Origin of the sequence: Dorea sp. AM10-31 (genome assembly GCF_003435815.1) — a bacterium.
GTDB lineage: Bacteria > Bacillota > Clostridia > Lachnospirales > Lachnospiraceae > Dorea_D > Dorea_D hominis.
In genome coordinates this window covers 324,581-382,251 of the sequence record NZ_QTUV01000001.1, presented here as the reverse complement: position 1 = coordinate 382,251, position 57,671 = coordinate 324,581, and the positions used below count along the sequence as shown (strand labels likewise).

The following is a 57,671-nucleotide window of genomic DNA, read 5'->3' as shown; positions in this document are numbered from 1 at the left end:
AAGTTTCGCATAATACGCTTTAATATGTGAGGGTAAAAGTTGAACAACTTTAATATTTCCAATCTCGTCTTTTACTCTGTTTTCCCAAGCACGAACATAACTAACTCTTGTAGTATCAGCCAGCTCACGAGTTGCCATATAACGCTCAAACAACGTGTTAAGCGTCATTTTTTTGATTGCTCCGTCTGTCAATATATTATCTTCCATATCTTTTGCAATCTGCTTCTCTTTTTCTCGAAGCTCTGGTAAATCTTGTGCATAGACTGTCAATCTCTTGCCTGTTCTTACATCTGTATAACGATAACTGTATCTTCCATCATTACGCCAGTTTTCGCCCTCTCTTAATTTTCTTCCTTTTGGGTCTTTTCTACTAATTGCCATGAGAACCATTCCTTTCTGAAAAAGCCTCTTTTCTTGTTCTCACAGCGTGCTTTGTCCTTTCTTATTATACTACACACGCCAGAGAACATAAATAGAAAATCGTTCTATTCTTCCAAATATAGCAAGTATTTCTTGACTTTTTCTATGGAATAAAGAACCCTGCGACCTATCACAATTTTTGCTCCTGCCTGCTCGCCAATCTTTCTTGCAGTAGCACGACCACAAGATAACATAGCAGACAGTCCCTCTATATCAACAGCAATCGGTTGTTCCGTTGCTCTTATTTTCGTTTTATTCATATTCCAACACCTTACCTCGCTGGAACATCACATCATTTAACACATCAGTCTTTAACATAATGTAACACCCCCTTTATTGTGTGTCTATTTATAAGTTACAGAAGCAGGCAGACGGCTTTGGAAAGCTCCGTTAGTATCTCAACTATTCCCATTCTTGTGGGCAGAACCGCACCATGCGGACGTATCATTATTCTGTGAGGATAGGTCGTGGCAAAACGACTTTTCCAACAGTCGCTCTCGGATCACTGCGTGGGTCGCTCGCTTTCTTTTGAAAAGGTCGTGGCGTACAGTCCCCGTGGCTCGCTATCTCACAAACGTATCTGTCTGCTTTATTCAGTTGTCAAAGAGCTGTGGCGAAAGCGTGTTGCTTTCATGTAAAAGCAGGTGCAGAGCAGGAAAGAGGGGGATTGAACAAATCATGCTCTGCGGTTACTGCTTGTTATTCTTCTTCGATTTCTAAGGCAATATCAAACCCTAAAATCATTTTAATAAGTGCTTCTCTGATAAGTCCCTTTAACTCCATATCTACAACAATATAAACATTGCCGTATTCATCATAGAGTGGACGCAGACAGCACTTTGATATGTACGGGTCATAAAATGCCAGTATCTTTTCAATCGCTTTTTCGTCCCCGCCCATTGCTTGTGAAAGCAAATAGTAGGACGGCTTCTTAAATGTTTGCTTCATTTTACTGTTTCTCCTTTAGTAATTTTTTCATAAGTGCCAATGAATTATGTCGATTTTGGAATACACCGCTTCTGGAAATATTCTGCTTTTTTGCAATTTCTTCGTTGTTCATTTCCAAGAAGTAATACATCAGCAAAGTTTCACGGTTACGCTCGGACAACTGTTTCAAGGCTTCTGCCAATTCATCATCATAGACACGAATATCATTACCGCATACGTTGAAAATCGTATAGTCCGTATCATAGTCGTCCCAGACAGCCAGATTTTCTACAACGATTTCTGGAAGTTCACAAAAGAGTGTTTCTTCCTTTTGTCGTCGTTTTAATTTCTTCTGATAGTCCTTAACAACATGTCGGACAACTTTCTTCAAACAACTTTCAAAACGGCATTGAACTGTTTTCTGGAAGTCAGACGGTTTCATCAATCTCACCCCCTTTCCGTTACGACGTGAAAAGTGGTTATCCCTCTTTCCACACCATATAGGGAACGGCAGGTGTGATTTGTTAAGTTGAGAACTCAAAAAAGCCAAAATTTTTCCAGAATGAAAAAAGCCCGCACAAAACAGACTGTTTGCACGAGCAAATGAATTTATATATCTAATTAACGATTTTATTGATTGCTTTTTCCATTTATAGCCGATAAATTTCTTTAAAACATTCCATGAAACATACTCCCTAATTTACACATCAAAATTATTTTCCAAAATCATAAAGTATATTTCTAAATAATTTCTAAATGTACCATAGACTTCTTTGTTTCATGTGGATAGCATAAAAACCTTATGGTACAATATCTAATTAAAGGAGATGAAATCACATGAATAAAATTGCTATTATTGAAGATGATATAGACATTTGCAATATGATTGCAAAATTCTTAGAAAATAATAAATATATCGTTCATTATGCCTTGAATGGTGCAGAGGGAATAGAATTATGTAAATCGCTTGTTCCAGATTTAATAATACTTGATATTATGTTACCGAAGTTAAATGGAAATGATGTATTGCAGCGATTGCGTAAATTTACAAATGCTCCTGTCATTGTTGTTTCCGCAAAAACAATGGTACAGACAAAAATAGATTTATTAAAATTAGGTGCTGATGATTATATGACTAAGCCTTTTGACCTGCATGAGCTTCTTGCTCGTATTAAGGCAAATTTGAAAAGGACTTCAAATACGTCCTGCCAAAATGATACTTTGACATATAGAGATATCGAAATCAATAACTCTCTAGTTTATATCAAAGAGGTATTAGTATCTTTTACATCAACCGAGTTAAAGATTTTAAGACTATTATTGCAATATCCGCAAAAAATTTTTTCAAAGCAAAATTTATATGAATCCATTTGGAATGAAACTTATGCTTATGATGATGATACGATAAATACCCATATTAGTCATATTCGTAAAAAAATCAAGGCAATTACAAATGAAGATTATATACAAACCATTTGGGGAATCGGTTATAAAATTAAATGACTTTAGATTTTCTTTAGACTTATCAGATATAGTGGCATAGAAAGGAGTGTTTAGAATGACAAAATTTATATGCGAAACAAAAAATCTAAGCAAAAAATATAAAGATTTCTATGCTTTAAAGAATGTGAACTTAACTATTCCAAAAGGAGAAATCTACGGTCTTGTAGGCGAAAATGGGGCAGGAAAAACAACTCTAATCCGATTATTAACGGGACTTAATTTTAAGAGTGAGGGAGAAATAATCCTGTTTGGACATACAGATAATCTGCAATATGAAAGGACAAAAATCGGTTGCACGATTGAAATGCCTGCATTATACAAGGATATGACAGCTTCACAAAATTTAGAGGTGCAAAGAATACAGCGTGGTATTCCAAACAAAGAGTGTATTGCCGATACTTTAGAGTTGATAGGTTTATCCAATGCTGGCAAAAAAAGAGTGGCAAACTTTTCTTTAGGAATGAAACAAAGGCTTGCTTTAGGTGTTGCATTATTAGGTGAGCCAGAATTTTTGATTTTGGACGAACCCGTCAACGGACTTGATCCAACGGGAATTATTGAATTAAGAGAACTTCTTAAAAAATTAGTAAAAGAACGAGAGGTAACGATTTTAATATCCAGCCATATATTAAGTGAATTACATCAGCTTGCTACCTGTTACGGATTTCTTCATAAAGGAGAACTTTTGAAACAAATTTCTGCCGAAGAATTGAACGAAGAATGTAAACGCCATATTTGTTTAAGGACTGATAATATCCAAAAAACCACTCTTTTATTAGAGCAAAAGGGAAATATTAACAATTACTCCGTTTACCCCGATAATTCTATTCGGATATACGAGTGCTTAGATAATGTAAGAATGATTTCTAAATTACTATCCAGTAATGGAGTTATTATTGATGAAATTTCTGTGCAAGGAGAAAATTTGGAAACATACTTTGAAAATCTAATAGGGGGACGAAAAAATGTTTAATCAAATAAGAGCAGAATTTTATAAGTTATTTCATACAAAGGCATTGTACTTAACCTTTGCTTTGATTTTAGCAGTCTTTGGAATTTTCTCCATAGGCGGTCAGCAACAATTTGTGGCATCAAGTTCAAGTTTAGACGAAACATGGAAAATAGGAGAAACTGTTGGATTTCTTGCTCGTGCTTATAGCGATACAGCACACCCATTGATTGAAGAAATAATAAGGACAGCCACATCTTATACTGTATTTTTCTGGCTGATTGTTCTTATATTTTCTGTTATTTTCTTTTCAAGAGAATATACGGATTCAACAATTAAAATTGCAATCGCAAGCGGACAAAGCCGAATTAAGTTTTTTGTTGCGAAATATATTGTGATTTCGATTACCAGTATATTTCTATACTTTTCATTTATTATGATTGCATTTATAATAGAATGTGCGAAATTTAATATTCCAATACAACTGTTTCCAATGCTGAAAATTGCAGGACTAAATTGTATGATTATGGGAGCGTTTATCGGAATTACACTTATGTTATGTGTAATATTCAAACATACGGCAATCGTTGTAGGTGCTATGTCATTGTTTACATTTAGCGGACCGCTTATCTATATGATGACATGGGATAATATGTCAACTCAATCATGGAGAGTTCTAACATACTTAAAAATAAATCCTATGTATTACTGGATGAATACCTGTTCTTATAATATGATAAATAATTTAGAAATCAATATTTTGATTTATTTCGTGGGAACTGTAATTATTACATTTCTTGTTTCAGCATTTATACTAAGAAAGCAAGAAATACGCTAATCATAACAGAAAGGGGAAATGCGAATATGTTATATTTCTTATTGATTTGCTTTATCTTCATATTAGCATTTTCCTTATTCTCTATTATCAGAACAATTCGCAACATAAATAAGCAAATAAAGCAACAACGGAAAATACGAGTATCTTTATCAAATAGGGACATTGAAGAATTAGCTTATGCAATCAATCAAAAAGATAATCTACATAAAAAATTACAGGTTCAAATTAAGCAGGAAGAAGAACAGTTAAAACAGTCTATATCTAATATAAGCCACGATTTAAGAACACCTTTGACATCTATACAAGGCTATTTAACACTTCTGCAAGAATGTGAAGATAAACAGGAACAAGGACAATACATTAAAATCATTAAGGCAAAAACAGATTATCTCACGGATTTAGTACAAGAGTTTTATGATTTATCTGTGATAGAAAATGAGCAAGTTGATGTTGAATGTGAGCGTGTTGACATAAATAGAATTGTTACAGATTGCTTAATTGAAAAGTATTATGAATTTGGAGAAATCCAACCAACCATTCAAACAGAAAATACTCCTGTATGGATATATGGAAATAACCTTATCTGTAAACGAATTATTGAAAATTTAATTGTAAATGCACTTCGTTATTCAGATAATTACATTGAAGTTTCTATCAATCAAAAAGGAGTGTTCACAATTAAAAATTCAACAAAATCCCTTGATGATATTGATGTAAACTTATTATTTAACAAGTTTTATACTGTTGATAAATCACGCACCAAAGGAAGTTCTGGTCTGGGCTTGTATATTGTAAAGGAATTGCTGAAAAAGATTGACGGTAAAATTGAAAATGTAAGTTACGAAAAAAATATTTTGTCTATTAGCATTTGTTTTCCCTTGTATAATGATAAAAAGTTACTGTGATCAGAACATCTGAATACAGTAACTTTTTTTAGTAGCTTTAACTCTCTTTTATAAGTTTTTCAAAATATTCTCTTTTCTTCTCTGGAAGTTGATTTAAAAATTCTTCCAGCCATTTTTCTTCTTCTTCCAAAATTCCCTCGTCCTCATAATACTCTGGGTATTCTAAATATATTTCATGTTCTCTTTCTTCTCGTTCTTCGTCAGCTTGTGCTAAGTCCATATATTTTCCAATAAGGATTTGAAGATATTGACTATATCCAAGAGAACCCACTAAATAAGTAATTCGTTCATAGTCTTTTAATGTCATTTCTCTCTTTCCAGTTAAAAGGTCATAGTCGTAAGAAGAACAAACTTCCAAAAATTCCTGTTCCTGCGTTTCTGCTTTTTTCATTGTTCACGCTCCGTATTTACTAAAATTTTAAATTCTTGCTAACTACACAAATAAATTCTTCTGGACTGGGTATCTTATTTCCAAATAAACGTTGAAATTCCGCTTGCTTGTTTGGGTCATTACTATTTCTAGCTTCATCAATAGCATACTGCATTTCTCTGCGAATTTCAGATACCGAACAGCCATTTGTTTTAGCCATTCTTTTTATAAGCTCTTTGCTATCCTTTTTACGAAATCTTAACATATAGACATACCCCCTTTGCATTTATATTCTTCCATATTTTAAACTTTTTAGCCTGGATATATACTGAAAGAATTGTTCATTTACACAGAGTATTATATTACACTCTGTGAATGGTTACAATATAAAAAAGCAGGAAAGGAGAGGAAACTGTGGAAGTTGATTACAAAGCAATCGGACAGCGTATTAAAATTGCAAGAATTAAAAAGGGCGTAACACAAGAAACCGTTGCCGACCTTATAGACATTACACCAGCTCACATGAGTAATGTAGAAACAGGAAAAACAAAAGTCAGTTTACCAACCTTGATTGCGATTGCCAATGCACTTTCTGTATCAGTCGATACTCTTTTATGCGATAATGTGATTGCTTCTAAAATCATTTTTGAAAAAGAAGCAAAAGATATTTTTTCAGACTGTGATGAATACGAAGTACGTTTCTTAGTAGATTTAATGAAGTCCGCTAAAATAGCGTTTCGTAAAGACAAGGATATACGCAATCAATTTCAAAAATAACCGTAGCTGTAAGGCACATAAATGTGTATTACAGGCTACGGTCTTTTTATATCATTTATCCTACAATCTTCCAGTTACTATCTTTTTGTAACACAAGCTCATACTGCGATACCTGCGTTGCCTTTGTCTGATTATCAAGGAATTTCACAGCAACCTTGACTTTCACATTGTCCCCGTCCTTTGTAAAGATAGGGTTTACCAATTCAGAATAAAGGTAGTCCCTGCCGATAGGTTCAATCACATTTCCAGCTACATAGTAGGCAAGCTCTTTTTCTGTGGCTGTTGGGTACAGCTTAAAGAATGTTTCCAGAAATGCGGTAGCGTCGTTTACGGTATCAGCGTCCACGCTTGCGTCTGCTTCTGGTGTCTTAGGCTCATAGTCTGATTTTTCGATTGCTGGTGCAAGGGTAGGGTTCTGAACGATTACCATATCCCCGTCAGCGTCCACATGGACTTTTACGGTATAGGTTGCCTTGACATTGCTTGTCTGTTCTCCCTCTTTTATCTGCTGATCTACTTCGTAGGTAGCAGAAAAAGTGTCCGTTCCCGATTGCTCGATATGCCATACAATCACATCTGTAACTGTGGAGCTGGTCGGTATGTCGGTTCTGATTGTATCAACATTCAAGTCCTGCAATTCCTTTGTCAGATAACCGTTGATTGCCTGCGTTCTTGCTTCAATCGCTTCTTTGCTGTTATTCCATGTGTAATAGGACTTCGCAAAGTTCTTCACGAAATTTTCTATCCCGTTGGTGTCCTGCAAGCGAAGTTCAATGATTTCTTTTTCATGGGTGGTGTGCTGGTCGATAGCGGTAAAATTTTTATATACCCCAAAGCTCACGCTTGCGAGAAGCACCACCCACAACGCAATCACGGTTTTCTGATGTGTGCCTACCTTGACAGTACGCACCTTTTTTTCTTTGACATTTTCTGTCTGTTTCTTATTCTTCTTAAACATAATGTTATCCTCACTTTCTATTGTTTTACTCGTCCTGCACCGATTAAGTGCTGTTGCCAGTAACTATTATTTAGGTCTGCATATCCTATCGGATTTCCTGCGTGGTACATCTGCGTCGGCGAAACAAGAATACCGACGTGTGTTACATAACTTCCAGCGTTATAGGTAGAATGGAAAAATACCAAGTCCCCAGCCTTTGCCTGCGAGAGTGGAAGATGTTGGGTGGCGTCATACTGTGCTTGTGCTGTTCTCGGTAAGGAAACACCAGCTTTTCCATAGCACCATTGCGTCAGCCCCGAACAATCAAAGGAAGTATTCGGGTTACTGCCACCATACACATACTTCCAGCCTTGATATTTCAACGCTTCATTCATTACCTTTTGTGCCAGTTCTCCCGATACCTGCGGAACTGCTAAATACTGATTGACTACTTCCACATAGAACATATTTCCATAGCCATACCGCCAGCCCCCGTTCTTAGCAACGGCTATCGGGTTGGTGTAGGTTACTTTCTTTCCACCCGATTTCTCACGGGCGAAGCTCTCTGCAAGATTAAAAGTGTGTTTTTTTCCTTTTCCTGCCACATATCCCACATAGCCACCGCCATAGTTATAAGACTGTATTGCTACATTCAAGTCGTCGATACCTTGATTTTTGCAGGAAGAAAGCAGGGACGCAAAATACTTACATCCCTGCTTGATTGAGCTTTCCGTATCTAAAGAGTTGGGCGGTAAACCCAGACTTTCCGAACTCTGCATAACATCTTCTGCCGTACCGCCACTTTCTACTTGAATGATAGCAAGTAGCACATTGACATACTCGGAGATACCGTTTTCTCTGGCGTACTTTTCCACCATAGGCTGATGTTTCAAGACTTCTGCGGATAGGTTCATACCCGTAATGCCAGAAGAAAAATTGCTGTTCTCATCGTCGCTGTCCGCACTAATGAGGACACCAAAGAAAAGCACCAGAGAAAAGAGGATAGGAAACAGACTGCCAATGATAGCGATATGTTTCAGTTTCATTTTTTCTTCTGTCCTTTCTTCGTTACAAGATTACGGCTTTTCTCTATGGTCTGTTGGTTCTTCTGGACGCTATGGGTCTGCTGAACCTTTTTCCTGCGGTCTTTGGTGTAATTCTGGCGTGTTTCCTGCAATACTACTTTTTCTACATTCTGCCTATGTACTTGCTGTGTAAGCTGGGTTGCTTTTCTATCAGAAGCACCAGAAGATAGCGGACGCTCTTTGATAACGCTTGTCTTGACTGGCTCGCTTGCTTTTGAAGTGGTCGCTGTGGCAGGGCGTTTGACTTCCTGCATTTTTTCCGCACTCGGCTTTGGAATGGTTGAAGCTGTGGCTGGTCGCTCATGGGGACGGGTAGCTCCCGTTGTCGCTGATCCGTCAGCCTTTCGCTGTACCTGCTTTGCTTCTTGTGCCTTTTGAAGCTCCATACGTTTGTCAGCGATATTTTTCTTATGCTGTTCCTGCTTTTCCAAACGTCCCGTCTGTCTGGACTGCTGTTCCTGCACCATGCCACGCTTAAAGTCGGACACGCTGGACTTTGCCTTTTCCTTTGCGGAATACACCGCATAAGCGGTCTGTGTCGGCATATCCTTGATATTCTCTTTGACAGCATTTGCCTTGTCTTTTACTTTATTTTTCGTATCTAAGACAGCACCGACAGCAGAACCAGCACGATTTCCAAAACTGGAAGAAGTGTTGCTTCGTGAAAAAGTACGTTTATCTTTTTGAGGATTACTCCTTGAAGAACCATTACCCGATAGCATAGCTCCCGTAACCGCACCTGTGCCAGCTCCAACCATACTTCCATGACTAACAGCTCTAGCCATGCGTCGCTCCATTCTTCTAGCCCTATGTCGCATAAACAGATATGGTCTGCGGAAAATTCTTCGTCCCATGCTTTGACTGTCGTTAGCGTTCAAAGAGAACATACTCATTAAGTCGCCCAGCTTCATGTAGATACCAGCGAAACACACTATCTGTAAGAACGCTACCATAAAGAAAGGATAGTCCGTGGATATGTTATAAAACATACTGGAAATGCTGAACGCCACCGTTACAATGAGCGTTATTCCTGCCCGTGTCATTATGGTATTAAACACCCTCACGATTGCCTGCTTTGCCAGATTTTCTTGACTGGGTATCATAGAAAGAAGAAAACTGATAGGTAAAAACATTGAAAAGATAATAAAAAGTATCTGGCTAAACAACATCATGCCCGTAAGCAAGAATACAAATATCGTTATCCCTAAATTGAAGAACAATAGGAAGAACACCATGCCTAAACGGTTCACGACCTGCGGTATCGTCAGATTGTTGTTGTCATTGTCCTCAATTTCTGTTTTCACGACTTCTTCTCTGGTTTTCCCGTCCTCGTCCTCTGGGCTTGCCGATACCAGAGCGACCACACGGTCTGTTCCGATTTCCTCTGCGTTGCTGTTCCCGAATTGTAAGAGTAGCCACGGCTGTTCCACTTGAATAGAAAATAAGCTGTCCCGTATCAAGTCCACGCTGTCCTTGCCCTCGCTGTCAGAGTTGGGGAGCATGATTTTTGTTCCCAAGTCCAAAGAAGCGGTACTGATGTCTGATGAAAACTCATTTATCTTCTTGATGTAATCGGGAGCATAGGCAATAAAAGAAGCCGACAGCACGAACACCACAACAAAGTTGATAACGGCATGAAGTGCCTTGCTGGTTTCCCGTTTGATAAGTCCCGTATAGGCAACATAAAGTCCCACCACTAAGATAATGAGAAGCAGGAAACCAACATAAAAGCCAGAGCTGGAAAAACCGTTCTGCGTTACGCCTGCTAAGGTCTGTATGCTTTTTCCGATACTGTCTGCCATATCGTTAATAAAATCAAGTTTGTAGGCTTCCTGCACCACATAGCCCGTTGCATTACTCAAATATAAACTGATAGTCCAGACAAAGTTGGTAATGCAATAAAGCCCATACTGTACCGATTTTCCAATCCCGTCCAGCCAGTTCCACGGCAACCACGACCAGCTATTATCCACATAAAAATCAAGCTGATAATTCGACAACGGATATTTTGAGTAAAGATTTTCTGCGTTTATGGTATCGTCCACAAGTCCCGTCGCATGAGCCACCGTCCCCAAAAGTGAAAGCAGGATAAGGGAGAGTGCCACCACGAACAGAGCTATTTTTAGAAAGTGTAGTATCTTCTTTTTAGTGAACGCACCTTTTATCCTTTCTTTCATCACTCCACCTCATTTCTCTGTACGGGCGGTCTGGTATCAAAGGCGTGTAGCAGTTCTTCAAAGACGGGGTGTATCTGTACTACACCGACACGCCCGTATAAGTCCTGCAATAAGCATTGTCCGTTCTCCAAATCACGCAAGCGTTTCTGGTTGTTTTCGTCGTCCTTGTCGATACCGAAAAATTCTAAGGTCTGTTTTATCTCGTTAATGTCAGTAGAACGAAAGGCAAATTTCAAGCCGATATTGTTTTTCAGACTTTCCTTTGATACATCGTCAGAGGATTGTGTAACGAAATAAACGCCTGCCTGCATAGCTCGTCCAGCACGCACCAGCTTATTTGATAAGGTTTCGCCTTGTGCCACATTTAAGAACGCCCACGCTTCATCAAGGTCTACAATCTTAAAAATACTTCTGTCCGAATGGATAAAATCAAGGGCAAAGGTACTAATCACAATCAGCATAGACACCGACAATAATTCAATGGTCGTGTATTCCTCAAAAGTCGTGTCCTTATCTGGCAGTACAAGGTCGGCTACTTGAATGATATTGAGCTGGTTGTCAAGACTGATAGCATTTTCCACCGTACCGTCCGAAAACAGCAGATGTGCAAAGTCGTAGTCCGTGAAGCTGTCGATATGGTCTGCGATATTTCTTGCTATTGGTGTTTCTTCACGGCGTAGCTCATCTATCACATGGAGCAAGCCCCGACGGTCGCTCTGGGTAACAGAGCGAACCGCCTTACGAAGTACGGGGAATTTTTCGCCGTCCCTAGAGGAAATACCCGTAAGGAATGTCAAGATGTCGATTGCCAGACTTTCAGCGTCTTTGACATTTTTCATTATCACAAACGGGTCAAGAAGTCCTGCATTGTCCTTGTCGCTGGTTAGATTTACGATATTGATTTCATGGGCGATTTCTGGGAGCGTTTCTTTCCAGTTGCCACGCTCACTTTTAGGGTCTAACAGAAGTGCTTGACCGCCAAACAGCACCGCATAATACACCAGAAGATTGTTACAGAACGATTTCCCACCGCCAAGCGAACCGACAAAAGCAGACGCTAAAGCGTTGGTAACTGTACCTTTTACACCTTGACTGGCAAGGGACGGTTGCAGGTACACATTTCTTCCCGTATCAACAGAATAGCCCATATAGATACCCGTAGTTTCTCCTAACTGCTGTGTCGCACCAAAACCAAGCCCTGCTAGAAAATCTGATTTTACATACTGCACATAGTCATTGATATATCGCTTGCTGGCTGGTAAAAATTCAGAATGAAGCCCCAGCATATCCCCAGCAGGACGCACCAGCTTTACATTGAGGTCATCGTAAAAGTCCTTGACTTCATCACAACGGCGTTTCAGCTCGTCAAGATCGGGTGCAGACACCCGAATAACGTAGCTTAACTTATACATACTTTCTTTGCTCTGGTCTAAGTCTGTTTCCAGCTCGTCCACGCTGTCTAAAGCGTCCACCACATTTGAGCTGGTTTCACTTCCAGCTTGATAGGCGTGATTGTCAAGGTCTTTCAATTCCTTTTTCTTGTTGCGGACGGTTGTTAATGCTTTTCGGTTCTCCACGATTTCTACATTCATGGAAGTATCAACGGGGAATGTGAATTGCTGTTGCTGGAAATAGAAAATTTCGCTTGACGGAAAATCAAGCTCGCCTACAATCGCATTGACGGTAAAATAGGACACATAGCTTTCCTTATCCTCATGTTCCAAGCGTAAATATCGCTGGCTTTCCTCAATCACACATCTTGTCGGACGGATAAGGTCGTAGTATTTTATCAGCGTTTCTTTCTGCAAGTTCTTCTTTGGTAGCTGGTACTCATAATCTTCATAGGCGATACCGTCCCTGCCGTAAAGATGTTCCATGAGATACCCAAAATCATGGATTTCCAAGCGACGCACCTTAAAGCGACGGGAGATTTTATTTTCCAGTAACTTTTCCATTTTCATATAACGGTTGATTTCATCATTCGGCATGGAAACAAAATCATTCATCAGCGTGTGGTTCACTTCATGGAGAAATTCTGCAAACGTCAGCCACGCCGATTTTTTCATGTTCTTCAGATTGAGCTGTTCTTCTGTAACCATGAGCTTAAAGCCAAGAAAAAAGCGGTAGTCCACTTGATTGTCCCCAATCATAGATACTAACGCTTCGGTCTGTTCGTCTATCTTCTGGTAGGCAACTTCCTTTAATTTTCCCGTTACCAGTTTCTTTGACTGCTCCTGCATACTTCGTATTGAGCTTTCTGTGGCAATCTGCAACGCATGAATTTTACCCTCACGGGACTGTGCAATGAGCTGTCGAAAGCTGTCATGCACGATAAATTTCTGCTCTGCGGATAAGAAAGAATAGTTGTACGGTATCAGCTCATAGTAGGCGAACACCTCATTGTCCTTGTTCCAGACAAGGTTGTTGTCAATATATTTTATCGGGAACATAGTTCACACTCCTTACTGCCGTGATTGTTTCATTTAAGGTCTGCTTATGCAGTTTTACGGCTTTTCCTGCATAAGTGATTTTTGGTCGCAGGGCATAGGTTATCTGTGATTTCAAAAAGCTGTACGGCTTCTTTCCGTCAAAGGTTTTCTGCGACATAAACCAAGTGAGAGCAACGGGAATACCGAAGTATTTGAGAAATGCTCCCTCAATCATGGAAAGTGGGGGAATATCCCCAAACAGAATGATGATAAATTCCGTAATCACAAACCATGTAATCTGTGTAAAGGTAACGGGAAAAGGCAAGTTAAAGTCATTGATTGCATACAAGACTTTTTCCACGTTCCAGATACCCGTATAAGATTTAATCTTTTTCAAGTTCTTTCAGCTCCTTTCAAAATAGAAAAGGACAGCCATTTTCAGACTGTCCCTTAAAAGAGAAATACGCTGTCAGTAGCAACAATGCTTGTCGCTGATCGTCCAGCGTTAATATGGTATCTCGCACATACCTCGGCTTGTTTCAATAAAGCAACCGCCCATATCCAAATCTCGCCCGTAGGCTTCATAGTCAATGTAGTTCTGCAAGCTGGGTGGAATATCCCCCAGTGCCTGCAATTCGTCTATGTAGTAGTAGGCAACGTCTGTCATGGTTTCACAGTCGGGATAATAATAAATATCGTCCTTATGTTCCACGACTTCTTCCAGCGTCCCGTAGTGGCTGATAAATTCGTCCAGACATTCTACGATATAGTCGGGAAGTTCCTCTATCATTTCATACATCTCATTGAGTTCTTCAATGGAAACATACTCGCCAATCGCAATGGGGAAGTTGTCAGTATCATGGATAGCGTATTCCTCATACTGTTCATTCAAGCCGATTTTTTCTTTTACATCTTCCTCGTCAATGGGAAATGTAAACCAAGCACCGACTAAATAGCCCTCATTGTATTTGCCAAGATTAGCGATATAAACCGCCATATCATCAATCATAAGTACCACCTCATTTCCTACTCTGGCAGTTCAAAGATACCGTGTTCCGTTACTAAAAATTTCCCGTGTTCCTGCAAGTGAGAAGCGTAGGCTTCAAAGTCAAAGTAATATTCTTGACAGTCCTCGGATAAATGCTTAAATGTCGGGTCGTTCATCAGCTTTTGCTTTGCAACATCTATCATGCTTTTGCAGTCGGGATAAATCGTAATCACGTTCCTGCAAATATAAAGTGCTTCTAAATTCTCAAACACCGTAAGTAGTGATACATATTCTTCCTGCATATCACTTGAAAGCTGGCGGTACATAAAATCTAATTCGTTAAGCTGATACACGCTTGTATGTTCGTGAACTTCATCAGCATAAGGCAACACCTTTTCGATAATGCGGTAATCCCCACTTTCTGCACCGATACCTAACTTTTCTTCAAACTCTGCAACATCTATCGGCAGGTCGAACCAGTATGATGTTGTTTCTTCGCCAGTTGTTCCTTTCGTTTCCACCAGCACCCTTGTTTCCTGCATTGTTCCTCACGTCCTTTCTGTTGTTTCATCACATCTTTTATGGTCTGGTACGACATACCAAACACATACTTTGAAAAATCTTCTAACTGTCTTTCTTCATAGTCAGCAAGGTTCAGCCGTTTCATTTCATGCCACACCTTACGCTTGTAAGAGGGCAGGTCGGAAAGATAATCACAGCCGACTTTTGCCTGCATATCCTTAAAAATATCGTTCATGTCATCACTCCAATCTGATTTTAGGTAAGAAAAAAGCAGTCAATCCTAAGACTAACTGCTTTGTGTGTAGGGATATGGAATTTTTAAAATGGAAATTCACAATATTAATTGAGAGGCAGAAGCTTCTTCATTCTCACATTCTGCATAATCAATATTTTTTACATTTCTTGTTACAACGCATTTTATTTGATGCCATAATTTGCAGAATTCGGAAAATTAAAACATCCCATTTTTAGCCTTGTTATAACGGTAATAATTTTTTCTATTACTGTTATAACAAGGATTCCAGGGGTTCGGGGATGGAAGATCCCCGTATTATTTCTGCACTATTTATTTTTCTGAAAATGGCATATTATAATGTGCTGATCAACAATTTCTTTGAGTGGCATATTGAACAATTCGTTCTTCAATTATTTCATATATAGTTATTTTCCCACATTCAGGACATATTTTTGCTGGTACATTTGTGGCATGATATGTTGTGCCATTATAAACTACATCAGTTTCTGTTGTAATACTTTTTAACCATTTTCTACATTTTTGACATCTAAACATAATCGCTCTCTCCTTTAACTTCTAACTTGCCGTTTTCTTCATATCCACATTATATCATTCCCATATATGTGCTGCAATATAAATTGCTATGCACCGATAATCTTATTAAACAGCTCTAACAGTACATCTTTCACACCGCCAGCGTTGAATACCAAGCCGACAGCAATTAAGGCAACTACCAAGAAGCCGATAAGTTTGGAAAACTCACGCTTGAACCCTAAGTAGATACCGATAACCACAATCGCCATAAGCACTAAGCTCTGTGCATTGCTTAAAAACCATTGATACAAATTTTGCCCGAAATTCATGTTATTTGTCCTCTCTTTCTTTGATTTCTTCCATATATCTGTCAGCTTCTTTGCCGACATTCAAAATACACATCAAGACTACGCCGATACCCATTCCCATAGATACCAGCAGGAAGTCTTTTCCTAATTCCCACATTTTTTATCACTCCTAACTTTCCACCAAATCTTTTGCAGGGGTCGTCTGCTGTTTGATTATCATTTCATGTTTTTCACTCAAGGTTGCCTGCTTTTCGATAGTTTCCATGTAGTCTGTACCGTTTTCCTTATCAATCTTTTTCAGCATTTTCAAGGTCGGTGCTACCTGCCTTTGTACCCAACGCAATGTGCGGTCTAAGGTATAAGGCTCTGGCTTTGTTGTCAGTTTCAGACTTTGCCGATTATCGCCGATAAACCACGCCCAGCGGTCATTGAGTTTCCAGTCATTTTTTCGCTTGTCGGGTTCTTCATCAACAAACCGCACATACTGGTTGATGATAGAAAAGGCGGTCTGCTCTGCGTCATAATAGGTCAGCAAATCTCGTACTGCATAATAGGCACGTTCATTTCTAAGCCGTATCTCAAAACGGTTGATAATGTCGGCTTCTTCCAGAGGTGTCCCTAACTTGACATACTGCTCATAGTCCTTTTCATAGATACAAAAATACACATCTGATTTCAGCGACCCAAGATAAAGGGTACGTCCCATATATTCTCTGTCGTCCTCTCTGTGCTTGATAAGCTCGCCCGACTGGTAAAACTTATAACTTCTGGACTTTCCGATATATTCCCGTTTCCTGCATTTTTCCGCAAGCTCTGGAATATCCAAAATGCCCGTATGGTCGTTGATAGCAAGGTCGATACGCTTCATCACGCCACCGTCTATGAGTGCGTCCATGAGGAAGTCATACCAGCTTCGTTGCTGTGCCAGCAGGTAACTTTCAAACTGTCGGCAACCACGCCCCTTTAACTCTAAAAGGACACCTTTTTCTTCGTCAGCCGACGTATAGATAAAGATGTCCCCTAAAGAATAATGCTCCGTATAACTGTAATGTCCGTAATCTTCATGGAACATATAATTGATATTCAGTTTTAATATATCTTTGATGATGTGCTGTATATCCAGCGTGGGAAAACGAATTTTTACATAATCAAACAGCATGGTAAGCGGTGCTTCTGGATTGAACCTTGCCACTTCCTTGTGCAGAGTTTCCAGAAGCTCCTTTGACGGCTTCATTTTTCCGCTTTCTATCTTGTTGAGATATTCCCTTGTGATACCAGAAGCCAACGCCAGCCTGCCTTGTGAGATACCGTAAGCAATCCGTTTCTCCCGTAATTCTTTTATCCATTGTTCTTCATTCAGAACCATACCTCCAATCTGTAAAGTGTGAAGTTTTTTCAGACGACTTCACAACTGATTTTTGCTAGAAAACCATGCCAGAAGCCTTATGTTTCCTATGTTTTTTGTCTATTGTCTATTTGCAAACGTACCCCTCTGTTAGATACCGAGGGGTTTTACCTGCTGGCGTGGCTTACGCCACACCAGCAACGGCTAGTCCGTGCCGTCGCCTTTCGCTTCGCACGTCGCCGTCCCGTCCTGCCTTGCTTGTGCAAGAGAGCCGATGGTCTGCAAAAAATCATGTCCTTTCGGGACTAAAGGCGTATAAAATTCGCTTATCACGCTTGTTCCCACATCACAATAGCCACGCCCCTTGATACGCTTCTGAAAAAACTGTTTCTTCACATCAGAACCGAACAGCATACCGTAACCTAATTCGCTGATACGCCCAAGTCCTACACGGAAATTGAAATTATCTCTGATACCGTCCGAGAAATACTTTGCATCTGGACGCTGGCAGGCAACGATAAGGAAATAACCTGCTTGTCGTCCTAACATAACGATTTTCTTTAACTGGCTAAGTAGGCTCACACTTTCTTTTGTCCCCAGCATTTCAAAAAACGCCACATATTCATCAAAGATAAGAAAGCAGGGTGGCAGTCCCAGATAGGCGTAGTTTTCGCCCGTCTTATAGTTCGGGTGTCGCTTCATTTTCTCACTTCGCTGTACCATGCCCTCATAAAAGGCATTGACGCAATCAATCATTTCTTCTTTCGTGTGATACACATTTCCCATAACTGTCCCCAAGTCTGCTAAGTCCGCATTTTTCGGGTCTAAGATATAAAGGACAGCGTTTGTATGCAGTAAGGCTTCAATGAGTGTCAGCAGAAAATATGTTTTACCGCCACCAGTCCCACCAGCAATCAGAGCGTGAGGGAGTGCGTCATATTCCCAGACAAGATTTTTCATCAATCTAAGACAACCGTTTTCTGCCCGTACTTCATCAATGGTAATGCGGTTCGCTATCATATCATAAAGCAGGGTATATTCGATATAGCCGTCATGCAGGGTCTTGTCGGTCAGCTCACAATACAAGCCACTTTCCAACTTATCCTCCAACCGTAAAAGCTGGTCTTGATATTTTCCCAGCGTAATTTCACAGCGGATATGAAGAAGTCCTTTTTCCATTTGATAATAAATCTTTGGAAACCAGACGATTTTTTCCCTTGATCTGCTTTGCAGGTCAGTAAAAAAACCGCTGTCTTGTACGGTATCGGCTTCATACCACTTATTTTCCAGTATCATTCTTGCCAGCTTTTGACGGTGCAGTAGCTTCTTGAAACTGTCGTAACAGAAGCGGTAATACAGAAAAGCGACCAATGCACAAACACCAGTCGCTATCAGTATGGTTATGAAGTTGTAAAGGGAAAGCGTAAAGCCATTGTCTAATAAGCTGAAATGTTCCCAGTCGGTACGCATGAGCTGTTTGCTATTCAGTAGCAGGAGAACTGCCACGAACACAAACAGAAGCGTCTCTATGGAAAAATGATAGACAAGGTGCTTGTCGCTGGCTCTGATACGGTGTCCTTTGTTCCAAATCATACGCATAAATCAATCACTCCTTTCTGGGTATGAAAAAAGCAGTCAATCCTAAGACTAACTGCTTTTTCATTACCATTCATTAAAAATCTTCTGAGTCCAACACTTTATATCCAGCCTCAATTAACGCTTGTGCAAATAGACCTTGACCTTTTATCAATTTTCCCGTAAAACTACCATCATAAATATTCTTGACTGCACAAGTTGGGCTTCTTGATTGCAGAATAACTAAATCTATTTCCATACTTCTTATTTCATTTAAAGCCAACTGTACCGCATGACGATATTCCTCATCAACAATATTTCCATTTATATCCATGACAATACCATTTACTATTTCCGCACTAGGACGTGGTGTAGGCATATTCGCTAATAATTCTGGACAAATTTCGATAACCTCTTTATCTTTTAGAAACTCTACAACTTTCGGATTGAGATTATTCCCACCGTTATATTTGCAGTTCTTTCCCATGATACATGAACTAACTAATACTTTCATAGATAAGCACCTCACAATTTATCCTAATTATATCATTCAACGAATTACCTCACAATAAAAATCTAATCTCTAATTTTATTTTTTCAACTGTCCCTGCGTGTTATTATTCTGTGGATTGCCTGCGTTCTGGTTGCCTTTATTCTTCAACACAATATCCTCTGCCTTTACATACCAGTCCACCTCTGCACCACCAAACGTCTTTTTTGATACCGTATCGGCTACGGGATTGACAAGCTCCACAACTGCATTGTACGGAAATTCCCTTAACGGTACTTCTGACGGTACAGACACGGGGATAATTCCACCATGCAGACTGCACTTCAAATCATAGATACGCTTTTTTAGCTGGGTACTCGGTGTCCCGTCCTCATTCTGCAAGAACACATCACGCACCGCTGTAAATTTTAATTCTCCAAATGTTTTCTCTTTGTCAATAACAAATCCGTTTGATAATCTCATAGTATTTTCACTCCTTTACTTTTCTTCAACTGCTACAATATCATCAGCAAGCAACACATAATCGGTATGTCCCATATCCCCGATTGCGTAACCTCTGCCGTATAGCTTCGGATTGACAAGTTTTACTTTCTGTTCATACTTGAAATGCTTTTCGCCAGCCTGCACGGGAATTTCCACCACAACATTTTCGCCTTTCTGTACGTCAGAATAAAGGTTGTAACTTCTTCTTGCGAAAAATCTGCGGTTATCTTTATCTCTATCAAAAACATGGTCGCTTTCGCCTGCAAATTCAAGAGTTCCAAAAGACTGTGCCATATCTGGCACGACATATTTCATTTCCATATTGTTTTACCTCGTTTCTTTCTATATTTGATAAGTTTTTTGATTGTGATTTCTTATTCTGGCGGTTCGGGAAGTACCAGCAATCCCACCGATAGTAAAGGGTAAAATAAATGCTTACGCACCCTTGACTATCCGTGTTCTTGCAGGTAAGTGGCAGACAAGCCAGAATAAGCGGAAGTCTGCCTTTGACAGCTTCGGCGGAGAGCGTGATTTTCCTTTTTTCATATCGTTACCGCCTTATGATTTCTTTATTTTACAGCGTTTGTAAAGATATGTTCCAGCTAATCCACCAGCAGACACAAGCAACATCACGACAAATGCCATTACATTTGTACTGTCGCCCGTTTTGGGACTGTCGCTAGGTCTGTTAGGCTTTTCTGGTGTCGGTGGTGTTTCGGGTTTTTCTGGCTTTTCCTTAAAGGTAATCGTCTGTCCCTTATCCTCAATATCCTTATGTTCGGTAACTTTCTTCGGTTCGTCTGGATTGCTCAAATCGTACAATTCTTCAAAAGTTACAAGCTGTTTGCCGTCAAGGGAAGTAGCGTCAAAGGTAAAAGCAACTTCCACTTTCATAGTTTCGCTGTCAGCGGTAAACATATAATCACTTTCCACACGCTTTCCATTGATAAGAAGCTCTGCACTTTCTTCTTTCAACATCTGCCAGCCCACAAGTTTGTACTGTGTACCGACTTCTAAGCCCTCTAAGGTTACGGTATCAATGATTGTAACGTCTTTTCCAGCTTCAAGCTCTTTGTTGCCGTCCTTATCCGTAGCAGTCGTATGAATTTTGATGATACGCTCTGTGATAAGTACGGTCTGCCCGTCGTCCTCAATGTCTTTGTGTTCTGCAACTTTTACGGGTTCGTCTGGATTGCTGAAATCATACAATTCTTCAAAGGTAACAAGGTTTTTGCCACCTAAAGCAGACGCATTGAACGTATAGGAAATTTCCACTTTCATTTCTTCCTCATCAGCGACAAAGGTATAATCGTTTTCTACACGTTTCCCGTCAATGATAAGCTCGGCGTTTTCTTCCTTTAACATCTGCCAGCCTTTGAGCTGATATTTTGTGCCTTTTGTAAGTCCGTCTAATTTGACCGTATCAACGATTGTAACCTCTTTTCCTGCAAGGATAGTCTTTTCGCCGTCCTTGCTGGTCGCTGTGGTATGGATAGAGATTTCTTTTTCGTATTCATCAGTCAGCGTTCCTAAATCAATCACAAGATTATTTCTTGATACCACGATTTCAAAAGGTGGGATAAGTTCAAAGCCTTTGTTACTATCAGAGCGTAATTCTTCAATGATGTAAGTATCATAAAGTAATGCACCCTTGCTGTCGTCTGGTTCAGAAGTCCCAAACCACACACCGTCCTCACTGGTCTTTCCTGCGTTTGTATTGTGCTTATGAGAAGCCCATTCAGCAGAAGTGGAGAATTGCCCGTTATCATCAGTTACCACTACATGATTTTCACCCGTCGTCTTGCTTGTGATCCTAAAGGGAACATTAGCAAGACGCTTGTGTGTACCTGCACCGATTTTTACACCCTCAATATCTCCACGCTTAATCTGATTGTAGATAGAATGAGCTTCGTCGGTTAAGTCCACGATTTTTCCATTTTCTGTGATTGTAAAATCAATCGGTTTTGCACCGTCAGTTAAGTAACCGTCGGGAGCTTCACTCTCAACAATACGGAATTTTCCATAAGGTAAAAGGTCAGAAGAAGTAGAAGCGATACCCTCAATATCTGTACGAATTGTCTTTACCACTTCATTTTTCTTGTATAGCTTGCCCTCAACCAAAACAGAATTATCATTTAAGGAAATGATGTCAAAGGCAGTATCTTTCAAAGTGGCACTTCCTTGTGGCTTTGTATCGCCCGTTTCTAAATCTCGTTTCTGAATTTTGATACCGCCACGGATAACCTTGTCTGATACGGAAAACTGGTTACTTCCAGATAATACGGCAAGGTCGCCGTCCTCGGTAATCTGTGTTACATATAAGCCCTTAATCTGTTCGGACTTATCGCCAGCCTGCATATATGCACCCTCTAACAAGTAGCCGTTTGGAGCTTTTGTTTCTTCTACGGTTAGCGTCCCAAGTGGAAGAACCGCCTTACCGTCCTGCATATAGAAGCTGTCGCCAGATACCTTGTATGCGTCCGCTAATTTTGTGATGTAGTGGGTTGTCCCGTTGCTGTCTGTTTCAGCGATTGTCTTTGTAACCCATGTACGAGTAGCTTCGGCAGGGAGATTGTCTTTATTATAGAAGCCTGCATAATACTTCCATGTAAATTCCGCACCTGCTAAAGAAGCGCTCCCTTGCGGATTGTCTTTCTGTGTTTCCATATCAATCTTGAAAAGCTCAATCAAAGTGTCCGTTACTTTTGGCGTATCAGATACTTTCAATGTTGCTGTCTTTCCAGCTTCAACCTTTAAGGAATATACAGTTTTATCCACTTTATATCCTGCTGGTGCGGATAATTCCTTGATATAGACTGTGCCTGCTTTTACCTCTACAATATCTGTATTTCCGTTTTCATCAGTCGTAAGGGGAGCAAGCTGTTTCGTGCAGTCCTTATCAGAAAAGACACCATAGGTTGCACCTGCAATAGAGTAATTCCCGTTACCGTCTGTAATGCTAGTATTACTGGAAGTCTTTTGTAATTTCGCATTTCCGACATTCAGCTTCGCCCAGAATTGTCCCAATTCCTGCCCCTCGCCAGAGTAGATATAACCGCCACATTCATAGCGTCCTTTATTTTCTTTGACAAAGGCTCTTGCACCAGAGAAAACTTCGTCCTGCGTTGCCTTTGGAATTTCATCATAAGAAGCTCGCACGTTATCACATTGCCAGCCAAGATGTACGCTCAATCTCTGCCAGACTACACATTGTTCCAACAGATAGACTTGCTTGTAGTTCAATTCCTTGTGAGTTTCGCCATACTGTTTGACATACTCTAAGGATAACGCCACATCTGAAATCTGGTCGGCACTCATGCGTGAGCTTGCGTCAGCTCTGGTCTTGTAGCCATTCTTAAAATCTGTATTGATGTCGATACAATAGGCAGTTTCGCCCTCGACTTTCATATAGCCCTCATTGAATGTCGAACCGATAGAACCGTCATTCATTACTTTTTCAATGATACCGACACGCTCTGCACTTTCCGTCCAGTATTGCTTACTTTCTGCATGGACAGGTGTAATCGGTAAAGCAGTAACGACAGTTGCAAGAACTAAGAAGCCCGTACACAATCGTTTCCATGTCTTTTTCATAAATCTAATGCTCCTTTCATTTTGGGTAATAAAATAGCCGTCCAATAAGAACGGCTGGAAATAGAAAAGGAACGTCATTTTAGGCGTTCCATAATCTATAAAATATTCAATTTTTTATACTGATGTGTTGCTCATCAAAATCTCAAATTAAGGTTATTTGACACCAATTTTGACACCAATTTTTTGTATATTGACGATTTTTGATGAAATATGATAAATTCATAAAACCCGTGAAAAGCCTGTAAATAGGCACTTTACGGCACTCTATGAACTAAGACAAAAGCTACGCTGTAATAACAAGAGGTGAGTGCTAATTTCTGGAATTTTTTTATTAACTGAAAAACAAACTTCTATTATGTGGCATATTTTTCTGCAAAGTAAAACAAGGGGTGGCATTTAGTCTTACAATCGTTTATCCTATAAGAAGTACAGTGCTTTCATGTTCTATTACACAGATATAATATAAAACGTAAGATTCCAGACAGACAAAAGAAAGCGAAAACATATAGGGGATAAGAAAATGATAAGAAACATAGATATGAAAGAAATCTCGGATGGTAATTTATATACGGCAAATGACATGGTAAAAGCAGATTGTCAGGACTGCAAAGGCTGTTCTGCGTGCTGCCGTGGTATGGGTGATTCCATTGTGCTGGATCCTTATGATGTTTGGCAGATGAGTGCCGGGCTGGGTGAGACATTTGAAGAATTAATGAAAGGAAAGATCGCGCTCGGAGTTGTGGATGGCATGATCCTGCCGCATCTTGACATGGATGACGGGACGTTAGGCTGTCCATTCTTAAATGAAGCTGGCAGATGCAAGATTCATGCATTCCGTCCGGGAATCTGCCGGTTATTTCCGCTTGGACGATTTTATGAAGAAGATGGATTTAAGTATTTTCTGCAGATCCATGAATGTCAGAAGAAAGACCGAACGAAGATTAAGGTGAAAAAATGGCTTGGCATTGCAAATCTCAAAGCATATGAAAATTACATTACTTCCTGGCATGCTTTTCTGAAAAAATGCGAGACGGCAATGGCAGATTTGAGTGCGGAAGAAGCAAAGATTTTGCAGATTTTCATTTTGCGGACATTTTATCAGACACCATATCAGGCAGAACTTGCCGCTGGGGATGCATTTTACAGTGAATATGAAAAACGCAGGGAACTGGTGCGGATGAAGCTGGATTTATAATACAAAAAGTGAAGAAACAGGTGTAGGAAATATGAGAAATATTACAATCGGAATACTGGCGCATGTTGATGCGGGAAAGACAACACTTTCGGAAAGTATTTTGTATTTGAGTGGCAAATTAAAAACGTTGGGAAGAGTGGATCATAAAGATGCATTTCTGGATACGCATGAACTGGAGCGGAGCAGAGGAATTACGATATTTTCCAAACAGGCGGTATTTCCACTTGATCCGTGGCAGGTGACTTTGCTGGATACACCGGGACATGTGGATTTTTCAGCGGAGATGGAGCGTACTTTGCAGGTCCTCGATTATGCGATTCTTGTGATCAACGGAGCAGACGGAATCCAGGGACATACAAGGACACTCTGGAGCCTCCTGAAACGCTACAATGTACCGGTATTTTTATTTGTAAATAAGATGGATCAGGAAGGAACAGACAGGAAACACCTGCTGGAAGAACTGAAAAATGGACTGGATGACCAGATTATGGCATTTGATGTAGAGAAAGATACTTCTTTCTATGAAAATGCAGCAATGGGAGATGACCGGGCGCTGGAAGAATACCTGGAGGCAGAGAAACTTACGGAAGAGACAATTGCGGGACTGATCATGGAAAGAAAGGTATTTCCGTGTTATTTTGGATCTGCGCTTAAAGTCGAAGGTGTACAGCAATTGCTGGACGGGCTGGCAGAGTATATGGAAACGAATGCAGATGAACCGGCAGATTTTGGCGCGCGTGTGTACAAGATTTCAAGAGATGATAAAGGAAATCGTCTGACACATATGAAAGTGACATCCGGGAAACTGAAAGTCAAAGAAGTTCTGGAAAATCATCCGGAAGATGGTGAACACTGGGAAGAGAAGGTGAACCAGATCCGCATTTATTCAGGGGATAAGTTTGAGGCAGTTCCGGAAGTTTCGGCTGGAACAATTTGTGCAGTGACAGGCCTTAGTATGACAAAGCCGGGAGAAGGTCTCGGAGTGGAGGCGGAGAATGTGGAGCCGGTGCTGGAACCAGTACTGACTTATCAGGTGTTATTGCCGGAAGGATGCGATGTATCGGAAATGCTCCGGAATCTGCGCCAGTTAGAAGAGGAAGATCCCCTGCTTCGTGTTGTATGGAAAGAAGAACTGTCGGAGATTCATGTATGTCTGATGGGAGAAGTGCAGATCCAGATTCTGCATGAGCTGATCTTAGAACGCTTTGGCGTGGATGTAACATTTGGGGAAGGCAATATTGTATATAAAGAGACAATTACGAACCGCGTAGAAGGCGTCGGACATTATGAGCCACTGCGCCATTATGCAGAAGTGCATCTGATCATGGAACCGGGCGAGCCAGGAAGTGGTCTTACATTTGATACGATCTGCAGTGAGGATGATCTGGACAGAAACTGGCAGAGACTTATTTTCACACATCTGGAAGAAAGAGAGCACAGGGGTGTCCTTACTGGAGCGCCAATCACAGATATGAAAATCACGCTGGCGGCAGGAAGAGCACATTTAAAGCACACGGAAGGCGGTGATTTCCGTCAGTCTACTTATCGCGCGATCCGGCAGGGACTGATGCAGGCGGACAGTGTGCTGTTGGAACCTTATTATGCATTTGAACTTGAGATTCCGGCTTCAGTAACAGGAAGAGCGCTGAATGATATGCAGAGGCTGGCAGCAGAGGCAGAGGCGCCGCAGCAGGAAGGCGATCGGACACGGATCAAAGGGCTGGCACCGGTGGCAACCATGCGCGATTATCAGAGAGAAGTTGCAGCTTATTCTCATGGAGAAGGAAGGTTTGCTTGCGTATTTTCCGGATACCATCCTTGTCACAATGCAGAAGAAGTTATAGAGGCAATTGGCTATGATGCGGAGCGTGATATGGAAAATCCGGCAGGTTCCGTATTCTGTTCGCACGGAGCAGGCTATTATGTGCCGTGGGATGAAGTGCCGGAGCATATGCATATAGAAAGCCAGCTTGCACGGATAGAGGCTGCCGAGAGACAGGCAGAAGAAGCAAAGATGGCAGAGAAAGAATTGAAAACTGCCGGAAATCAGAATCCAGGGGCAGGTGAGAAATATTCCAATACATGCAGAAGAAGCAATTTTGTCGGGAAGACGGCTCCGGGCGCCGGTTATGGAAGCTGGGAAGAAGAGAAAGAACTGGAAGAGATTTTCATCCGCACGTATGGAAAAATTGAGCGGAAATTATCGGATACTACAAGAACGGTTGCTACACCGGTGAAAAAGAAAAAATCGCAGGAGCATTTACCGGAATATTTGCTTGTAGATGGTTATAATGTCATTTTTGCGTGGGACGAGCTGAAAGAGCTGGCTAAAGACAGCATTGAAGCGGCGAGAGACCGATTGATGGATATTCTGTGCAATTATCAGGGATATAAAAAATGCACAGTGATCCTTGTATTTGATGCATACAGAGTGGAAGGTCCATATCTGGAAATCCAGAAATACCACAACATTCATGTTGTATTTACGAAGGAAGCGGAGACCGCAGATCAGTATATCGAAAAAGTTGTTCATGAAGTGGCGAAAAAATACCGTGTAACGGTAGTGACTTCCGATGGAATCGAGCAGGTTGTCACTGTTGGTCAGGGTGCAAATCTGATTTCTTCCAGAGAGTTTTATGAAGAAGTCGAGATTATGAAAAAAGAGCTGCGGGAAGAATACATCGAGCGTCATCATGGTGGGAAAAATTATCTTTTTGACCACATGGATGAGGAACTTGTCAAGCGAATGGAGAAATTAAGACTGAGTGACGAAGAGATTGAAAACTGGTAGAGAAATCAGTGGATGAACCTACATTCGGTGAGTGCGGCGGCAAAATAAGAAAGTGAAGATCACTGCGCAGGCACTGGATGGAACCAGTAAGAAAGCAATTGTGACGATAAAAAAAGGGGACGGGGATTTTCTAGAAAATCCCCGTCCCCTTTTTAAGACATTACCATATCACCGCGATAAAATATCACCAAATTACATACCTCTGACTTGTTTATTGATCGCATCCTGCATCAGGCAGTAGTTGACAATGCCAAATCCTAAAATCCCGATGACCAGATACAGAATGTTGGAATTTCCCTGAATCCTGTTAATACGATCCGTGCGCTCACCCATTTTATACATCCAGTATAAGTTATAAATGTTACAAGTGACAATGGATAAGAGAAATACCATGCCGCCGGATGTCGCATATGGTTCACCGGCAAGAGCATTGATCTCGTCATTTAGTTTGATCATCCAGTAAATACCGTAAATTCCACACGTTACGATCGATAAGATTACACAAAGCGGAATGTTTCGTGGCGTGATAACAGAATTTTGCTGAAAATTGTTATTATAACCGGTATTTCCATAAGTATTGTTGGCATTATATGCATTATTTCCCGTATAATTATTGTTGGTATTGTAATTATTATCGGTATTGTAATTATTGGTATAGCCGTTATTATCAAAAGTTGTCTCTTTTTCGTTGGAAGAATGAGTGTAGCTGTACGCATTCTCATTTTCGGTTGTATTATCAGTCTGACTGGAAGTATCTGAGTAACTGTATGTGTAGGTATTCTCGCTTGCATGTTCGTCAGAATGAGAAGTTGCGTTTTCAGTAGCTTCATTTGAAGAAGTTCCCTCAGAATTCTCGCTTGTATTGGTGTCAGATGGGGAGTCAGCAGAAGCATCCTCCGGCGCAGTGTAAGCTGTCATAAACGGATTTTCATGCATATGATTGCTATTGCCAGTGTCAGTCTGCTCAGCATTATTGGTAGAATCTGTTGTGTGATCGTTAAGATCTGCATTTGTCTCGCTATCAGAGAGTGGTGCTCCACACTCTGGGCAGTGTTTGTATGCGTCGTCGCAAGGGGCGCCGCATTTTCCACAAAATTTCATGGAAATTCCTCCTTATGTTCTGTGAATGAAAGGGAATCCGGTTAAAACCGGATTCCTTTAAAATTTATTTGTCTGTAATTTCGCTGTGTAGCTGCTGCAAGGATTTTACTTCGCCATTTCCATGTTCTTTCACATAGCGGATTCCTTTTGCAGTTGCTCTTGCAGCAGCGATGGTTGTCATGTAAGGAATCTTTGCCTTGATCGCAGCTTTACGCAGGTAACTGTCATCATTTACACTGTCTTTTCCGACCGGTGAGTTGACGATCAGGTCGATCTGACCATTGGTGATTGCATCCAGCGTGTTCGGACGACCGCCTTCGGAAAGTTTGTTGATGCGTGTAACATCAATGCCGGCTTCCTTGATCAGCTCATAAGTATTTCCGGTAGCAACCAGTTTGAATCCATCATCAGCGAATGACTGAGCAATCTCTACAACTTCAGCTTTGTCTTTGCGGTTTACAGAAATCAGTGCCGTTCCGGAAAGCGGAAGCTTGGACTGTGTTGCTTCCTGTGCTTTGTAGAAAGCTTCTCCGTAAGTTTCGGCAAGTCCGAGAACTTCACCGGTAGAACGCATCTCAGGTCCTAAGATCGGATCAACTTCCTGGAACATGTTGAATGGGAAGACTGCTTCTTTTACTCCGAAATACGGGATATTCTGTTCTTTTAAGTCAGCAACCGGCGATTTGCGTCCGGTCAGTTCGGAAGTGATGATGTCTGTTGCAAGCGGTACCATACGGATGTTGCAAACCTTTGAAACAAGCGGTACAGTACGGGATGCACGCGGGTTCGCTTCCAGAACATAAACTTTTCCGTTTTCAATTGCATACTGCATGTTCATAAGACCTTTGACATGCATCTCTTCTGCGATCTTGCGTGTATATTCTTTGATCGTCTGTACATTTTCTTCGGAAATGTGCACGGACGGGATAATACATGCAGAGTCTCCGGAGTGTACACCGGCAAGCTCAATGTGTTCCATAACAGCCGGTACAAATGCATGATTTCCGTCGCTGATCGCATCTGCCTCACATTCCAGTGCGTGGTTCAGGAAACGGTCAATCAGGATCGGACGATCCGGAGTTACGCCGACAGCGGCTTTCATGTATCCTTCCAGACTTTCGTCATCGTATACAACTTCCATTCCGCGACCACCGAGAACGTAAGAAGGACGAACCATAACCGGATAACCGATTTCTTTTGCAATGGCAAGTGCCTCTTCTACAGTAGTAGCCATTCCGGATTCTGGCATAGGAATCTCAAGTTTATCCATCATTTCGCGGAAAAGATCACGGTCTTCTGCAAGGTCGATAACAGATGGAGAAGTTCCGAGGATCTTCACACCGTTTCTTTCCAGATCAGCAGCCAGGTTAAGCGGTGTCTGTCCGCCGAACTGTGCAATAACACCAACCGGTTTTTCCTTTTTGTAAATGCTTAATACATCTTCCAGTGTCAGTGGCTCAAAGTATAATTTATCAGAAGTATCATAATCTGTAGAAACTGTTTCCGGGTTACAGTTTACAATAATTGTCTCAAAGCCGAGTTTCTTGAGTGCTAAAGCTGCGTGTACACAGCAGTAGTCAAATTCGATACCCTGTCCGATACGGTTTGGACCGCCGCCAAGGATCATGATCTTCGGTTTATCTGTATTTACCGGATTCTTATCTTCAGCGTTGTAAGTAGAGTAGTAGTAAGCGCTGTCTTCGGTACCACTCACGTGTACGCCTTCCCATGCTTCTTCGCATCCAAGTTCGATTCTGCGGTTACGGATATCGTCTTCCGGAACTTCCAGGATCTGGCTTAAATATTTATCTGAGAAACCGTGTTTCTTTGCGGCAACGAGTGCATCATCTGTCGGAAGAGCTCCTTTCTTCGCAGCAAGTGCTTCTTCTTCGTCTACCAGTTCTTTCATCTGCTCAATGAAATATGTTTTAACTTTTGTAAGATCATAGATCTCTTCAATTGTAGCACCTTTGCGGAGCGCTTCATACATAATGAAATGACGGTCGCTGGATGGTGTAATGAGCATTTTCAGAAGCTGATCTTTGCTCATGTTGTTGTAGTCTTTGGCATAACCAAGACCGTAGCGTCCGGTCTCGAGACTGCGGATTGCTTTCTGGAAAGCTTCTTTGTAAGTCTTTCCGATACTCATAACTTCGCCGACTGCACGCATCTGTGTTCCGAGTTTGTCTTCTACACCTTTGAATTTCTCAAATGCCCAGCGTGCAAATTTGATAACAACATAATCGCCGTCCGGAACATATTTATCCAGAGTTCCGTATTTACCGCATGGAATATCTTTTAAAGTTAATCCGGAAGCCAGCATTGCAGATACAAGTGCAATCGGGAAACCGGTAGCTTTGGAAGCAAGAGCTGAAGAACGGGAAGTACGCGGGTTGATCTCGATAACGACAATTCGGTCGGAAACCGGATCATGTGCAAACTGTACGTTCGTTCCACCGATAACTTCTACGGAGTCAACAATTTTATAAGCCTGCTCCTGCAGACGTTTCTGACACTCTTCGGAAATCGTCAGCATCGGAGCTGAACAGAAGGAATCTCCTGTATGTACGCCAAGAGGATCAATATTCTCAATAAAGCAGACGGTGATCATATTGCCTTCTGCATCACGGACGATCTCTAATTCCAGCTCTTCCCAGCCGAGTATGGATTCTTCTACAAGCACCTGTCCGACAAGACTTGCCTGTAATCCTCGTGCCATAACGGTTTTTAATTCTTCTTTGTTATAAACAAGTCCGCCGCCGGCGCCTCCCATAGTGTAAGCCGGACGAAGAACAACCGGATAACCAAGTTCGTCTGCAATGGCAAGACCTTCTTCTACGCTGTAAGCAACCTGGCTTTTGGCCATTTCGATGCCCAGTGCATCCATGGATTTCTTAAATTCGATACGGTCTTCACCACGTTCAATGGCATCTACCTGTACACCGATAACCTGTACATTATATTTGTCCAAAACCCCTTCTTTGGCAAGTTCGGCGCAGAGGTTCAGTCCGGACTGTCCTCCAAGGTTCGGAAGCAGTGCATCCGGGCGCTCTTTGGCAATGATCTGTTCCAAACGGTCTACGTTCAGAGGTTCAATATAGGTGACATCGGCTGTTTCCGGATCTGTCATAATCGTAGCCGGGTTTGAGTTTACCAGTACGATTTCATACCCCAGCTTACGCAGTGCTTTGCACGCCTGTGTTCCGGAATAGTCAAACTCGCACGCCTGTCCGATGATGATCGGGCCGGAGCCGATGATTAGTACCTTGTGAATATCTGTTCTCTTTGGCATATCGTGATTCCCTCCTGTGACATGTAATGTAAAAATCTCTTGTTCTATTATATAGATAGAACAAGAGATTGGCAAGAACACATCTTATAAACTTTTTAATATTTATACAAAATAATGAATAAATAATGCATAAGTGATAACAGCTAAGGAAGTTCCACGATTACCGGAAATAGTTTTATTTATATTTTTTCTCTAATGAAAAGCCGTGTCCGCGCACTTCACTGACATGGCTTACAACAACGAAACTTTCCGGATCAATCTCGCGGATGATCTTTTCAATCCGTGGAAGCTCGCGGTTGGAGATTACGCTGAAGATCATCTGGGTTGGCTCATCCATATAACCGCTCCGGGCAGACAGGGCTGTCACGCCGCGGTCCATTTCTGTAATGATTGCCTGACGGATCTTTTCGTGTTCGTTGCTCATGACTTTCACTTCGATACGTGTTGTGCCAAAGACGAGTAATTTGTCGAGTACAATCGTGTAGATCATGACAAGGATGATTCCGTAGAGTACATTGTCAACCGGGTTATAAGCTGCCTGGAAGATCAGAATTGTAAAGTCAAATACATACAGGCTTACAGATACCGGGATGCGGAAAAAATGATTCAGCACCAGCGGTGGGATATCCATACCACCGGTGGAAGCACCGCTCCGGATGACAATGGCAAGTCCAATACCGATACCGAGTCCGGAAAAGATGGTACACAACAGTATATTGTCAGTCAGCACCAAATCACTGAAGAGTCGGTTGAAAAATTCCAGTGAGATCGGATAAGCGAATGTACTGATGATCGTTGTCAGGGCAAATTTTTTACCAAGAACGATGAAACCTACGATCAGCATTGCGATATTAAAAATTAAAATAACGCCGGAAATATTAAACCCGGTATAATGTTTTACGGCAAGTGCGATACCGGTTGTACCACCGGTCATCAGGTCAGAAGGGAGAAGGAACAGTTTTAATGCCAGAGCATAGATCATATTCCCCAAAATGACCACAAGTACAGACATGATTTTCTGAAAAACAGTTTCTTTCTTATGCATAGATAATTCTCCTCTTTTGTTTTATTTTATGTTGTCGGCAACCTCTGAACCGACACATATATTTTCCTGGTCAGCTGATTCAAAATCAGCATACATATTTTCCTATTCAGCTGCTTCAAGATCGACAGGTATCGCTTCCTGTGCAGCTGTTTCAAGACCGGCAAGCAGATTCATAGGTTTAAAGCAGAAATGATTGCAACAATGAGAAAACAAACTCTTCCCGCAAAGCTTCCGGCAAACTGATCACCATATGCATCCCCAAGATCCGGGATCAGTGCTGAAAATAGGTTCAGAAAGCGGGTGAAAAACAGGCTTAACGGAAATTGTAAAAGATCCAGAAGAAGCCGAAGCTTCAGATTTTCTTTCTTCTTATTATAAATATTCTATTGAGGTTCATAACGGATAAAATGCCCAACATTTTTATCATATCACAAAACTTGCTTTCTACGCCAGAAAATATTATATTAGTGCCAGACGCTTTTTTTAATTAAGATATAAAAACAAATCATTATATAACCATGTTCGACAGCAAAAGGAGAGACAATATGGAAATCAGTATTTTATTAATGAAACAGATTGCAGAACTATTTCTGATGATCCTGATGGGTTACCTGGTAGTGAAAGCCGGTATTGTAACGGCGGAGGATAGTAAAGTGCTATCTAAAATTGTATTGTATCTGGTAATTCCGTGTGTGATCATTCATGCGTTCCAGGTAACCTATACGAAAAATACGGTAAAGGAATTAGAACTTGCATTTGCGGCATCGGTCTTATTGCAGATCATTTTGCTGATCGCAGTATGGGCAATTGCCAAAGCTTTGAAAATGGATGAAGTAGAATTGGCATCGGTATATTATTCAAATTCAGGAAATCTGATCGTACCGCTGGTAACATTTATCCTGGGTGAAAAATGGGTGCTCTGCGGCTGTGTTTTTATGAGCGTGCAGCTAGTGTTTATGTGGACACATGGGAAAAAGATTATCAGCAGAGAAGAGGGAATGGATTGGAGAAAGATCGTATTTAATATCAATATGATCGCAGTTGTACTGGGAATTATTTTATTCTTTTTACAGATTAAACTTCCGGAAATCGTGGATGGAACAATGAGTGCGGTTGGTGTTATGATCGGACCGGCGAGCATGATCGTTACAGGAATGTTACTTGCCCAGATGAGCTTGCAACAAGTGTTTGCGAATAGACGGATTTATTTTGTGACAGCATTAAGACTTGTGGTTGTACCGATGATATCCTTACTCCTATTAAAATTCAGTCATCTGATCAGCTGGCATTCGGATGGAAAGAAGATATTGCTTGTTGTATTTCTGGCGGTGATCACACCTTCTGCATCAACGGTAACGCAGATGTGTCAAGTGTATGGAAATGATTCAAATTATGCAAGTGCAATTAATGTGATGACAACATTGTTATCCATTCTGACAATGCCGCTAATGGTATATGCATTTGAAGTTTTGATGTAAAATACGGTTTGTAAAAGACATATTTATTTGTCTGTATGATTAATTTGTATCAATAAGTGGAAAACCAAGTAAAACAGAGCGTTTCGGTGGGTTTAATACATATAGACACAACCTATATTTACAATGATATATTCACAATATCAATTATACGAAATACAGATTTGATGATACAATGAGCGAGAGTAAATAGAAAAGAGAGGATAATAACATGTGTCAGAATGAGAGAGTAAAAGATGCAGACAAATGCATCCACTGTCATGTCTGTCAGGAGAATTGTTCCTTTTTGAAAAAGTATGGTCTTGATATAGGTGATACCGAAAAGCTTAATAAGCTTGCGTATCACTGCTTTTTATGTGGCAAATGTTCAGAAGTCTGTCCGGTGGGGATTGACGGACAGGGAATCATTATGGATATGCGCAGAGCCAGCGTTGCATCTGACGAAGGCGCGCGGGTGAACAAAGAGTACAAGCGGACCATTTTTGAAAAAAAGGAATATTCATATCGCAATTATAGGCATGTGACAGAGAAGAGTGTGTTATTTCCGGGATGCAATTTCCCGTCTGTATATCCGAAGACAACAAAAGTTCTGGTGGAACTGTTTGAAAAAGAAGCCGGGATCGGTGTGGTCTATGACTGCTGTGGAAAACCAATCGCAGATATAGGAATGGAAGACGAAGAGGAACGTATTATGCAGGGAATTCAGAAGCGCATGGATGATGCAGGGGTGACAGAGGTCATTACGATGTGTCCGAACTGTTATGCGTTTCTGAAGCCAAGACTTACGATCCGTGTAGTGAACATTTATCAGAAATTAAAGGAACTGCATCTGGGTGAGAAGTGTCTGCCCGGCGGTACGATGTTTCGTCCATGCCCTGACAGAGAAAAGGGAGAATGGCTCACAGACATTGAGGCGTTTTCAGACGCAGAATTTCAGACATTGGAGGATATCCAGTGCTGTGGCCTTGGCGGCCAGGGATGCGCCAAAGAACCGGAGATAGCAAAAAGCTTTGCTGAGACAGTGAAGAAGTATCCGCAGACGATTTATACATATTGCGGCTCCTGTGCAGGCAATCTGACCAGAAACGGCTGTAAGCAGGTACGTCACGTCCTGCCGGAGATTCTGGGAACAAAAGAAAAACCGGATACGATCAAATCCCTGATCAATCGTATGCGGACAAAGTATCTATAGAAACAAGAGAGAACAAAAGGAAACAAAGAAAAAGGAGAACAAGAGGTGGAAACAAAAAAACGAAACAAATGGCTCAGTAAGATTATAGTAATCGTGTTGATTGTAGGATGTGTGGCAGTTTATTTCTGCGTACCGAGTGTAAATAAGCTGATGAATCGTATTTTTGCAGCATTTGCAAGCGGCGACTTTACCGTTGTCAAAGAATTCGTTGCATCTTACGGTGCATATGCAGCAGCTGTGTCTTTTGCATTGATGATCTTACAGTCTGTAGCAGCCCCGCTTCCGGCATTCCTGATCACATTTGCGAACGCAAACTTATTCGGATGGTGGCAGGGAGCGATTCTTTCCTGGTCAAGTGCGATGGCAGGAGCAGTGCTTTGCTTCTATATCGCAAGAATTCTGGGAAGAGATGTAGCTGAGAAGCTTACAAGCAAAGCAGGACTTCAGCAGATCGATGTCTTCTTTGAGAGACATGGAAATTTAAGTATCCTGATCGCAAGACTTCTGCCGTTTATTTCATTTGATTATGTAAGTTATGCAGCAGGTCTTACATCTATGTCTTTCTGGGGATTTTTCGTAGCTACAGGAATCGGACAGCTTCCGGCAACCATCGTTTACTCTTATGTGGGTGGTATGCTGACCGGAGGAGCAAAACTGCTCGTAACAGGACTTCTGATCTTATTTGCTTTATCAGGTCTTATCGTTCTGTTCAAACAGTTATATAATGAAAAACAGAAAAAGAAAACAAAATAATTTTATAATATCAAAGGTTTATGACTGTGATTTTAATCAGGCGATCGATCTGCCGATCGGATCGAAAGCAACGATTATGGACCTGGTAGGGACTCCGTATAAAAAGCGTAAGATTCTGTTTGACAAACATTGTTATGCAGGAAAATAGAAATAAAGGAGACAAGAATATGAACCAGAAGGCAAATGAAATTAAAGACAACTTTATAAAAGGATATGACTGTTCACAGGTAGTGTTCCGTCATTTTGCAGAGCGGTTTGACTTAAGTGAAGACGAAGCAAACCGTATTGCTGCCTGTTTTGGAGGTGGCATGATGTTAGGATCTGTCTGTGGTGCTTATACCGGAGCGCTGATGGCGATCGGTATGAAGTATGGACACACAAAAGAAGAAGGACTGATGGACCAGAAGAATGTCATGATCGGAAAATACATGGAGTTTAAGAATCGTTTTGAACAGGAATATGGTTCTGTAAACTGCAAAGAGATCATCGGTTATGATGTGTCTACACCGGAAGGACTTCAAGGGGCATTAGACAGCGGAAAGATGACAGAGTTCTGTCCGTGTCTTGCAGAAAAGGTGATCCAGATCACAGAAGAAATATTAAACGAAGATTAAGAGGAGAAATGGTATGAAGAAGTTTATCAGATGTATGGGTGTCGGACTGCTGGCTATGATGCTTGTAGTTGGATGCGGAAGCAAAGCAAAAGGAGTATCGGACGACGATTTGGTTTCCAAGGATTCTTTTAAAGGAGAATACCTGATAACCGCAAAAGAAGCGAAGAAACTGATGGGCGATGACAATGTAATTTTTCTTGACTGCCGTGGCGAGAAATATTCTAATAAAGAGACGATCAAGGGTGCAGCAGCTACAAGCTGGCAGGCACTTGGAACATGCGAAGACAAATATGGCAAGCAGGGCGATGAGAACTGGGGAAAAGTTCCACAGCCTGCAGAGTTATCTAAAAAACTCAGCAACCTCGGCCTTGATCCGAACAAGGAAATCGTTCTCTTAGGTGAGACACTTGGAGGATGGGGAGAAGATGCCCGTGTTCTCTGGGAGCTGCGCGTAGCAGGTTACACAAACCTTAAGATGGTTGACGGTGGATACGAAGCGCTGGTAAATGCCGGAGCTGAGACACAGAAAGGACCTTCCAAGTTAGACAAAGTAGATGTGAAGATCGACAAACTTGACATGACACATGACATGGAAACAGAAGAACTTCAGAAGAACTACAAAGATTACAAGATCGTTGATGTTCGTACAGATGAAGAGTATGAAGGTGCTAAGAAATATAACGAAGCAAAAGGCGGACATCTTCCGGGAGCAATCCATATTCGGTATACAGATCTTTTCCGTGAAGACGGAACATTAAGATCACAGGCTGACATTGATAAGATGTTAAAAGATGCGGGCATTTCCAAAGATGACAAGATCGTAACTTATTGCACAGGCGGTATTCGTTCCGCATATATGCAGCTTGTACTTGAAATGGCAGGATGCAAGAATACATGGAACTATGACCAGTCATTCTGGAGATGGGCTGTAGTCGGAGATGTTGAAAAATAGGAATTAACAAATTATCAGTGATTGAAAGATGATAATTCAAGAGCAATCACATCCGTTTTAAGAGAGTCGGTTATGCGACTGAATAAAAATAGGGTGTGGTTGCTCTTTTTATCTTATTACGTGTTTTGTGCAAAAGTATATGGCGTAAATAAAAAGCCAGCAAATCAGCTGGCTTTGATAAAATATATAGCATGTAATATAGTGTATTACCTTATAGTGGGTCAGATAATATTTACATTTATATCCGTCCGTCGATTTATTGTAAAACATTCAGTTTCACATTCTTCTTACGAAGGAAGATACTTGCGACTGCGCCTAGTACCATCAGAATAATTCCGACAGTCAGAAGCATTCGTCCGATTCCATAATGAACCATAGAAGAAAACTGCTGTAATTTATCGGCGGCATCTTTGTATTCCATAAGAAGGAAGAAAACACCGACACATGATCCGATCAGGCTGATAATATCAATACGGAAGAAGTTAATAACCGCCACTGCCAGGATCACTGCAAGAAATAATTTTCCGTCATTAGTGTCAAAAAGAGTGACTGTCTGGGAAAAACCAAGAATAGATACCGTGGCAAATGTCATAAACATGGATATAAATGCAAGGAAGCATCCAATCCAGGTGACAATATTTCCAATTGTAAAATTTCTGCGTACTTTTGGTGCAGGAGCTGTTGTCATATCAGAGGCGGTATAATTCATTGAACCTGCTACAGAAGATTTTGTGTGGTCTATTGTCTGTGTCGGATGTGTGCGGTTATGCGATGCTGTTTTTGCAGTCTGCTGAGTTCGATGTTCGTGGTTATGTGGTGTAGGATGCGCAGCCTCATTGTGTGGTGTCTGCTTGTGTGACGCTGTAGCTTCGAAATGCTGCTGTGTATGCTGAGCTTTAGCAGAAACAGGGGTTCCGCAGTCAGGGCAGAATTTTGCACCATCTGTTAGCTGCTTTCCACAATGTTTACAAAACATAATAATTCTCCTTTGTGTTCGTTAAGTTTTAGCTTAGTTTAGCATTGATAGCATAAAAATGCAATTTCCCTTTTAAAATTTACGGAGATTCTTCATAATGCTAATATTTACAATGATATTTTACTATGATAAAATTTACATGATACCAGAGCAGCACGGAACAATCCGTGGGTATCATAGGTATCGATAGAGCCTGCATATCCGCAGGAACTATACAGGAATGAGGAGGAAGAAAAATAGTGTTTTGTACGAAATGTGGGGCGAAACTGCCCGATAACGCAAAGTTTTGTCCGAAGTGTGGCAATCCATGCACAATAAAAAAGCAGTTTTCTGAGCAGGTGAATCAGACTTTCCGGTCAACCGAACGGAAAATGGAAAGTGAGATACACAATGTAAAACAGAGCTTTAGCAGTAATAATCAGATGCCGGCAGGAAGAAAAGAGAGACTGCAGGATGACAGAAGTCTTGCCATATACATACTGCTGTCGATCGTTACCTGCGGAATCTACAGTTATTATTTCATATATAAAATGGCGCATGATGTGAACATTGCATGTGAAGGCGATGGAGAGATGACGTCCGGTCTGGCTGCATTTATTATATTGTCATTCCTGACCTGTGGAATTTATTCATTCTACTGGTCTTATAAAATAGGAAACAGGCTTTGCACCAATGCACCGCGCTACGGAATGACATTTCCAGAGAACGGAACAACTGTATTAGTGTGGGATCTGATCGGAATTTTATTATGTGGTTTGGGACCGTTTGTTGCAATGCACATCCTGATCAAGAACAGTAACCGGATTTGCAATGCATATAACAGACAGAACAATTTATAACAGATGAGAGACATTTAGGGCTGTTATATGCTTTGCGAAAGCAAATCTTGAAAAGATATAGGGAGGACGATATATGGCGATGCTGGATAAAATGAAAGACTCGATCAATGCCGCTGGTCAGGGAATATCAACAAAGATAAAAGATGGACTGGAGAGTGAGCGGATTTCTGCGAAAATCAGAGATGACGAGAAGATGATAGAGAAACTCATATATCAGGTTGGTGTGCAGTGTGTGAAACGGCACGCAGAGGAAGCGGGAACCGAATATGAAGAATTATTTGCTGAGATCCGTAGATTGCGTGCACAGATTGAGAAAGAAAAAGAAGAACTGCGTCTGGCCACAGAAGTAAAACCATGTCCACAGTGTGGATATGGCAATAAGATAAGTTCCAAATTCTGTGTAAAATGTGGCTCTTCATTGACGGTAAAAGAGAATCTGGAAGCCTCAAATATAAAAGAAAAATATTGTACAAACTGCGGTTTCAAAAATGATGGTGACGCTCTGTTCTGCATTAACTGTGGAAATAAACTGGAAGAAGAGAGCCGACAGACAATGCCGGAGCCAGAGCCAGAAAATATAAGGATGCCGGAGCCGGAGTCAGAAATGCTGGCAGAAGCAATATCGGAGAATGTGCCGGAATTAAAAGCAGAGTCTGAATCTGAGCCGGAAGTACTGGCAGATATTGAAGAAGCTCTGGAAGAGACAGCGCAGGAGATTACGGAAGAAGAACTGAAAGAAGAAAAAATAAAAGAAGAAAATTAAGAATAATAAGGAAAGAAAAAGTACGGAGGAAGAAGTAAGATGGGAGAGAGAGCAAGATTTTGTCCTAACTGCGGCCGGCCGATAGAGCCGGGTGCAATGTTCTGTGCACATTGTGGACACAAAACAGAAACCGAAGAGGCACCGGCTGTACATGAAACACCAGATGCAAATGAGGAATTTGCAACCGAGTGGCCGGACGAGCAGGAAGAAAGAGTACAGAAGAATGAGCCGAAAGGATCAAAAAATCTGGTTATTATACTTGGCATTGTATGTGCTGTTATGGCGGTGGTGATTATCGCACTCGTTGTATTTGGACTTGGAAGGTCCCCAAAAGAGACAAAACCAGAGACAAAAACGGAAACAACAGAGCAGAAAGAGCCGGAAAAAAAGGAAGTAAAAGATTCCAATGAGCCAAATGATTCTATAAATCAGGCGATTACACTGGAAGAAGGAAAACCAGTGACCGGCTATATCGATTCCAAAGATGATGTGGACTACTTTGTGATTTCGACACAAAAAGAAGGTACTGCGGAAGTGAAGTTCAGTTATACACCATCCAATGACCAGGGTGGACTTGGCTGGAAAGTAAATTATCCGGATAAAGGAACAACTAAGACAGAACTGTGCATGCTTGGAGAAGGAACGAAAACATTGAAGTTTGAACTTCAGAAAGGTGATAACTATATTTTTGTTACCGGTGATACCGAAGCTTCTAAGAAAATCGAAGACGTAGTGACAGAAACACCGTATTATATTACGGCTGAGAGTATCAAAGTAAAACAGACAGCAAAGAAAAAGACGAATAACAATGCAAATAACCGTGGCGATACAAGTAAGATCATTGTTATCAATCCATATGATAATCAGAGACACTATATCAGTTCCAGCGGTTATGTAATTCCGTACAGTTCGGATTATCTGCTTGATTATTCAGATATCAGCGGGCTTTCCAGTGCGGAACTCAGACTTGCAAGAAATGAAATCTATGCAAGAGAAGGCCGTCTGTTTGATGATCAGTCATTGCAGGTATATTTTGATTCACAGGCATGGTATAACGGATACATTGCTCCGAAAGATTTTAAAGATTCTTATTTAAGTCCGATAGAAAAGAAGAATGTAGATTTCATCAAGAAATATGAATAAGAAGAGCATAGTATTTATTAAGGAATATAAATAAAAAGAACAAACAAGAAACGCGGCAGGCGAAAATCTGTCGCGTTTCTTATTTTACATAGTTTTTACAATCCTGCGATTTTGGATTTTACAATCGACCTGTATGATACATAACTGTAAAGAACATATTGCAAAATATCCAAATCAAAGGAGACAAAGAAAATGAAATTGAAAAAGTTTATTACAGTAGTAGCAATGACAGCAATGGTCGGAACACTTGCAGTAGGATGTGGAAAATCCGACAGTAAAGATAACGGCAGTGATAAGAAGAGCGAGTCAAGTTGGGATTCATCAAACGATATCACAATCTTATCCAGAGAAGATGGCTCAGGAACGAGAGGAGCATTCATTGAACTGTTCGGCATTGAAGAAGAGAAAAACGGTGAGAAAGTGGATATGACAACAGATGAAGCACAGATCACAAACAGCACATCTGTTATGATGACAACAGTAGCAGGCGATGATTATTCTATCGGTTATGTATCACTCGGATCTCTGGATGACAGCGTAAAAGCACTGAAGATTGACGGAGCTGAGGCAACAGCAGAGAATATCAAAGCAGGAAAATATAAAGTATCCAGACCATTCAACATCGCAGTAAAGAAAGATATGAAAAATGAAGTTGCAAAAGATTTCATCAATTATGTGATGAGTGAAGAAGGACAGAAAATCGTATCTGATAACGGATATATTCCGGTAGACGGAGCAAAACCTTACTCTGGAAAAGAAGTTTCCGGTAAAGTAGTTGTCGGTGGATCTTCTTCTGTATCACCGGTTATGGAAAAACTGATCGAAGGTTACAAAGCAGTAAACAGCAAAGCAAATGTAGAACTTCAGACAACAGATTCTACAACAGGTATGACTTCAACAATCGATGGAAGCTATGATATCGGAATGGCATCCCGTGAACTGAAAGATGATGAAGCCGCTAAATTACAGAACACAGTCATCGCAACAGATGGTATCGCAGTCATCGTAAACAAGAACAACACAACAGATGAACTGTCAGCAGATCAGGTAAAGACCATTTACACTGGCGATGCAACCACATGGGATGAGGTAGTAAAATAATATGAAAAGAAAAGCATTGACTGAAATAGTCATGCAGGTAATCTTCTTTGTTGCCGCCTGTGCTTCGGTGCTGGCGGTAGCACTCATTTGTATCTTTTTGTTTGCAAATGGTATACCTGCAATGAAGGAAATCGGATTTGTAAAATTCCTGACGGGAACGCTCTGGCGTCCGAAAAACGAGATCTTTGGTATTTTCCCGATGATCGTAGGAAGCTTATATGTTACAGCAGGAGCGATCATTATCGGTGTCCCGATTGGAATATTAACAGCAGTATTTATGGCGTACTATTGCCCGGAAAGAATCTATAAACCTTTAAAAGCAGCAACGGAACTTCTTGCCGGAATTCCTTCTGTTATTTACGGATTCTTCGGACTGGTTGTAATTGTACCGTTAGTCAGAGAGTTTGGCCGGACTATGGGATTTCATGGAAATGGAAACAGTATTCTGACTGCGTCTATTTTACTTGGAATGATGATCTTGCCAACTATTATCGGACTTACAGAGTCTTCGCTTAGAGCAGTCCCGGAACAGTATTATGAAGGGGCAGTGGCACTTGGAGCTACTCACGAACGCTCTATTTTCAGAGTTGTCATCCCGGCAGCAAAATCTGGAGTGATCGCAGCACTGGTTCTTGGAATCGGCCGTGCAATCGGAGAAACGATGGCAGTTATCATGGTTGCAGGAAACCAGGCAAGAATGCCGGAAGGCATTTTCCGCGGTGTACGTACACTGACAGCCAATATCGTAATTGAGATGGGATATGCAGCAGGACTGCACAGAGAAGCGCTGATCGCAACAGGCGTTGTGTTGTTCGTATTTATTCTGATATTGAATTTCAGCGTAGCACTTTTGAAGAGGAGGAGTGAACATGAGTAGACAGGGAGGTTCTGTAAAAGAAAAACTGAAAAGCTACAAACGGACACCAGGCTCTTTCATCGTAATGCTTTTAGTTTTGCTTGCAGCAATTATTACATTTGCAGCGTTACTTTTTCTGATTGCCTATATTCTGGTCAATGGAGTACCGTATCTGAAACCGTCACTGTTTTCATTTACCTATACTTCTGACAATGCATCACTTATGCCGGCGCTTATCAACACATTGATCATGACAGCGTTATCACTTCTGATCGCAGTTCCGCTTGGTATATTTTCGGCAATCTACCTTGTGGAATATGCAAAACGTGGAAATAAATTCGTAGAGATCATCAGACTGACGACGGAGACGTTACAGGGAATCCCGTCTATCGTATATGGCCTGTTTGGTATGTTGTTCTTCGTAACATTCTGCCACTGGGGATTCTCCATTCTCGCAGGAGCATTTACATTGTCAATTATGGTATTGCCACTGATTATGCGTAGTACAGAGGAAGCATTGAAATCTGTGCCGGATTCTTACAGAGAAGGAAGTTTTGGACTGGGAGCCGGAAAACTTAGAACGGTATTTCGGATTGTTCTTCCGTCGGCAGTGCCTGGAATCCTTGCAGGTGTAATCCTTGCGGTCGGACGTATCGTCGGAGAAACAGCGGCACTTATCTATACTGCAGGAACACTGGCAAAGATGCCAAAGAATGTAATGAGTTCCGGACGAACACTGGCAGTTCATATGTATAATCTGGCAAGTGAAGGACTTTATATGGATCAGGCATATGCAACTGCTGTTATTCTGCTTGTCCTTGTAGTTGTCATTAACACACTGTCAGGAATTGCAGCGAAGAAACTTACAAAATCGTAAGAACAGACAGATTTAGGAAAATGAAAGAGGAACAGTCATGAGTAAAATTAGTATTAGTAATATGAATCTTTATTATGGCGATTTCCATGCGTTAAAAGATGTGAATCTGGAAATTGAGCCAAATAAAATCACAGCATTTATCGGACCGTCCGGCTGTGGTAAATCAACACTTTTAAAATCTATCAATCGGATGAATGATCTGGTAGAAGGCTGCCGGATCGAAGGCGATTTAAGACTGGACGGTAAAGATATTTATAAAGATATTGATGTAAACCTGCTTCGTAAACGTGTTGGTATGGTATTCCAGAAACCGAATCCGTTTCCGATGAGTATCTATGACAACATCGCATTCGGACCGCGAACACATGGAATCCATTCCAAAACAAAACTGGATGATATTGTGGAAAAATCGCTCCGCAGTGCGGCCATTTGGGATGAATGTAAAGACCGTCTGAAAAAGAGTGCGCTTGGAATGTCCGGTGGACAGCAGCAGAGACTCTGTATTGCCCGCGCGCTGGCAGTACAGCCGGAAGTACTTCTGATGGATGAGCCGACATCCGCACTGGATCCGATTTCAACATCGAAGATCGAAGACCTTGCGATGGAACTGAAAAAAGATTATACTATTGTCATGGTAACACACAATATGCAGCAGGCTGTGCGTGTATCAGATAATACTGCCTTTTTCCTGTTAGGAGAAGTGATTGAATACAATGAAACAGAGAAATTGTTCTCGATTCCATCAGATAAGAGAACAGAAGATTATATTACAGGGAGGTTTGGTTAAGATATGCGTAATAAGTTTGATATGCAGTTGGATTTATTAAATGAGCAGCTCACACATATGGGTGAATTATGTGAAGTCGCAATCAACAGAGGAACAGAGGCACTGAAAAAAGGAGATTTAAAACAGGCAGCAGAAGTCATTCGTGCGGATGAAGAGATTGATCAGATGGAAAAAGATATTGAGAGACTGTGCCTGAAACTTCTTTTGCAGCAACAGCCGGTGGCAAGAGATTTAAGGCAGATTTCTGCGGCTCTTAAGATGATCACCGACATGGAACGAATCGGTGACCAGGCATCAGATATTGCGGAAATCATTATTTCTGAGAATAAGTCAGAAGCAACAGATATCCAGACGATCGGTCAGATGTCAGAATCCGTTGCAAAGATGGTGCGTGACAGTGTGAATGCCTATGTAGAAAAAGATCTGGAGCTTTCCAGACAGGTAATGGAAGCGGATGATGCAGTGGATCGTCTGTTTGAGGAAAATAAGCAGGAGCTGATCAATTTTATTTCTGATAATAAAGGTGTGCAAGGCAAGAAGGCAATCGATCTTATCATGGTTGCTAAATATCTGGAACGAATCGGCGATCATGCGACAAATATTGCAGAGTGGGTAGAATTTTCAATTACCGGAATCCATAAGGACAGCCAGGTATAACCCCACGGAAAACGAGGAGAAGACGATGATATTTTGTGTGGAAGATGACAGCAACATTCGGGAATTAGTAGTATATACGCTGGAGACAACAGGATTTCAGGCAAGAGGTTTTGAAGAGGGAAAAAGCTTTCTTGAAGCGCTTGCACTGGAGACACCGGATCTGATATTAATGGACATTATGCTTCCGGGAGAGGACGGTATTTCGCTGTTAAAACGCTTGAAAAACTCTTCCAAAACAAGAGATATACCGGTAATTATGGTCACTGCGAAAGGTGCAGAGTACGACAAAGTAAAAGGGTTGGATCTTGGAGCAGATGATTATGTGACGAAACCATTTGGCATGATGGAGCTGGTATCCCGTATCAAGGCAGTGCTGAGAAGAAGTGGTGCGGCAAAGAAGAAAGCAGAAGATATCATTGTGTCCGGTAGTCTGGAGATTAATACGAAGAAGCACGAAGTGAAAGCGGACGGTGAAGTGGTCGGCCTGACGCTGAAAGAATACGAGCTTCTGAAGAGACTGATGGAGAACCCGAATATTGTTATGACAAGAGATTCTCTGCTGGAAGAGATCTGGGGATATGATTTTGACGGTGAGACGAGAACGGTAGATGTACATATCCGGACATTAAGACAGAAACTGGGAAAGTGTGGCGAACGTGTAGAGACCGTTCGCGGAGTTGGATACCGGATTAGTGAATAGGAGTCAGAGATACTATGAAGTTAAAGAACAAGATACAAAATAGTATGACACTGGTAGTTATGACAACGCTGTTAATCGCGTATGTCATAACTACTTTTGTTGTTTACAGACAGACATTACATCTGATGGAAAATGAGATCCATCAGGAAGCGGATTATATTAAAACGGCAATCGAGAAGACAGGAGAATCCTATTTAAAAGAAATGGATGATGTGCGCCGGACGACAAGAGTAACGTTGATCGCAAGAGATGGGACCGTATTATATGATTCCGGTGAAAATGCGATTGAACGGGAGAATCACAAGAACCGGCCGGAGATAAAAGCGGCGGAAAAAAGCGGTACCGGTCAGGATATCAGAGAATCCAAAACCATGCAGAAAGAAATGTTTTATTATGCAGTGCGCCTGTCCGACGGCAGTGTCTTACGTGTATCTAAATCCATGGACAGTGTATTCCGTACAGCAATGAATATTCTGCCGTTCACGGGATTGATTGCTTTCTGTATGATTGTATTTGCCTATTTTCTGTCGCGCTGGCAGGTAGGAAGACTGATCCATCCAATTAACACGCTGGATCTGGAGACTCCGCTGGATAATGAGATATATGAAGAACTGACACCTCTTTTACAGAGGATTGATCAGCAGAACAAACAGAAAGACCTGGTTGCACAGATGAGAAAAGAATTTTCGGCGAATGTTTCCCATGAGTTAAAGACTCCTTTGACTTCGATTTCCGGTTATGCGGAGATCATGAAGGACGGACTGGTGCGCCCGGAAGACATGAAAGGATTTTCAGAAAGAATTTACCATGAGGCAAAGAGGCTTATCACGCTGGTAGAAGATATCATCAAACTTTCCAGACTGGATGAAGGTGTAGTTGAACTGGAGAAAAAAGAAGTAGATCTCTATGATCTTACAAGAGAGATTTGCAGCCGCCTTGCATCCAATGCTTCTGCAAGACATGTGCATGTAGAGATGACCGGAGAACCGGTTATGTTCAGAGGCGTGCGTCAGGTGCTGGATGAGATGCTTTATAATATTATAGAAAATGCAATCAAATATAATAAAGAAAATGGTTCTGTCAGCGTCTGGGTAGGAACGACGTTACAGGGCAAGAAAGTCATTGTGCAGGATACGGGTATCGGGATTCCGAAGGATGAAGTGGAGCGGATCTTTGAGCGCTTTTACCGTGTAGATAAGAGTCATTCCAAAGAAACCGGCGGAACCGGACTCGGACTTTCCATTGTTAAACATGGTGCACTCATGCATGATATTAAGATCCATGTGGACAGTGAAGTTGGAAAAGGAACGCGCATGGAACTTACATTTGCAGATAAAAAAGAAAGTGCTCAGTAATTATTTAGGAAATCTTAAGAGAATGATAAATAAGTTCTTAAGATTTAATGTGTATGCTTCTGTATGAAATGGAAATAGCTTAAGTAACAAAGAGCTGGAAATTAAAATATACAGGAGGTTGCACCTATGAATAAAATATCGATTATTGTACCGTGTTATAACGAAGATGCGGCTCTTCCGATTTATTATAAAGAAATGTGCAAGATTATGGCTCAGATGAAAGAAGAGGAATTTGAGCTGATCTTTGTAGATGACGGATCTACAGATCATACGCTGGCAGAGATGAAAATACTGCATGAGAAGGATGAACGGTGTCAGTATTTTTCTTTTTCAAGAAATTTCGGAAAAGAAGCGGCAATCTATGCAGGACTTAAAAATGCCACGGGAGAGTATGCGGCAATTATGGATGTGGATCTGCAGGATCCGCCGTCACTGCTGCCAAAGATGTATGAGATTTTACAGACAGAAGATTATGACAGTGTGGCAACGAGGCGTTCTACAAGAAGTGGAGAGCCGAAGATCCGTTCCTTTCTATCTGAAAGCTTTTACAAATTTATTAACCGTATTTCCAAAACAGAGATTGTAAACGGTGCCAGAGACTACCGTCTGATGAAAAGAAATATGGTAGATGCCGTGCTGAAAATGAGCGAATATAACCGGTTTTCCAAGGGAATTTTCGGCTGGGTAGGTTTTCGTACAAAATGGCTGGAATATGAAAATATTGAGCGCTCCGCAGGAGAGACGAAGTGGTCCATGAAGAAATTATTTTTCTATTCCCTGGAAGGAATTACAGGATTTTCCGTAGCTCCATTGTCACTTGCTTCCGTGATCGGTGTAATCTTCTGCGTGGTATCCTTTTTGATGATCATTCTGATCGTTGTGCGGACATGCATCTGGGGAGATCCGGTTTCTGGCTGGCCATCGCTGGCATGTATTATCTTCCTTGTCAGTGGTGTGCAGCTTCTGTGTACCGGAATTGTTGGAGAATATCTGTCCAAGACTTATCTGGAGACAAAGCGCAGACCGATTTTTATCCTGAAAGATTCAAGCGAACCGGATAAGGGGTTAAAGCATGGTACAGTCTAAAGAATATTTAAAAATATGGAAAAACAGGCAGCAGTGGAAACAACTGCTGCCGTATATTTTACTGGCATTATTAAGTGTGGGGGCATGCTGGTTTTTTGCCGGAAGATACGGAATCTTTGGCGCAAAAGTAGACTGGATCAGCCAGCACAGTGTCATACCGGAACTGTTCCGTCAGCAGTTTTACGATACCGGGAATTTCTTTCCGGATTTTACACTGCAGGCAGGCGGCGGGCAGAATATTTATAATTTTGCTTACTATGGTCTGTACAGTCCGGCAATCCTTCTGTCATATCTGTTTCCGTTTGTAAGCATGAGTGATTACATTATGGCAGTCAGTGTGGGAAGTCTCGCACTTTCTGTAATGCTTTTACATTACTGGCTGAGCCGCAGAGGGTTTAACCGGAAAATCTGTTTTGGAGTCAGCCTGCTTTTTCTGTTAGCAGGGCCGATGATCGTGCAGTCTTACAGCCAGATCATGTTTGTAAATTACATGCCGTGGCTGTTACTGTCCTTTCTTGGCGCAGATCGCTATCTGGACTTTGTAAAAATCATCCGGGAAGAGGCAAAGCTGCATCCGGTGCGGGAAGGTGTCAGAGCACATACTATTTTAATCATTGGTGTCTGGGGGATGATTCTTACCAGCTTTTATTTCAGTATCGGGGGGATGCTGGCGCTCGCAGTATACGGACTGTGCCGATATATAAAGATGGAAGAAAAAGCAGAAGGCGTGGCAAAAGTGACAGTCTGGAGAGATTTCATAAAAGCGGCAGCAGGGTATGTTTTTTCGATGGGAATCTCCGTTTTGTTAAGCGGAATACTGCTTGTGCCGACTGCGTATTCGCTCATGCAGGGGAATCATATTCAGTCCGGCTATACATGGAAAGATCTGTTATTTCCCAAAATGCCGGTAAAAGAGCTGTTCTATCAGTCATATGGTGTCGGACTTACTACACTCCTTCTTACGGTATTGCTTACCGGGCTGTTTTACCGGAAATGGCAGGAACGGCTGTTAAGCCAGATCAGTCTGGTTCTTCTGGTGATTCCGGCATTTGCATGGATTTTGAATGGCGGCTTATATATCCGCGGAAAAGTATGGATTCCATTTCTGCCATTATTCTGCTATATGATTGCCATATACATAAAGAAACAGACAGAGAAACAGGTAAATGTAAAGATAAGTGCCGCAGTATATCTGGTGACATTGCTTTTTGTCTGGCATACAGATACAAAATATAGTTTTATATTGCTGGCAGAAGGTATTGCATTGCTGGTGTTTTATCTTGCATTCTGTTATTTGGCTGTCTGCCGGAAAAAGAAAGGGCAGGAGCTGTGGCTGCTCGTTCCGTCCGTCTGTTTTCTGGCTGTATTTTTAACTGTCTGTATGCCAAATAAAATCCGTGTTCTGGAACCGGAATTTTATAAAACAGTAACGAACCGTTCATACAGCCGATTAGAACAGAAAATAGAAAAGAAGATGACAAAAGCGGTGAAAAAAGCAAATGGCGATTCTGGAATGTATCGCATTGAAGAGGTCGGAAATTCCAGATTCAAGGCGGCAGATTTAAACCGTATCCGTGGGAGAAAGCAGTATCTGTCATCCATTTATTCTTCAGTGTACAGTACAGAGTATCAGAATTTCAGAAAAGATACTTTCGGAGTGGAACAGCCGTTCCGCAATCTGATGATGCAGTCAGTGTCGGAGAATCCTGAGTTCCGTTCCCTGATGGGTGTGCGTTATATCCTTTCAGAGAAAAATGTACCGGGATATCGGAAGATTATGCAGGATGGGAAAGTGGCAGTTTATGAAAATAAAGAGGTACTCCCGATGGCATATGTAACAGATCAGACGATTTCAGACAGGGAATATGACAGCCTTAAGTATCCATATAATCAGACGGTATTTGAGAAAGCTGTCGTTGTGCAGGGTAAGGAAGCACAGGCTGTACAAAGTATAAAATCAGAAGGTAGTAAAGACAGACAAATACACAATGTGACTGCACAGAGTGTAAAAGCAGGAACGAAAGAAGTTCAGAATGTGACAACTGGAGATAAGAAAAAAGACGATATAGAGAAGCTTAATATATCTGGCAGCTTCTGGAAGATCCGCACCAGAAAGCAGACGCAGAAAGAGATAACTTTTGGACGGAAAGCAAAAGAGGGAGAAGTCCTTTACGTCCGCTTCCAGGTGAAGAATCACCGCTGTGGTAAAGATGTCGCTGCGTGGCTTAACGGTGTGCGCAATAAACTGACGGCAAAGACACATATTTATTATAATGGAAATACGATGTTCACATATGCCGTTGCGCTGAATAAAGGAGAAGAAAAAGCGAAACTTCTTCTGGACAGCGGAGATTATGATGTGAAAAATGTAGAAGCATATATGGGACAGACAGAGCAGACATTTTCTTATCATACATTCCAGACGGACTGGAAACGTACAAAGGGTAACCGGACCGAAGGAACAGTAAAAGGAATGGCGGATGGATATTTTGTTACGTCTGTTCCATATGATAAAGGCTTTACTGTTAAAGTAGACGGTCATACTGTGAAGACAGAGAAGGTAAACAAAGCGTTTTTAGGATTTCGCATTGGAGCGGGAACGCATCATGTAAAAATAACGTATCACGCACCCGGAAAACGGGCAGGCATGCTTGTTTCGGTTGTCGGAATTTTCCTTTTTGCCGGGTGGATGGCTTTAATTTCTTTACAAATAAAAAGGATATCGGTATAATACCCTTACGTGGTCAGAAGACCTGGAAAAAAGGAGAATAAATCATGAGTGAAAACGTATTAGCCGTAGTGGCAGGAAAAGAACTTACAGAAGCACAGTTTGAAGCGTATTTAAAGAGTGTTCCGAGAGAGCAGCAGATGTATGCACAGAATCCACAGTACAGAGAACAGTACAAAGAACAGTTTATCGATCTGTATCTGTTTGCACAGCTTGGAAAAGATGAGAAGATGGATGAAACTGACGAGTTCAAAGAGATCATGGAAGGAGCAAGAAGAGATATTCTGGCACAGCTTTCCATGAGAGATATGTTAAAAGATATTACAGTAACAGAAGAAGAGCAGAAGGCTTTCTATGAGGAAAAGAAAGCACAGTTTGGCAAAGGTGCAACAGTAAGCGCAAAACATATCCTGACAGATTCTGAAGAAAAATGCCAGACAATCTTAAAGAATATCGAAGCAGGTGAAAAGACATTTGAGGATGCAGCAAGAGAATTTTCTACCTGCCCATCCGGAGCAAAAGGCGGAGACCTTGGCGAATTTGGCAAAGGTCAGATGGTAAAAGAATTTGAAGATGCAGCATTTGATGCAGAGATCGGCAAGGTAGTCGGACCGGTAAAGACACAGTTCGGATATCACCTGATCAAAGTTGAAAAGAAAAATGAGCCAAAGACAGCAGAATTCGAAGAAGTAAAAGGTCAGATTTATCAGCAGTTATTAGGTAAAAAACAGAACGATGCTTATGAAGCGAAAGTAAAAGAATTAAAAGATAAATATTTAAAATAGTTTTTACGTTTTGAAAAAGAACCGTTTACTTTTCCCTGTTATCCTTATATAGTTAGAGGAGAAAATGAAACAGGAGGATCAAAGGTATGCCAGCATTATATGCACACGACCGTTTCGGAGAGAAAGTATCGGAAAAATCAGACGGAGAATTAAAAAATATCATATTCAAATATTATAATCAGTATGAAGTCGGCCTGCAGGGACCGGATATCTTATTTTTCTACCGCCCATATCACGGGAATGATGTAGCAAAATACGGAAGCCACCTGCATGCCGTTTCTGCTTTACCATTCTTTGAGCATGCAGCGAAAGTTGTAAACCATTATGGAAGAGACAGCGCGCAGTATGCTTATCTTCTGGGATTTATCTGTCATTATACACTGGACAGTGAATGTCACCCTTATGTCAGCGAGATGATGGAGAAGGAACACGTTTCCCATCTTGCGATAGAATCCGAATTTGAGAAATATTTACTAAAAAAAGACAAACAGCATCCACTGGCTTACCGCCTGGACCGGCTGATCACTGCAGACAGAGAAACTGCGCTGGCGATCGCACCATTTTATGAAAATATTTCGCCAAAGACAGTGAAAGAGTCTTTGCAGTGGCTGAAACTTGTCAAACGTTTCCTGCGCGCGCCCGGAGCGTTGAAAAGAGGATTTCTGAATCTGTTATTTACAGTTGTGCCGGGATTTGGATTCTGCAAAGATCTGATGCACCAGAAACAGGATAATTCAAACTGCACAGAGAGCAATTACGGACTTTACAAACGGTTCCGGAGAGCAGAAGATGTTGCAGTACGGCTGATGGAAAGTTTTGATGAAAGCCTGAAATACGGACAGGATCTGGAACAGCGTTTTAACCGTACATTTGAGTAAGAAAATAAAAAATGTGGATAAACAGGGACAAAAAGACGAAGACAGTGGAAAAGAGGACAGACATGGAGAATAAGAAACTGACAAAACTGGAAAAATACTGGATTATGTATGATGTGGGGAACTCGGCATTTGTAATGCTGATCGCGACGATCATACCGATCTATTTTAACTATCTGGCAAAATCTGCCGGAATATCGGAAGTCAATTATCTGGCATACTGGGGATATGCGGCATCCGTATCTACTGTAATTGTGGCGGCGATCGGACCGGTCCTTGGATCCATTGCAGATATGCAGAATTACAAAAAGCCATTATTTACCATCAGCATGATGGTCGGAGTGATCGGCTGTGCGGCAATGTCATTTCCAACATCATGGGTGATATTTCTTGCTGTATTTGTGATCGCAAAAGTTGGTTACAATGCCAGCCTGATCTTCTATGATTCCATGCTGGTAGATATAACAAGCACAGACCGGATGGACGAAGTGTCCTCTCAGGGGTATGCGTGGGGATATATCGGAAGCTGTATTCCGTTTATCCTGTCGCTTGTTCTCGTGTTAATGTATGAGAAGATTGGAATCACGATGCATATGGCGATGACAGGCGCATTTTTCTTAAATGCAGTCTGGTGGGCAGTCGTAACGATTCCGCTACTTCGAAATTACAGACAGAAAAATTATGTGGCCGTGCCGTCTCATTCGGTAAAAAACAGCTTTAAACGCCTCGGACAAACATTTATGGATGTGCACAAAGAGAAGAAGATTTTCTGGTATCTTCTGGCATTTTTCTTCTTTATTGACGGTGTATATACAATCATTGAGATGGCAACAGCTTACGGAAGTGCGCTTGGACTGGACTCTACAGGACTTCTGCTGGCACTTCTTGTGACGCAGATTGTAGCGTTCCCGTGTGCGCTGATCTGTGCAAAATTATCCGGAAAATATCCGACAGAGCGGCTGATCGGAGTATGTATTGTGGCATATATCGGAATCGCATTATTTGCGATCCAGCTGGATAAACAGTGGGAATTCTGGACACTTGCTGTACTGGTCGGTATGTTCCAGGGAGCGATTCAGGCACTGGCGCGGTCGTATTTTGCGAAGATCATTCCGGCAGAAAAATCCGGGGAATATTTTGGGATTTATGACATATGCGGAAAAGGAGCATCCTTTATGGGCACAACGTTTGTCGGAATAGTGGCGCAGGTGACCGGCGTGGCAAACGCAGGCGTGGCGGTGATAGCAGTTTTGTTCGTTATTGGATACATTTTATTTAAGAAAGCGGTAAAAGCATAAGAGATGAAAGGGCAGAAGAAAAGCCGGTATGCGAGGTTTGTGTTCGCATACCGGCTTTTCTTCTGTATTGTCATAGTATCTGGAGAAAGCTGCCAATGGCAGTTGCCTTTGCTATGTCTTGCAACATACATTTCAACAGGTTTACAAATATCCGCCGTCCAGGCCGATGATCTGTCCGGTTAGATAAATCGGTGAATTGACAAGATTTACCGTTGCCTGGGCAACTTCTTCCGGTGTGGCAAATCTGCCGGCTGGAATTTCTTCTTCTAATTCTCTGCGTTCTTCCTTATTAAGCCATTGATTCATAACGGTATCTATGACACCGCATGCAATGGCATTTACCGGGATCTGGCTTGGTGCAAGTTCTTTTGCAAGTGCACGCGTCAGTCCGTTGACACCTGATTTGGCAGCAGAATAAGCAACTTCACAGGATGCACCGGATACGCCCCACATGGAAGAAATGTTAATGATATGTCCGGATTTTCTGGATACCATTTTCGGGATGGCTTCCCGGCAGCAGTAGAAAACAGAAGACAGATCGGTCTGTATCACACGGTTCCATTCGTCATCGGTCATGTCACTTAACAAACCAAGATGGGAAACACCTGCATTGTTGACAAGCACATCAAGGGCATTACATTCGTTGTAAATGCTTTTGAAGATGTTGCGGACATCATCTGGATTGCCAATATTGCCAGGTACGCAGGTTGCGGCACCTGGATATTGTGCTTCTATCTCCTGCTGTACTTCCCGGAGTTGTTTTACAGATGAGTTACAATTTAAAAATACATGGTAGCCACAGTCTGCAAATGCATGTGCGATTGCCCGCCCAATCCCACGGGAAGCGCCTGTGACAAGAATTGTTTTGTTCATAATCGGAATCCTCCTTACGGATATTATTATACTGTCTCGTGATTGATATTTAAAGTTGTAAATGGTATCATGAAAGAAGAAATTCATACGGAGGAAATCAGCATGATAGACAAAGCAAGAGAATTTGCAACGAAGGCGCATGACGGACAATTTCGAAAAGGAACGAAAAGACCGTATATCGTCCACCCGATAGAAGTCGGGGATATTGTTTCAACGATGACGACGGATGAAGAAGTTATAAGCGCGGCTATTCTGCATGACACGATAGAAGATTGTGAGGGCGTGACAGAAAGGATGCTGGCCGAGCTTTTTTCAGAGAGAGTGGCAGGAATGGTTGCACAGGAGAGCGAAGACAAGTCCAGAACATGGATGGAGCGCAAAAGCGCTACGATCGAGCACCTGCGTACAGCGCCGCAAGAAGTGCAGATGATCGCACTGGCAGACAAGCTGTCCAATATGCGGGATATTGACCGTGATTATCCGATTGACGGAGAGAAGCTTTGGGAACGCTTCCGCATGAAAGACAAAGAGATCATCGGCTGGTATTATAAAGGAGTAAGAGATTCTCTGAGAGAAGCATTTGCCGGTGTAGAGGCGTATGAAGAGTACTGCCGTCTTGTGGCAAAGAATTTTGAATAAATCTTAGAAAATGAATAGTTTTTTTCGATTGAATTTTGTAACGTGATAAAGTAATATAGTATATGATGTCAGGGGTAAAAGTATGAAACCACGATATATCAACGTCGGACAGAATTGTGGAAGTACGGAATAATGCGTATGGCATCTTAAAAGAAAGGCAGATAATATGGCTGAGATTCGCCAAAGGATTGTATTTCATGGAAGAGTACAAGGAGTAGGCTTCCGTTATACCGCCAAATATCTGGCACAGTCACTTGGACTGACCGGCTGGGTAGAAAATGAATTTGACGGTACGGTTGTAATGGAGATTCAGGGCAGAGAGCCGATGATTCATAAGCTCCAGGAAGGACTGAACCGCAATAGCTTCATAGAGATTGAATGGATCGACACGGAAAATATACCGGTGGAACCGGAGAGCTGTTTTTATGTACGGTGATGGATGCAGTTCGGAATAGAAAAAGAACATTAAAAGATATAAGTTGGAGTGTTTAAGATGGAAAAGATAAAAAAAGAGAGCATAAAAAACAGAATTGTAACGGCTGCGTGGCAGTTGTTTTACGAAAAGGGATACAATGGAACGACAGTAGACGATATTATTGAATTATCTGGAACATCAAAAGGTTCTTTTTACTATTATTTTAATACAAAGGATGAGCTGTTGAACACATTGTCTATGATCCTGGATGATTTCTATGAAGAACTGGAAGTAAAGATGGATGCCAATATGAACAGTTTTTATAAGTTGTTATATATAAATTATGAAGCACATTCTATGATGGAAGAGAAGATTAGCATTGATCTGCTGGCATCTTTGTATTCGACACAGCTTGTGGCTCAGGGAGAAAGACATTTGCTGGATCAGAACCGAAGTTATTATAAACTGGTAACGAAGATTGTGGATGAAGGGCAGAAGAAAGGACAGATCCGCAGTGACATGCCGATAAGTGAAATTACCCAGTATTATGCGATGTGTGAGCGTGCACTTGTATCCGACTGGTGTCTGAACAAAGGAGTATACTCGCTGGGTGAATACAGCAAAGAATGTATGCCGATTATGCTGGAACACTTTAAGGCATAAGCAGATTTTGCCGGATAGCTATACAGCAAAAGGGAGAAGAAATTATTCTGGGAAAATAAAATAAAAAAATTTCAAAAAACCCTTGTCAAAATAAAAATGATATGTTAATATATAACTCGGTCGCGTGAGTAACATGTTAAGCGATCGACACGATAATGTATCTTTTGGCTCCATGGTCAAGCGGTTAAGACATCGCCCTTTCACGGCGGTAACACGGGTTCGATTCCCGTTGGAGTCATTACCCAAGTAATTGGGAAGATGCCGATGTGGCTCAATTGGCAGAGCAGCTGATTTGTAATCAGCAGGTTATCGGTTCGAGTCCGATCATCGGCTTAGTTCCTAACAGGGACTTAATGATTTGGACCTTTAGCTCAGTTGGTTAGAGCAATCGGCTCATAACCGATCGGTCCTGGGTTCGAGTCCCCGAAGGTCC

Annotated in this window: 59 protein-coding genes and 3 tRNA genes (1 of these 62 cut by a window edge); 34 read left to right on the top strand and 28 right to left on the bottom strand. The window is 41.4% G+C overall.

The features are described 5' to 3' along the window. The 4 genes from DW125_RS01850 to DW125_RS01830 all read right to left on the bottom strand — a co-directional run. Positions 1-381, bottom strand: the beginning of a protein-coding gene (locus tag DW125_RS01850) for a tyrosine-type recombinase/integrase (protein ID WP_117536952.1). It extends 840 nt beyond the left edge of the window; 381 of the gene's 1,221 nt are visible here — the first part of the coding sequence; its start codon is at positions 379-381; its stop codon lies beyond the left edge, outside the window. A gap of 104 nt (positions 382-485) precedes the next feature. After that, positions 486-680: a hypothetical protein gene (locus tag DW125_RS01845; RefSeq protein ID WP_004614488.1), complete on the bottom strand. Its 195-nt coding sequence runs from the start codon at positions 678-680 to the stop codon at positions 486-488. A gap of 439 nt (positions 681-1,119) precedes the next feature. Then, positions 1,120-1,368: a helix-turn-helix domain-containing protein gene (locus DW125_RS01835; RefSeq protein WP_117536951.1), complete on the bottom strand. Its 249-nt coding sequence runs from the start codon at positions 1,366-1,368 to the stop codon at positions 1,120-1,122. Position 1,369: 1 nt separating this feature from the next. After that, positions 1,370-1,789 (bottom strand): RNA polymerase sigma factor, encoded by a 420-nt coding sequence (locus DW125_RS01830; RefSeq protein WP_015552791.1) that lies wholly within the window; start codon positions 1,787-1,789, stop codon positions 1,370-1,372. Between the two features lie 395 nt (positions 1,790-2,184). Here DW125_RS01830 and DW125_RS01825 point away from each other — a divergent pair, with 395 nt between their 5' ends. Genes DW125_RS01825 through DW125_RS01810 form a run of 4 tightly spaced genes read left to right on the top strand, consistent with a single transcriptional unit; the run spans position 2,185 to position 5,542 of the window. Continuing rightward, positions 2,185-2,850 (top strand): response regulator transcription factor, encoded by a 666-nt coding sequence (locus DW125_RS01825; protein ID WP_117536950.1) that lies wholly within the window; start codon positions 2,185-2,187, stop codon positions 2,848-2,850. A gap of 55 nt (positions 2,851-2,905) precedes the next feature. Continuing rightward, positions 2,906-3,823 carry an ABC transporter ATP-binding protein gene (locus DW125_RS01820; RefSeq protein WP_117536949.1) on the top strand — a complete coding sequence of 306 codons (918 nt, stop codon included), beginning with the start codon at positions 2,906-2,908 and terminating at the stop codon, positions 3,821-3,823. Continuing rightward, on the top strand, positions 3,816-4,637 hold the full coding sequence (locus DW125_RS01815) for an ABC transporter permease (protein ID WP_117536948.1): 822 nt from the start codon (positions 3,816-3,818) through the stop codon (positions 4,635-4,637). The genes DW125_RS01820 and DW125_RS01815 overlap by 8 nt, the downstream gene beginning before the upstream one ends. A 26-nt stretch (positions 4,638-4,663) precedes the next feature. Continuing rightward, the gene (locus DW125_RS01810) at positions 4,664-5,542 is read left to right on the top strand and encodes a sensor histidine kinase (RefSeq protein ID WP_117536947.1); all 879 of its coding nucleotides are present in this window, start codon (positions 4,664-4,666) and stop codon (positions 5,540-5,542) included. A 37-nt stretch (positions 5,543-5,579) separates the two neighbouring features. On the opposite strand, the gene DW125_RS01805 is transcribed toward DW125_RS01810, so the two are convergent. Both DW125_RS01805 and DW125_RS01800 read right to left on the bottom strand, forming a co-directional pair. Further along, entirely contained in the window at positions 5,580-5,933 is a 354-nt protein-coding gene (locus tag DW125_RS01805; protein ID WP_117536946.1) for a stathmin-1-A, read from the bottom strand. Between the two features lie 19 nt (positions 5,934-5,952). Further along, positions 5,953-6,177: a sporulation initiation factor Spo0A C-terminal domain-containing protein gene (locus DW125_RS01800; RefSeq protein ID WP_117536945.1), complete on the bottom strand. Its 225-nt coding sequence runs from the start codon at positions 6,175-6,177 to the stop codon at positions 5,953-5,955. 149 nt (positions 6,178-6,326) lie between these two features. On the opposite strand from DW125_RS01800, the gene DW125_RS01795 reads away from it, so the two are divergent. Continuing rightward, complete coding sequence (locus tag DW125_RS01795; RefSeq protein ID WP_114091354.1) at positions 6,327-6,689, top strand: helix-turn-helix domain-containing protein; 363 nt, start codon at positions 6,327-6,329, stop codon at positions 6,687-6,689. 55 nt (positions 6,690-6,744) lie between these two features. On the opposite strand, the gene DW125_RS01790 is transcribed toward DW125_RS01795, so the two are convergent. The 17 genes from DW125_RS01790 to DW125_RS01705 form a co-directional block, all read right to left on the bottom strand. Then, the gene (locus tag DW125_RS01790) at positions 6,745-7,647 is read right to left on the bottom strand and encodes a conjugal transfer protein (RefSeq protein ID WP_117536944.1); all 903 of its coding nucleotides are present in this window, start codon (positions 7,645-7,647) and stop codon (positions 6,745-6,747) included. A gap of 17 nt (positions 7,648-7,664) precedes the next feature. Beyond that, complete coding sequence (locus tag DW125_RS01785; RefSeq protein WP_117536943.1) at positions 7,665-8,672, bottom strand: bifunctional lytic transglycosylase/C40 family peptidase; 1,008 nt, start codon at positions 8,670-8,672, stop codon at positions 7,665-7,667. Beyond that, complete coding sequence (locus DW125_RS01780) at positions 8,669-10,888, bottom strand: CD3337/EF1877 family mobilome membrane protein (protein WP_117536942.1); 2,220 nt, start codon at positions 10,886-10,888, stop codon at positions 8,669-8,671. The genes DW125_RS01785 and DW125_RS01780 overlap by 4 nt, the downstream gene beginning before the upstream one ends. Then, complete coding sequence (locus DW125_RS01775; RefSeq protein ID WP_117536941.1) at positions 10,888-13,338, bottom strand: ATP-binding protein; 2,451 nt, start codon at positions 13,336-13,338, stop codon at positions 10,888-10,890. The genes DW125_RS01780 and DW125_RS01775 overlap by 1 nt, the downstream gene beginning before the upstream one ends. Then, entirely contained in the window at positions 13,316-13,714 is a 399-nt protein-coding gene (locus DW125_RS01770) for a conjugal transfer protein (protein ID WP_004843362.1), read from the bottom strand. The genes DW125_RS01775 and DW125_RS01770 overlap by 23 nt, the downstream gene beginning before the upstream one ends. Positions 13,715-13,822: 108 nt before the next feature. Continuing rightward, positions 13,823-14,326: an antirestriction protein ArdA gene (locus DW125_RS01765; protein ID WP_002323345.1), complete on the bottom strand. Its 504-nt coding sequence runs from the start codon at positions 14,324-14,326 to the stop codon at positions 13,823-13,825. 17 nt (positions 14,327-14,343) lie between these two features. Continuing rightward, positions 14,344-14,847, bottom strand: a complete 504-nt coding sequence (locus DW125_RS01760) for an antirestriction protein ArdA (protein ID WP_117536940.1) — start codon at positions 14,845-14,847, stop codon at positions 14,344-14,346. After that, on the bottom strand, positions 14,766-15,062 hold the full coding sequence (locus DW125_RS01755) for a conjugal transfer protein (RefSeq protein ID WP_101880314.1): 297 nt from the start codon (positions 15,060-15,062) through the stop codon (positions 14,766-14,768). Before DW125_RS01755 ends, DW125_RS01760 begins: the two co-directional genes overlap by 82 nt. A 366-nt stretch (positions 15,063-15,428) precedes the next feature. After that, positions 15,429-15,617 carry a YgiT-type zinc finger protein gene (locus DW125_RS01750; RefSeq protein ID WP_117536939.1) on the bottom strand — a complete coding sequence of 63 codons (189 nt, stop codon included), beginning with the start codon at positions 15,615-15,617 and terminating at the stop codon, positions 15,429-15,431. Between the two features lie 86 nt (positions 15,618-15,703). Continuing rightward, positions 15,704-15,925 carry a hypothetical protein gene (locus DW125_RS01745; RefSeq protein WP_002323342.1) on the bottom strand — a complete coding sequence of 74 codons (222 nt, stop codon included), beginning with the start codon at positions 15,923-15,925 and terminating at the stop codon, positions 15,704-15,706. Between the two features lies 1 nt (position 15,926). Further along, positions 15,927-16,061 carry a DUF3789 domain-containing protein gene (locus DW125_RS01740; protein ID WP_055154251.1) on the bottom strand — a complete coding sequence of 45 codons (135 nt, stop codon included), beginning with the start codon at positions 16,059-16,061 and terminating at the stop codon, positions 15,927-15,929. Positions 16,062-16,073: 12 nt separating this feature from the next. Then, positions 16,074-17,270: a MobT family relaxase gene (mobT, locus tag DW125_RS01735; RefSeq protein ID WP_117536938.1), complete on the bottom strand. Its 1,197-nt coding sequence runs from the start codon at positions 17,268-17,270 to the stop codon at positions 16,074-16,076. Between the two features lie 183 nt (positions 17,271-17,453). After that, positions 17,454-18,848 (bottom strand): FtsK/SpoIIIE domain-containing protein, encoded by a 1,395-nt coding sequence (locus DW125_RS01730; RefSeq protein ID WP_008792582.1) that lies wholly within the window; start codon positions 18,846-18,848, stop codon positions 17,454-17,456. Positions 18,849-18,921: 73 nt separating this feature from the next. Further along, the gene (locus DW125_RS01725) at positions 18,922-19,338 is read right to left on the bottom strand and encodes a DUF523 domain-containing protein (protein WP_002322983.1); all 417 of its coding nucleotides are present in this window, start codon (positions 19,336-19,338) and stop codon (positions 18,922-18,924) included. A gap of 75 nt (positions 19,339-19,413) precedes the next feature. Next, positions 19,414-19,797: a YdcP family protein gene (locus DW125_RS01720; protein ID WP_117536937.1), complete on the bottom strand. Its 384-nt coding sequence runs from the start codon at positions 19,795-19,797 to the stop codon at positions 19,414-19,416. Positions 19,798-19,812: 15 nt separating this feature from the next. After that, entirely contained in the window at positions 19,813-20,139 is a 327-nt protein-coding gene (locus tag DW125_RS01715) for a YdcP family protein (RefSeq protein ID WP_117536936.1), read from the bottom strand. 237 nt (positions 20,140-20,376) lie between these two features. Continuing rightward, the gene (locus DW125_RS01705; RefSeq protein ID WP_117536935.1) at positions 20,377-23,412 is read right to left on the bottom strand and encodes an SrtB-anchored collagen-binding adhesin; all 3,036 of its coding nucleotides are present in this window, start codon (positions 23,410-23,412) and stop codon (positions 20,377-20,379) included. A 520-nt stretch (positions 23,413-23,932) separates the two neighbouring features. Between DW125_RS01705 and DW125_RS01700 the strand changes: the two genes are divergently transcribed. Together DW125_RS01700 and DW125_RS01695 are read left to right on the top strand one after the other, a co-directional pair. Continuing rightward, entirely contained in the window at positions 23,933-24,607 is a 675-nt protein-coding gene (locus tag DW125_RS01700) for a YkgJ family cysteine cluster protein (protein ID WP_117536934.1), read from the top strand. A gap of 31 nt (positions 24,608-24,638) precedes the next feature. Then, the gene (locus tag DW125_RS01695; RefSeq protein WP_117536933.1) at positions 24,639-27,398 is read left to right on the top strand and encodes a translation factor GTPase family protein; all 2,760 of its coding nucleotides are present in this window, start codon (positions 24,639-24,641) and stop codon (positions 27,396-27,398) included. Positions 27,399-27,590: 192 nt separating this feature from the next. Here the strand turns inward: DW125_RS01695 and DW125_RS01690 are convergent, their stop codons facing one another. The 3 genes from DW125_RS01690 to DW125_RS01680 all read right to left on the bottom strand — a co-directional run bounded on the left by DW125_RS01690 (position 27,591) and on the right by DW125_RS01680 (position 32,836). Beyond that, on the bottom strand, positions 27,591-28,499 hold the full coding sequence (locus DW125_RS01690; protein WP_242992881.1) for a DUF4234 domain-containing protein: 909 nt from the start codon (positions 28,497-28,499) through the stop codon (positions 27,591-27,593). A gap of 64 nt (positions 28,500-28,563) precedes the next feature. Next, positions 28,564-31,791 (bottom strand): carbamoyl-phosphate synthase large subunit, encoded by a 3,228-nt coding sequence (carB, locus tag DW125_RS01685; protein WP_117536932.1) that lies wholly within the window; start codon positions 31,789-31,791, stop codon positions 28,564-28,566. Positions 31,792-31,966: 175 nt separating this feature from the next. After that, positions 31,967-32,836: a YitT family protein gene (locus DW125_RS01680; protein WP_021861211.1), complete on the bottom strand. Its 870-nt coding sequence runs from the start codon at positions 32,834-32,836 to the stop codon at positions 31,967-31,969. 545 nt (positions 32,837-33,381) lie between these two features. Between DW125_RS01680 and DW125_RS01675 the strand changes: the two genes are divergently transcribed. From DW125_RS01675 to DW125_RS01650, 6 genes are all read left to right on the top strand, one after another. After that, entirely contained in the window at positions 33,382-34,314 is a 933-nt protein-coding gene (locus DW125_RS01675; RefSeq protein WP_117536931.1) for an AEC family transporter, read from the top strand. Between the two features lie 208 nt (positions 34,315-34,522). Beyond that, positions 34,523-35,503 (top strand): (Fe-S)-binding protein, encoded by a 981-nt coding sequence (locus DW125_RS01670; protein WP_117536930.1) that lies wholly within the window; start codon positions 34,523-34,525, stop codon positions 35,501-35,503. Positions 35,504-35,548: 45 nt separating this feature from the next. Next, the gene (locus tag DW125_RS01665; protein WP_021861208.1) at positions 35,549-36,256 is read left to right on the top strand and encodes a TVP38/TMEM64 family protein; all 708 of its coding nucleotides are present in this window, start codon (positions 35,549-35,551) and stop codon (positions 36,254-36,256) included. Further along, positions 36,228-36,404 carry a DUF3641 domain-containing protein gene (locus tag DW125_RS01660; RefSeq protein WP_117536929.1) on the top strand — a complete coding sequence of 59 codons (177 nt, stop codon included), beginning with the start codon at positions 36,228-36,230 and terminating at the stop codon, positions 36,402-36,404. The genes DW125_RS01665 and DW125_RS01660 overlap by 29 nt, the downstream gene beginning before the upstream one ends. A gap of 19 nt (positions 36,405-36,423) precedes the next feature. Further along, on the top strand, positions 36,424-36,870 hold the full coding sequence (locus DW125_RS01655) for a C-GCAxxG-C-C family protein (RefSeq protein WP_021861207.1): 447 nt from the start codon (positions 36,424-36,426) through the stop codon (positions 36,868-36,870). A gap of 13 nt (positions 36,871-36,883) precedes the next feature. After that, the gene (locus tag DW125_RS01650; protein WP_021861206.1) at positions 36,884-37,822 is read left to right on the top strand and encodes a sulfurtransferase; all 939 of its coding nucleotides are present in this window, start codon (positions 36,884-36,886) and stop codon (positions 37,820-37,822) included. 256 nt (positions 37,823-38,078) lie between these two features. Here the strand turns inward: DW125_RS01650 and DW125_RS01645 are convergent, their stop codons facing one another. Further along, complete coding sequence (locus DW125_RS01645) at positions 38,079-38,798, bottom strand: zinc-ribbon domain-containing protein (protein WP_117536928.1); 720 nt, start codon at positions 38,796-38,798, stop codon at positions 38,079-38,081. Positions 38,799-39,037: 239 nt separating this feature from the next. Between DW125_RS01645 and DW125_RS01640 the strand changes: the two genes are divergently transcribed. The 15 genes from DW125_RS01640 to DW125_RS01570 all read left to right on the top strand — a co-directional run bounded on the left by DW125_RS01640 (position 39,038) and on the right by DW125_RS01570 (position 54,648). After that, positions 39,038-39,637, top strand: coding sequence for a DUF4234 domain-containing protein (locus tag DW125_RS01640; RefSeq protein WP_021861204.1), 600 nt, complete (start codon positions 39,038-39,040; stop codon positions 39,635-39,637). Between the two features lie 73 nt (positions 39,638-39,710). Next, entirely contained in the window at positions 39,711-40,400 is a 690-nt protein-coding gene (locus DW125_RS01635) for a double zinc ribbon domain-containing protein (RefSeq protein ID WP_117536927.1), read from the top strand. 39 nt (positions 40,401-40,439) lie between these two features. Then, complete coding sequence (locus DW125_RS01630) at positions 40,440-41,543, top strand: YARHG domain-containing protein (protein ID WP_021861202.1); 1,104 nt, start codon at positions 40,440-40,442, stop codon at positions 41,541-41,543. Positions 41,544-41,735: 192 nt separating this feature from the next. Further along, positions 41,736-42,644, top strand: a complete 909-nt coding sequence (locus DW125_RS01625) for a substrate-binding domain-containing protein (RefSeq protein WP_021861201.1) — start codon at positions 41,736-41,738, stop codon at positions 42,642-42,644. Between the two features lies 1 nt (position 42,645). Further along, positions 42,646-43,521: a phosphate ABC transporter permease subunit PstC gene (gene pstC / locus DW125_RS01620; RefSeq protein WP_021861200.1), complete on the top strand. Its 876-nt coding sequence runs from the start codon at positions 42,646-42,648 to the stop codon at positions 43,519-43,521. Then, positions 43,514-44,377: a phosphate ABC transporter permease PstA gene (pstA, locus tag DW125_RS01615; RefSeq protein ID WP_117536926.1), complete on the top strand. Its 864-nt coding sequence runs from the start codon at positions 43,514-43,516 to the stop codon at positions 44,375-44,377. Before pstC ends, pstA begins: the two co-directional genes overlap by 8 nt. A 37-nt stretch (positions 44,378-44,414) precedes the next feature. After that, positions 44,415-45,164 (top strand): phosphate ABC transporter ATP-binding protein PstB, encoded by a 750-nt coding sequence (gene pstB / locus DW125_RS01610; RefSeq protein WP_117536925.1) that lies wholly within the window; start codon positions 44,415-44,417, stop codon positions 45,162-45,164. Positions 45,165-45,167: 3 nt separating this feature from the next. After that, positions 45,168-45,821, top strand: coding sequence for a phosphate signaling complex protein PhoU (gene phoU / locus DW125_RS01605; RefSeq protein WP_021861197.1), 654 nt, complete (start codon positions 45,168-45,170; stop codon positions 45,819-45,821). A gap of 25 nt (positions 45,822-45,846) precedes the next feature. After that, entirely contained in the window at positions 45,847-46,521 is a 675-nt protein-coding gene (locus DW125_RS01600; RefSeq protein ID WP_021861196.1) for a response regulator transcription factor, read from the top strand. Positions 46,522-46,535: 14 nt separating this feature from the next. After that, positions 46,536-47,876: a sensor histidine kinase gene (locus DW125_RS01595; RefSeq protein ID WP_021861195.1), complete on the top strand. Its 1,341-nt coding sequence runs from the start codon at positions 46,536-46,538 to the stop codon at positions 47,874-47,876. 126 nt (positions 47,877-48,002) lie between these two features. After that, the gene (locus tag DW125_RS01590; RefSeq protein WP_117536924.1) at positions 48,003-48,962 is read left to right on the top strand and encodes a glycosyltransferase family 2 protein; all 960 of its coding nucleotides are present in this window, start codon (positions 48,003-48,005) and stop codon (positions 48,960-48,962) included. Beyond that, positions 48,949-51,693 (top strand): YfhO family protein, encoded by a 2,745-nt coding sequence (locus tag DW125_RS01585; protein ID WP_117536923.1) that lies wholly within the window; start codon positions 48,949-48,951, stop codon positions 51,691-51,693. Before DW125_RS01590 ends, DW125_RS01585 begins: the two co-directional genes overlap by 14 nt. A gap of 44 nt (positions 51,694-51,737) precedes the next feature. After that, positions 51,738-52,475 carry a peptidylprolyl isomerase gene (locus tag DW125_RS01580; protein ID WP_021861192.1) on the top strand — a complete coding sequence of 246 codons (738 nt, stop codon included), beginning with the start codon at positions 51,738-51,740 and terminating at the stop codon, positions 52,473-52,475. Between the two features lie 86 nt (positions 52,476-52,561). Further along, the gene (locus DW125_RS01575) at positions 52,562-53,353 is read left to right on the top strand and encodes a zinc dependent phospholipase C family protein (RefSeq protein ID WP_021861191.1); all 792 of its coding nucleotides are present in this window, start codon (positions 52,562-52,564) and stop codon (positions 53,351-53,353) included. Between the two features lie 62 nt (positions 53,354-53,415). Next, positions 53,416-54,648, top strand: coding sequence for an MFS transporter (locus DW125_RS01570; protein ID WP_117537109.1), 1,233 nt, complete (start codon positions 53,416-53,418; stop codon positions 54,646-54,648). Between the two features lie 141 nt (positions 54,649-54,789). On the opposite strand, the gene ymfI is transcribed toward DW125_RS01570, so the two are convergent. Beyond that, positions 54,790-55,521, bottom strand: a complete 732-nt coding sequence (gene ymfI / locus DW125_RS01565; protein ID WP_117536922.1) for an elongation factor P 5-aminopentanone reductase — start codon at positions 55,519-55,521, stop codon at positions 54,790-54,792. 102 nt (positions 55,522-55,623) lie between these two features. Here ymfI and DW125_RS01560 point away from each other — a divergent pair, with 102 nt between their 5' ends. The 6 genes from DW125_RS01560 (at position 55,624) to DW125_RS01535 (ending at position 57,671) form a co-directional block, all read left to right on the top strand. Then, positions 55,624-56,160: an HD domain-containing protein gene (locus DW125_RS01560; RefSeq protein WP_021861188.1), complete on the top strand. Its 537-nt coding sequence runs from the start codon at positions 55,624-55,626 to the stop codon at positions 56,158-56,160. Between the two features lie 166 nt (positions 56,161-56,326). Continuing rightward, complete coding sequence (locus tag DW125_RS01555; protein WP_021861187.1) at positions 56,327-56,596, top strand: acylphosphatase; 270 nt, start codon at positions 56,327-56,329, stop codon at positions 56,594-56,596. A 57-nt stretch (positions 56,597-56,653) separates the two neighbouring features. Continuing rightward, the gene (locus DW125_RS01550; RefSeq protein WP_021861186.1) at positions 56,654-57,238 is read left to right on the top strand and encodes a TetR/AcrR family transcriptional regulator; all 585 of its coding nucleotides are present in this window, start codon (positions 56,654-56,656) and stop codon (positions 57,236-57,238) included. A 166-nt stretch (positions 57,239-57,404) separates the two neighbouring features. Continuing rightward, positions 57,405-57,476 (top strand) — tRNA-Glu (locus DW125_RS01545). 22 nt (positions 57,477-57,498) lie between these two features. Then, positions 57,499-57,571: transfer RNA gene (locus tag DW125_RS01540), tRNA-Thr, on the top strand. Positions 57,572-57,598: 27 nt separating this feature from the next. Next, a tRNA-Ile gene (locus DW125_RS01535) sits at positions 57,599-57,671 on the top strand.

Bases quoted from the DNA above. Each gene is read 5' to 3' on its own strand.
- DW125_RS01845 (WP_004614488.1), bottom strand. From the start codon at position 680: ATGAATAAAACGAAAATAAGAGCAACGGAACAACCGATTGCTGTTGAT.
- DW125_RS01835 (WP_117536951.1), bottom strand. From the start codon at position 1,368: ATGAAGCAAACATTTAAGAAGCCGTCCTACTATTTGCTTTCACAAGCA.
- DW125_RS01830 (WP_015552791.1), bottom strand. From the start codon at position 1,789: ATGAAACCGTCTGACTTCCAGAAAACAGTTCAATGCCGTTTTGAAAGT.
- DW125_RS01825 (WP_117536950.1), top strand. From the start codon at position 2,185: ATGAATAAAATTGCTATTATTGAAGATGATATAGACATTTGCAATATG.
- DW125_RS01820 (WP_117536949.1), top strand. From the start codon at position 2,906: ATGACAAAATTTATATGCGAAACAAAAAATCTAAGCAAAAAATATAAA.
- DW125_RS01815 (WP_117536948.1), top strand. From the start codon at position 3,816: ATGTTTAATCAAATAAGAGCAGAATTTTATAAGTTATTTCATACAAAG.
- DW125_RS01810 (WP_117536947.1), top strand. From the start codon at position 4,664: ATGTTATATTTCTTATTGATTTGCTTTATCTTCATATTAGCATTTTCC.
- DW125_RS01805 (WP_117536946.1), bottom strand. From the start codon at position 5,933: ATGAAAAAAGCAGAAACGCAGGAACAGGAATTTTTGGAAGTTTGTTCT.
- DW125_RS01800 (WP_117536945.1), bottom strand. From the start codon at position 6,177: ATGTTAAGATTTCGTAAAAAGGATAGCAAAGAGCTTATAAAAAGAATG.
- DW125_RS01790 (WP_117536944.1), bottom strand. From the start codon at position 7,647: ATGTTTAAGAAGAATAAGAAACAGACAGAAAATGTCAAAGAAAAAAAG.
- DW125_RS01785 (WP_117536943.1), bottom strand. From the start codon at position 8,672: ATGAAACTGAAACATATCGCTATCATTGGCAGTCTGTTTCCTATCCTC.
- DW125_RS01780 (WP_117536942.1), bottom strand. From the start codon at position 10,888: ATGAAAGAAAGGATAAAAGGTGCGTTCACTAAAAAGAAGATACTACAC.
- DW125_RS01775 (WP_117536941.1), bottom strand. From the start codon at position 13,338: ATGTTCCCGATAAAATATATTGACAACAACCTTGTCTGGAACAAGGAC.
- DW125_RS01765 (WP_002323345.1), bottom strand. From the start codon at position 14,326: ATGATTGATGATATGGCGGTTTATATCGCTAATCTTGGCAAATACAAT.
- DW125_RS01760 (WP_117536940.1), bottom strand. From the start codon at position 14,847: ATGCAGGAAACAAGGGTGCTGGTGGAAACGAAAGGAACAACTGGCGAA.
- DW125_RS01755 (WP_101880314.1), bottom strand. From the start codon at position 15,062: ATGAACGATATTTTTAAGGATATGCAGGCAAAAGTCGGCTGTGATTAT.
- DW125_RS01750 (WP_117536939.1), bottom strand. From the start codon at position 15,617: ATGTTTAGATGTCAAAAATGTAGAAAATGGTTAAAAAGTATTACAACA.
- DW125_RS01745 (WP_002323342.1), bottom strand. From the start codon at position 15,925: ATGAATTTCGGGCAAAATTTGTATCAATGGTTTTTAAGCAATGCACAG.
- DW125_RS01740 (WP_055154251.1), bottom strand. From the start codon at position 16,061: ATGTGGGAATTAGGAAAAGACTTCCTGCTGGTATCTATGGGAATGGGT.
- mobT (WP_117536938.1), bottom strand. From the start codon at position 17,270: ATGGTTCTGAATGAAGAACAATGGATAAAAGAATTACGGGAGAAACGG.
- DW125_RS01730 (WP_008792582.1), bottom strand. From the start codon at position 18,848: ATGCGTATGATTTGGAACAAAGGACACCGTATCAGAGCCAGCGACAAG.
- DW125_RS01725 (WP_002322983.1), bottom strand. From the start codon at position 19,338: ATGAAAGTATTAGTTAGTTCATGTATCATGGGAAAGAACTGCAAATAT.
- DW125_RS01720 (WP_117536937.1), bottom strand. From the start codon at position 19,797: ATGAGATTATCAAACGGATTTGTTATTGACAAAGAGAAAACATTTGGA.
- DW125_RS01715 (WP_117536936.1), bottom strand. From the start codon at position 20,139: ATGGAAATGAAATATGTCGTGCCAGATATGGCACAGTCTTTTGGAACT.
- DW125_RS01705 (WP_117536935.1), bottom strand. From the start codon at position 23,412: ATGAAAAAGACATGGAAACGATTGTGTACGGGCTTCTTAGTTCTTGCA.
- DW125_RS01700 (WP_117536934.1), top strand. From the start codon at position 23,933: ATGATAAGAAACATAGATATGAAAGAAATCTCGGATGGTAATTTATAT.
- DW125_RS01695 (WP_117536933.1), top strand. From the start codon at position 24,639: ATGAGAAATATTACAATCGGAATACTGGCGCATGTTGATGCGGGAAAG.
- DW125_RS01690 (WP_242992881.1), bottom strand. From the start codon at position 28,499: ATGAAATTTTGTGGAAAATGCGGCGCCCCTTGCGACGACGCATACAAA.
- carB (WP_117536932.1), bottom strand. From the start codon at position 31,791: ATGCCAAAGAGAACAGATATTCACAAGGTACTAATCATCGGCTCCGGC.
- DW125_RS01680 (WP_021861211.1), bottom strand. From the start codon at position 32,836: ATGCATAAGAAAGAAACTGTTTTTCAGAAAATCATGTCTGTACTTGTG.
- DW125_RS01675 (WP_117536931.1), top strand. From the start codon at position 33,382: ATGGAAATCAGTATTTTATTAATGAAACAGATTGCAGAACTATTTCTG.
- DW125_RS01670 (WP_117536930.1), top strand. From the start codon at position 34,523: ATGTGTCAGAATGAGAGAGTAAAAGATGCAGACAAATGCATCCACTGT.
- DW125_RS01660 (WP_117536929.1), top strand. From the start codon at position 36,228: ATGAAAAACAGAAAAAGAAAACAAAATAATTTTATAATATCAAAGGTT.
- DW125_RS01655 (WP_021861207.1), top strand. From the start codon at position 36,424: ATGAACCAGAAGGCAAATGAAATTAAAGACAACTTTATAAAAGGATAT.
- DW125_RS01650 (WP_021861206.1), top strand. From the start codon at position 36,884: ATGAAGAAGTTTATCAGATGTATGGGTGTCGGACTGCTGGCTATGATG.
- DW125_RS01645 (WP_117536928.1), bottom strand. From the start codon at position 38,798: ATGTTTTGTAAACATTGTGGAAAGCAGCTAACAGATGGTGCAAAATTC.
- DW125_RS01635 (WP_117536927.1), top strand. From the start codon at position 39,711: ATGGCGATGCTGGATAAAATGAAAGACTCGATCAATGCCGCTGGTCAG.
- DW125_RS01630 (WP_021861202.1), top strand. From the start codon at position 40,440: ATGGGAGAGAGAGCAAGATTTTGTCCTAACTGCGGCCGGCCGATAGAG.
- DW125_RS01625 (WP_021861201.1), top strand. From the start codon at position 41,736: ATGAAATTGAAAAAGTTTATTACAGTAGTAGCAATGACAGCAATGGTC.
- pstC (WP_021861200.1), top strand. From the start codon at position 42,646: ATGAAAAGAAAAGCATTGACTGAAATAGTCATGCAGGTAATCTTCTTT.
- pstA (WP_117536926.1), top strand. From the start codon at position 43,514: ATGAGTAGACAGGGAGGTTCTGTAAAAGAAAAACTGAAAAGCTACAAA.
- pstB (WP_117536925.1), top strand. From the start codon at position 44,415: ATGAGTAAAATTAGTATTAGTAATATGAATCTTTATTATGGCGATTTC.
- phoU (WP_021861197.1), top strand. From the start codon at position 45,168: ATGCGTAATAAGTTTGATATGCAGTTGGATTTATTAAATGAGCAGCTC.
- DW125_RS01600 (WP_021861196.1), top strand. From the start codon at position 45,847: ATGATATTTTGTGTGGAAGATGACAGCAACATTCGGGAATTAGTAGTA.
- DW125_RS01595 (WP_021861195.1), top strand. From the start codon at position 46,536: ATGAAGTTAAAGAACAAGATACAAAATAGTATGACACTGGTAGTTATG.
- DW125_RS01590 (WP_117536924.1), top strand. From the start codon at position 48,003: ATGAATAAAATATCGATTATTGTACCGTGTTATAACGAAGATGCGGCT.
- DW125_RS01585 (WP_117536923.1), top strand. From the start codon at position 48,949: ATGGTACAGTCTAAAGAATATTTAAAAATATGGAAAAACAGGCAGCAG.
- DW125_RS01580 (WP_021861192.1), top strand. From the start codon at position 51,738: ATGAGTGAAAACGTATTAGCCGTAGTGGCAGGAAAAGAACTTACAGAA.
- DW125_RS01575 (WP_021861191.1), top strand. From the start codon at position 52,562: ATGCCAGCATTATATGCACACGACCGTTTCGGAGAGAAAGTATCGGAA.
- DW125_RS01570 (WP_117537109.1), top strand. From the start codon at position 53,416: ATGGAGAATAAGAAACTGACAAAACTGGAAAAATACTGGATTATGTAT.
- ymfI (WP_117536922.1), bottom strand. From the start codon at position 55,521: ATGAACAAAACAATTCTTGTCACAGGCGCTTCCCGTGGGATTGGGCGG.
- DW125_RS01560 (WP_021861188.1), top strand. From the start codon at position 55,624: ATGATAGACAAAGCAAGAGAATTTGCAACGAAGGCGCATGACGGACAA.
- DW125_RS01555 (WP_021861187.1), top strand. From the start codon at position 56,327: ATGGCTGAGATTCGCCAAAGGATTGTATTTCATGGAAGAGTACAAGGA.
- DW125_RS01550 (WP_021861186.1), top strand. From the start codon at position 56,654: ATGGAAAAGATAAAAAAAGAGAGCATAAAAAACAGAATTGTAACGGCT.